The 55,386-nt window shown below is 72.0% G+C and carries 54 protein-coding genes (1 of these 54 cut by a window edge); 26 read left to right on the top strand and 28 right to left on the bottom strand.

Features of this window, described 5'->3' with window-relative positions:
* A protein-coding gene (locus ACIQGQ_RS06180; protein WP_402391278.1) for a hypothetical protein crosses the window boundary here: on the top strand, positions 1-839 show its 3' portion. Its footprint begins 118 nt before the window's first position; the window shows 839 of its 957 coding nt (coding positions 119-957); its start codon lies off the left edge, out of view; the stop codon is at positions 837-839.
* Here the strand turns inward: ACIQGQ_RS06180 and ACIQGQ_RS06185 are convergent.
* On the bottom strand, positions 787-1,155 hold the full coding sequence (locus tag ACIQGQ_RS06185) for a DUF4440 domain-containing protein (RefSeq protein WP_402391281.1): 369 nt from the start codon (positions 1,153-1,155) through the stop codon (positions 787-789). The genes ACIQGQ_RS06180 and ACIQGQ_RS06185 overlap by 53 nt on opposite strands.
* 256 nt (positions 1,156-1,411) lie before the next feature.
* Between ACIQGQ_RS06185 and ACIQGQ_RS06190 the strand changes: the two genes are divergently transcribed.
* The gene (locus ACIQGQ_RS06190) at positions 1,412-2,161 is read left to right on the top strand and encodes a hypothetical protein (RefSeq protein ID WP_402391284.1); all 750 of its coding nucleotides are present in this window, start codon (positions 1,412-1,414) and stop codon (positions 2,159-2,161) included.
* 175 nt (positions 2,162-2,336) lie between these two features.
* Here ACIQGQ_RS06190 and ACIQGQ_RS06195 read toward each other — a convergent pair whose 3' ends face one another.
* From ACIQGQ_RS06195 to ACIQGQ_RS06210, 4 genes are all read right to left on the bottom strand, one after another.
* Positions 2,337-2,813, bottom strand: coding sequence for an SUKH-3 domain-containing protein (locus ACIQGQ_RS06195; protein ID WP_402391286.1), 477 nt, complete (start codon positions 2,811-2,813; stop codon positions 2,337-2,339).
* A gap of 66 nt (positions 2,814-2,879) precedes the next feature.
* Positions 2,880-3,362, bottom strand: a complete 483-nt coding sequence (locus ACIQGQ_RS06200) for a hypothetical protein (protein WP_402391289.1) — start codon at positions 3,360-3,362, stop codon at positions 2,880-2,882.
* Positions 3,363-3,524: 162 nt separating this feature from the next.
* On the bottom strand, positions 3,525-4,616 hold the full coding sequence (locus ACIQGQ_RS06205) for a hypothetical protein (protein WP_402391292.1): 1,092 nt from the start codon (positions 4,614-4,616) through the stop codon (positions 3,525-3,527).
* A 150-nt stretch (positions 4,617-4,766) separates the two neighbouring features.
* Complete coding sequence (locus tag ACIQGQ_RS06210) at positions 4,767-5,444, bottom strand: NAD(P)-dependent oxidoreductase (protein ID WP_402391295.1); 678 nt, start codon at positions 5,442-5,444, stop codon at positions 4,767-4,769.
* A 101-nt stretch (positions 5,445-5,545) separates the two neighbouring features.
* On the opposite strand from ACIQGQ_RS06210, the gene ACIQGQ_RS06215 reads away from it, so the two are divergent.
* The gene (locus tag ACIQGQ_RS06215) at positions 5,546-5,929 is read left to right on the top strand and encodes a winged helix-turn-helix transcriptional regulator (protein WP_402391298.1); all 384 of its coding nucleotides are present in this window, start codon (positions 5,546-5,548) and stop codon (positions 5,927-5,929) included.
* Between the two features lie 6 nt (positions 5,930-5,935).
* Here the strand turns inward: ACIQGQ_RS06215 and ACIQGQ_RS06220 are convergent, their stop codons facing one another.
* The 3 genes from ACIQGQ_RS06220 to ACIQGQ_RS06230 form a co-directional block, all read right to left on the bottom strand.
* A complete protein-coding gene (locus tag ACIQGQ_RS06220; protein ID WP_402391301.1) occupies positions 5,936-6,646 on the bottom strand; it encodes a hypothetical protein in 711 nt (236 codons plus the stop codon).
* Positions 6,647-6,693: 47 nt separating this feature from the next.
* On the bottom strand, positions 6,694-8,130 hold the full coding sequence (locus ACIQGQ_RS06225; protein WP_402391304.1) for an APC family permease: 1,437 nt from the start codon (positions 8,128-8,130) through the stop codon (positions 6,694-6,696).
* A gap of 183 nt (positions 8,131-8,313) precedes the next feature.
* Positions 8,314-8,655 carry a hypothetical protein gene (locus ACIQGQ_RS06230; protein ID WP_383916048.1) on the bottom strand — a complete coding sequence of 114 codons (342 nt, stop codon included), beginning with the start codon at positions 8,653-8,655 and terminating at the stop codon, positions 8,314-8,316.
* 113 nt (positions 8,656-8,768) lie between these two features.
* Here ACIQGQ_RS06230 and ACIQGQ_RS06235 point away from each other — a divergent pair, with 113 nt between their 5' ends.
* Both ACIQGQ_RS06235 and ACIQGQ_RS06240 read left to right on the top strand, forming a co-directional pair.
* Entirely contained in the window at positions 8,769-9,608 is an 840-nt protein-coding gene (locus ACIQGQ_RS06235; RefSeq protein WP_402391307.1) for a Scr1 family TA system antitoxin-like transcriptional regulator, read from the top strand.
* Positions 9,580-9,804 carry a DUF397 domain-containing protein gene (locus tag ACIQGQ_RS06240; protein ID WP_402391310.1) on the top strand — a complete coding sequence of 75 codons (225 nt, stop codon included), beginning with the start codon at positions 9,580-9,582 and terminating at the stop codon, positions 9,802-9,804. The genes ACIQGQ_RS06235 and ACIQGQ_RS06240 overlap by 29 nt, the downstream gene beginning before the upstream one ends.
* Before the next feature lie 65 nt (positions 9,805-9,869).
* On the opposite strand, the gene ACIQGQ_RS06245 is transcribed toward ACIQGQ_RS06240, so the two are convergent.
* Positions 9,870-10,505: a GNAT family N-acetyltransferase gene (locus tag ACIQGQ_RS06245; RefSeq protein ID WP_402391313.1), complete on the bottom strand. Its 636-nt coding sequence runs from the start codon at positions 10,503-10,505 to the stop codon at positions 9,870-9,872.
* A gap of 172 nt (positions 10,506-10,677) precedes the next feature.
* The gene (locus ACIQGQ_RS06250; RefSeq protein WP_402391315.1) at positions 10,678-11,649 is read right to left on the bottom strand and encodes a hypothetical protein; all 972 of its coding nucleotides are present in this window, start codon (positions 11,647-11,649) and stop codon (positions 10,678-10,680) included.
* Positions 11,650-11,710: 61 nt separating this feature from the next.
* Here ACIQGQ_RS06250 and ACIQGQ_RS06255 point away from each other — a divergent pair, with 61 nt between their 5' ends.
* Positions 11,711-12,355, top strand: a complete 645-nt coding sequence (locus ACIQGQ_RS06255) for a TetR/AcrR family transcriptional regulator (protein WP_402391318.1) — start codon at positions 11,711-11,713, stop codon at positions 12,353-12,355.
* 192 nt (positions 12,356-12,547) lie between these two features.
* On the opposite strand, the gene ACIQGQ_RS06260 is transcribed toward ACIQGQ_RS06255, so the two are convergent.
* Entirely contained in the window at positions 12,548-13,162 is a 615-nt protein-coding gene (locus ACIQGQ_RS06260; RefSeq protein WP_402391320.1) for a hypothetical protein, read from the bottom strand.
* 827 nt (positions 13,163-13,989) lie between these two features.
* On the opposite strand from ACIQGQ_RS06260, the gene ACIQGQ_RS06265 reads away from it, so the two are divergent.
* From ACIQGQ_RS06265 to ACIQGQ_RS06285, 5 genes are all read left to right on the top strand, one after another.
* A complete protein-coding gene (locus ACIQGQ_RS06265) occupies positions 13,990-14,415 on the top strand; it encodes a DUF6507 family protein (protein WP_402391321.1) in 426 nt (141 codons plus the stop codon).
* Positions 14,412-17,153, top strand: coding sequence for a hypothetical protein (locus tag ACIQGQ_RS06270; protein WP_402391324.1), 2,742 nt, complete (start codon positions 14,412-14,414; stop codon positions 17,151-17,153). Before ACIQGQ_RS06265 ends, ACIQGQ_RS06270 begins: the two co-directional genes overlap by 4 nt.
* 17 nt (positions 17,154-17,170) lie before the next feature.
* Entirely contained in the window at positions 17,171-18,031 is an 861-nt protein-coding gene (locus tag ACIQGQ_RS06275; RefSeq protein ID WP_402391326.1) for an immunity 49 family protein, read from the top strand.
* Positions 18,032-18,133: 102 nt separating this feature from the next.
* On the top strand, positions 18,134-18,988 hold the full coding sequence (locus ACIQGQ_RS06280) for an immunity 49 family protein (RefSeq protein WP_402391329.1): 855 nt from the start codon (positions 18,134-18,136) through the stop codon (positions 18,986-18,988).
* A gap of 71 nt (positions 18,989-19,059) precedes the next feature.
* Complete coding sequence (locus tag ACIQGQ_RS06285) at positions 19,060-19,908, top strand: immunity 49 family protein (RefSeq protein WP_402391332.1); 849 nt, start codon at positions 19,060-19,062, stop codon at positions 19,906-19,908.
* A gap of 84 nt (positions 19,909-19,992) precedes the next feature.
* Here ACIQGQ_RS06285 and ACIQGQ_RS06290 read toward each other — a convergent pair whose 3' ends face one another.
* From ACIQGQ_RS06290 to ACIQGQ_RS06305, 4 genes are all read right to left on the bottom strand, one after another.
* Positions 19,993-20,739, bottom strand: a complete 747-nt coding sequence (locus ACIQGQ_RS06290) for an alpha/beta hydrolase (RefSeq protein WP_402391989.1) — start codon at positions 20,737-20,739, stop codon at positions 19,993-19,995.
* A 396-nt stretch (positions 20,740-21,135) separates the two neighbouring features.
* Positions 21,136-21,963, bottom strand: a complete 828-nt coding sequence (locus ACIQGQ_RS06295; RefSeq protein ID WP_402391334.1) for a sugar phosphate isomerase/epimerase family protein — start codon at positions 21,961-21,963, stop codon at positions 21,136-21,138.
* Complete coding sequence (locus tag ACIQGQ_RS06300; RefSeq protein WP_402391337.1) at positions 21,960-23,102, bottom strand: dihydrodipicolinate synthase family protein; 1,143 nt, start codon at positions 23,100-23,102, stop codon at positions 21,960-21,962. The genes ACIQGQ_RS06295 and ACIQGQ_RS06300 overlap by 4 nt, the downstream gene beginning before the upstream one ends.
* 187 nt (positions 23,103-23,289) lie before the next feature.
* Entirely contained in the window at positions 23,290-24,441 is a 1,152-nt protein-coding gene (locus ACIQGQ_RS06305) for a Gfo/Idh/MocA family protein (protein WP_402391339.1), read from the bottom strand.
* A 123-nt stretch (positions 24,442-24,564) separates the two neighbouring features.
* Here ACIQGQ_RS06305 and ACIQGQ_RS06310 point away from each other — a divergent pair, with 123 nt between their 5' ends.
* The gene (locus tag ACIQGQ_RS06310; protein ID WP_402391342.1) at positions 24,565-25,638 is read left to right on the top strand and encodes a LacI family DNA-binding transcriptional regulator; all 1,074 of its coding nucleotides are present in this window, start codon (positions 24,565-24,567) and stop codon (positions 25,636-25,638) included.
* Between the two features lie 82 nt (positions 25,639-25,720).
* Positions 25,721-26,647, top strand: coding sequence for an NADP-dependent oxidoreductase (locus ACIQGQ_RS06315; RefSeq protein ID WP_402391345.1), 927 nt, complete (start codon positions 25,721-25,723; stop codon positions 26,645-26,647).
* Between the two features lie 92 nt (positions 26,648-26,739).
* Here the strand turns inward: ACIQGQ_RS06315 and ACIQGQ_RS06320 are convergent, their stop codons facing one another.
* Positions 26,740-27,246, bottom strand: a complete 507-nt coding sequence (locus ACIQGQ_RS06320) for a hypothetical protein (protein WP_402391348.1) — start codon at positions 27,244-27,246, stop codon at positions 26,740-26,742.
* Positions 27,247-27,549: 303 nt separating this feature from the next.
* Between ACIQGQ_RS06320 and ACIQGQ_RS06325 the strand changes: the two genes are divergently transcribed.
* The 3 genes from ACIQGQ_RS06325 to ACIQGQ_RS06335 all read left to right on the top strand — a co-directional run bounded on the left by ACIQGQ_RS06325 (position 27,550) and on the right by ACIQGQ_RS06335 (position 33,888).
* Positions 27,550-30,570, top strand: coding sequence for a type 2 lanthipeptide synthetase LanM family protein (locus ACIQGQ_RS06325; RefSeq protein WP_402391350.1), 3,021 nt, complete (start codon positions 27,550-27,552; stop codon positions 30,568-30,570).
* Positions 30,571-30,687: 117 nt separating this feature from the next.
* Positions 30,688-30,876, top strand: a complete 189-nt coding sequence (locus tag ACIQGQ_RS06330) for a hypothetical protein (protein ID WP_402391353.1) — start codon at positions 30,688-30,690, stop codon at positions 30,874-30,876.
* Between the two features lie 84 nt (positions 30,877-30,960).
* Positions 30,961-33,888, top strand: a complete 2,928-nt coding sequence (locus ACIQGQ_RS06335) for an AAA family ATPase (RefSeq protein WP_402391356.1) — start codon at positions 30,961-30,963, stop codon at positions 33,886-33,888.
* A 60-nt stretch (positions 33,889-33,948) separates the two neighbouring features.
* Here ACIQGQ_RS06335 and ACIQGQ_RS06340 read toward each other — a convergent pair whose 3' ends face one another.
* Complete coding sequence (locus ACIQGQ_RS06340) at positions 33,949-35,316, bottom strand: hypothetical protein (protein WP_402391358.1); 1,368 nt, start codon at positions 35,314-35,316, stop codon at positions 33,949-33,951.
* A 242-nt stretch (positions 35,317-35,558) separates the two neighbouring features.
* Between ACIQGQ_RS06340 and ACIQGQ_RS06345 the strand changes: the two genes are divergently transcribed.
* Complete coding sequence (locus ACIQGQ_RS06345) at positions 35,559-35,816, top strand: DUF6221 family protein (protein WP_402391360.1); 258 nt, start codon at positions 35,559-35,561, stop codon at positions 35,814-35,816.
* A 30-nt stretch (positions 35,817-35,846) separates the two neighbouring features.
* Here the strand turns inward: ACIQGQ_RS06345 and ACIQGQ_RS06350 are convergent, their stop codons facing one another.
* On the bottom strand, positions 35,847-36,344 hold the full coding sequence (locus ACIQGQ_RS06350; RefSeq protein WP_402391363.1) for a rhodanese-like domain-containing protein: 498 nt from the start codon (positions 36,342-36,344) through the stop codon (positions 35,847-35,849).
* Positions 36,345-36,437: 93 nt separating this feature from the next.
* Between ACIQGQ_RS06350 and ACIQGQ_RS06355 the strand changes: the two genes are divergently transcribed.
* The 3 genes from ACIQGQ_RS06355 (at position 36,438) to ACIQGQ_RS06365 (ending at position 38,236) form a co-directional block, all read left to right on the top strand.
* A complete protein-coding gene (locus tag ACIQGQ_RS06355; protein ID WP_402391366.1) occupies positions 36,438-36,899 on the top strand; it encodes an Lrp/AsnC family transcriptional regulator in 462 nt (153 codons plus the stop codon).
* Positions 36,900-36,943: 44 nt separating this feature from the next.
* On the top strand, positions 36,944-37,465 hold the full coding sequence (locus ACIQGQ_RS06360; RefSeq protein WP_402391368.1) for a hypothetical protein: 522 nt from the start codon (positions 36,944-36,946) through the stop codon (positions 37,463-37,465).
* Positions 37,466-37,606: 141 nt separating this feature from the next.
* A complete protein-coding gene (locus ACIQGQ_RS06365; protein WP_402391371.1) occupies positions 37,607-38,236 on the top strand; it encodes a DUF4253 domain-containing protein in 630 nt (209 codons plus the stop codon).
* A 141-nt stretch (positions 38,237-38,377) separates the two neighbouring features.
* Here the strand turns inward: ACIQGQ_RS06365 and ACIQGQ_RS06370 are convergent, their stop codons facing one another.
* On the bottom strand, positions 38,378-39,016 hold the full coding sequence (locus ACIQGQ_RS06370; RefSeq protein WP_402391373.1) for a hypothetical protein: 639 nt from the start codon (positions 39,014-39,016) through the stop codon (positions 38,378-38,380).
* Between the two features lie 314 nt (positions 39,017-39,330).
* Between ACIQGQ_RS06370 and ACIQGQ_RS06375 the strand changes: the two genes are divergently transcribed.
* Both ACIQGQ_RS06375 and ACIQGQ_RS06380 read left to right on the top strand, forming a co-directional pair.
* On the top strand, positions 39,331-40,071 hold the full coding sequence (locus ACIQGQ_RS06375; protein ID WP_402391375.1) for a class I SAM-dependent methyltransferase: 741 nt from the start codon (positions 39,331-39,333) through the stop codon (positions 40,069-40,071).
* Positions 40,072-40,235: 164 nt separating this feature from the next.
* Positions 40,236-41,051, top strand: a complete 816-nt coding sequence (locus ACIQGQ_RS06380) for a sugar phosphate isomerase/epimerase family protein (RefSeq protein ID WP_402391377.1) — start codon at positions 40,236-40,238, stop codon at positions 41,049-41,051.
* Positions 41,052-41,100: 49 nt separating this feature from the next.
* Here the strand turns inward: ACIQGQ_RS06380 and ACIQGQ_RS06385 are convergent, their stop codons facing one another.
* The 8 genes from ACIQGQ_RS06385 to ACIQGQ_RS06420 form a co-directional block, all read right to left on the bottom strand.
* Positions 41,101-41,700, bottom strand: a complete 600-nt coding sequence (locus ACIQGQ_RS06385) for a DUF6058 family natural product biosynthesis protein (RefSeq protein ID WP_402391380.1) — start codon at positions 41,698-41,700, stop codon at positions 41,101-41,103.
* A gap of 136 nt (positions 41,701-41,836) precedes the next feature.
* On the bottom strand, positions 41,837-42,715 hold the full coding sequence (locus ACIQGQ_RS06390) for a bile acid:sodium symporter family protein (protein ID WP_402391383.1): 879 nt from the start codon (positions 42,713-42,715) through the stop codon (positions 41,837-41,839).
* Between the two features lie 17 nt (positions 42,716-42,732).
* Positions 42,733-44,067 (bottom strand): Dyp-type peroxidase, encoded by a 1,335-nt coding sequence (locus tag ACIQGQ_RS06395; protein ID WP_402391386.1) that lies wholly within the window; start codon positions 44,065-44,067, stop codon positions 42,733-42,735.
* A 21-nt stretch (positions 44,068-44,088) separates the two neighbouring features.
* Positions 44,089-45,099, bottom strand: coding sequence for a hypothetical protein (locus ACIQGQ_RS06400; protein WP_402391389.1), 1,011 nt, complete (start codon positions 45,097-45,099; stop codon positions 44,089-44,091).
* A gap of 65 nt (positions 45,100-45,164) precedes the next feature.
* Positions 45,165-45,698: a hypothetical protein gene (locus tag ACIQGQ_RS06405; RefSeq protein WP_376686926.1), complete on the bottom strand. Its 534-nt coding sequence runs from the start codon at positions 45,696-45,698 to the stop codon at positions 45,165-45,167.
* 825 nt (positions 45,699-46,523) lie between these two features.
* A complete protein-coding gene (locus ACIQGQ_RS06410) occupies positions 46,524-47,708 on the bottom strand; it encodes a helix-turn-helix domain-containing protein (protein WP_402391392.1) in 1,185 nt (394 codons plus the stop codon).
* A 52-nt stretch (positions 47,709-47,760) separates the two neighbouring features.
* Complete coding sequence (locus ACIQGQ_RS06415; protein WP_402391394.1) at positions 47,761-48,399, bottom strand: HAD family hydrolase; 639 nt, start codon at positions 48,397-48,399, stop codon at positions 47,761-47,763.
* A 100-nt stretch (positions 48,400-48,499) separates the two neighbouring features.
* Positions 48,500-49,165, bottom strand: coding sequence for an MSMEG_1061 family FMN-dependent PPOX-type flavoprotein (locus ACIQGQ_RS06420; protein ID WP_402391397.1), 666 nt, complete (start codon positions 49,163-49,165; stop codon positions 48,500-48,502).
* A gap of 91 nt (positions 49,166-49,256) precedes the next feature.
* Between ACIQGQ_RS06420 and ACIQGQ_RS06425 the strand changes: the two genes are divergently transcribed.
* Positions 49,257-49,763, top strand: a complete 507-nt coding sequence (locus ACIQGQ_RS06425; protein WP_402391400.1) for a type II toxin-antitoxin system Phd/YefM family antitoxin — start codon at positions 49,257-49,259, stop codon at positions 49,761-49,763.
* A gap of 58 nt (positions 49,764-49,821) precedes the next feature.
* Here the strand turns inward: ACIQGQ_RS06425 and ACIQGQ_RS06430 are convergent, their stop codons facing one another.
* Positions 49,822-50,733, bottom strand: a complete 912-nt coding sequence (locus ACIQGQ_RS06430; protein ID WP_402391403.1) for an EamA family transporter — start codon at positions 50,731-50,733, stop codon at positions 49,822-49,824.
* A gap of 96 nt (positions 50,734-50,829) precedes the next feature.
* Here ACIQGQ_RS06430 and ACIQGQ_RS06435 point away from each other — a divergent pair, with 96 nt between their 5' ends.
* The 3 genes from ACIQGQ_RS06435 (at position 50,830) to ACIQGQ_RS06445 (ending at position 55,363) form a co-directional block, all read left to right on the top strand.
* A complete protein-coding gene (locus ACIQGQ_RS06435; protein ID WP_402391406.1) occupies positions 50,830-51,747 on the top strand; it encodes a LysR substrate-binding domain-containing protein in 918 nt (305 codons plus the stop codon).
* A gap of 224 nt (positions 51,748-51,971) precedes the next feature.
* Complete coding sequence (locus ACIQGQ_RS06440; protein WP_402391409.1) at positions 51,972-53,825, top strand: glycoside hydrolase family 3 protein; 1,854 nt, start codon at positions 51,972-51,974, stop codon at positions 53,823-53,825.
* A 770-nt stretch (positions 53,826-54,595) separates the two neighbouring features.
* Entirely contained in the window at positions 54,596-55,363 is a 768-nt protein-coding gene (locus ACIQGQ_RS06445) for a peptidoglycan-binding protein (protein ID WP_402391412.1), read from the top strand.
* The last annotated feature ends 23 nt before the right edge of the window (positions 55,364-55,386 follow it).

Below are 55,386 nucleotides of genomic sequence, written 5' to 3' on the forward strand. Positions count from 1 at the left end.
TCGTCCTCTCCCAGGGGGCGGACACGGTGCTGCTCGCCACGGTCGACGACGACCGGGGCGGAGTCACCTACTCCCGCACGGACCATTACCGTTCCCCCGTCGCCCCCTTGCGGGCCGCCGAGGCGCGCGCGGTCGCCGGGCACGGGCAACCGTCCTGGTACGCGCGTTGGGCGCATCGCTTCGCCGATGCCCTGGAGGCGTCCCCCCTCGGCCCGCTCCACGACGGACGGTGGGTGCTCTCCCGGAAGCTCGCCCGGGACGAGGCACCCCGGGCGGCGGGCGGACCCGCCGGACGGTGGCGTTCCCTGCTGCTCGACGAGCATCCGGACGGCTGCGTCGACTGGTTCACCGGCTCGTGGCAGGTCCTGCCGCTACGGCGGATGCCCTCACCCGACCACGGCAGGGTGAAGGCGTACCGCAAGCAGGCCCGGGAAGGAACCCTGCCGCCCGTCCTGCTCTGGTGGTTCAGCGGGCTCCACTGCTATCTGGTGCTGGACGGCCACGCCCGCCTCGCCGCCGCCGTCGCCGAGAACCGGGAGCCTGCGGTACTGGCCCTCTCCCGCGCGCTGCCCGAGGAACGGACCGGGGCCGGGAGGGACAAGGCCCTGGAGACCTACCGCCTCACCATGTCCGTCCTGGACGGCCCGCATCCGGTCACGGGCCACCAGGAATCGGCCCGGGCGGCGAGCCGTCTGCTCGCCGCCCAGTTGCACGATCTCGATGTCGCCCACGCCCCCACCCGGGCATGGCCGGTGCCGGAGGTCCGTCCGGCCCCCGCCCGCCCGCTCAATCGGTCGGGGTGCCCTGGTGGAAGTACGCCCGCCGGCCCGTCTCCGTGAGACGCCACACGGGGCTCCGCCGCGCCCGGCGGCCCTGGTTGTCGCAGAAGTAGGTCAGATGGACGGTCCCGGGGGCGAGGAGAACCCCCGACATCTCGCCGACCTCGACCGGGGATTCCGGGGAGACCGAGCCGCCGCTCGTCACCGAGAGGATCGGCTCCACGTCCCACCGGCGCCCGGAGGCCCCGATCTCGGTGAACTCCGGGTCCAACAGCTCCAGGACCCGGGCCGGGACGGCCCGCACCTCCGGGTCGAGAAGCCGCATCTCCCCGTCGACGGCCGCTCGCACGGCCCGCTCCCGCTCGTCGTCGGTCATGCCGGAACCCTGCGGGCACGGCGCCCCGGGAACAGCGGATCGCCCATGCCGACCACGGCGGCGTCCGTGCCGCCGCGTCGCACTGTCACGCGAGGGCCGGGGCCGGGCCGCTTGCCGTGCGCGGACGCCGCCGTGCCCCTCGTCCCCCTCGTCCCCCTCGTCCTCCTCGGACGGCATCCGCCGCACGGTGTCACGGTGGCGCGTCCGGGACCTGACTGCCTCGGGACCGCCGGGAGGACGCGTCTACCCTGGCCGGATGACGGACGAGGGGGATTTCCGGGTCGGTGACGTGCTGTCGGTCGCCTGTCCCTTCACGGCGACCACGGTGGAGCAAGGGGTCACGGGGGACGAGGTGTCGGTCCGCTGGCCGTGGTGGGAGATCGACGACGACTGCGCGTTCGCGCGCTGGAACGGAGTCGTCGCCCTCGGTGTGGACGGTGGCGGACACGTCGCACCCGAGGTGGCCGCCGGACTCTTCCGTACCGAACCTCCGCCCGAGCAGTTGGGGGCGGGGGCCTCCTGCCGGGTCGGCGTGCCGCCCACGGTGGTGCATGTGACCGCCGTCGACCACCACGATCCTCCGCTGGAGACGGCCTGGCTGCCGCGCCCCACCTCGACCGTGACCGTGCTCCGCCGGGGTCTCTCCTACCGGGAGTTCCCGGACGGGAGCCATCTCGACGGGTCGGGCTTCACCATCCACCCCGGCGACGGGATCCCCTTCACCTTCGAGCTGCTGATGCGGCCGTACGCGTCTCTCCGGGCGGGCGACGAAGTGGCCGACGCCGTCGGCCGTGCGTGGCGATTCGACGGGGCCTGGGACTGGACCGCCTTCGACGGGGACCCGGCCGGCGCGGGCCCGGAGTGGCCGCTCGTCCTGCTCACCCGGGCGGGCGCGCCGTGCTCGACGCGGGACGCGGAGGCGGTGGCCGCGAGCACGAGGACCGGTTCGCACCAGGAGACGCTCCGGGTCTGGACAGAACTCACCGACGCCTCGCCCACCCCCTGAACCCACCGGAACCGCCGTGCTCCCCATCGGCACCGCCTCAGCCCTCGGCGCGCGTGGCGTCGAGGGTCCACAACTGGTCGGCGGGACGAAGGTCGACGCTTCCTCCGCCGATCAGACTCACATGGCTGACGGCCTGGCGCCGATCAACAACAAGGAAGCCACTGCAGGGAATTGGTCAGACGAAGAAGTCCTCCGCATCCGGGGTCTCGGCGTTGGTGATGAATCGAGAGAATGCGTCGTACGCATCTTCACCGAGGAAATATCCTCCTGTGTGGTGCAGGAGGAACCATCGGCCGAATTTGTCCACCAGGATGATTCCCAGCTCTGACGACTCGAATCCTACGGGAAAGAGCGGAACACCCAGGTTGGCGGCCATCTCCGCAATCTCCCGGGCGTCCCCGTCGTATCCGCCGGTCGGCTCCGTTTCGAATGCCGAATGCGATGCCCTCGGGTGCTCCAGGCTGAGGAGCCCGTACGTCCGGATCACGTGGACGGCCGCCTCCACGGCCTCAAGAGGGAAGCCCTGGGCCTCCGCATCCTTGAGCCTCACCCGAATCAGGTCCCGTGCGGAGTCGCCGATATCCCTTCCGGGGAACCAGCCGTTGCGATTCAACCAATCGAGGACTTCCCTGGTCGGCCCGGTCGAGGACATGGGATATTCCTGTTCTGCAGGTCTCTCTTCAAAGACGCACGCGAATTCCGGGCCGAGCCCGCCGGGTCACAGCGCGGCGGCGCGCCCGCGTACCAGGAGGTTCTGCGTGCCCAGGCCGATCGCCAGGTACGCGTAGAGCGACGCGGCCCCCAGGACCCCCGCCCCGGCCACGTGGTCGATCCACAGCCCCAGCCCGGCGTGCACGGCGACCGAGGCGAGCCACAGTCCGGTCGTCGCCGCCACTCCCTGGCGCACCACCTCGCCCCCGGGCTCGCGCCAGACCCGTACGGTCCGGGCCCGCACCGCGCCGAACAGCCCCGCGACGAGCAGGCTGACCGCCAGGAGGACGACCGACAGCGCGGGCAGTGGGTGGTCCTTGGCGACCGAGGCGACCCCCAGACCGATCAGGGCGGCCCCGAGGACGGCGAGGACCACCGGGACGACGAGCGAGCCGTTGCGCCGCACCGGGCGGGTGCGCAGCTGCTGTCGTACCACCAGGCTGACGGCCACCAGCGATATGGGGATGCCCCCGCCGTACACACCCTGCATGCCAACTCCCCCTTGGATCAACGCCGTTGCCTGCCGATGTCGGCGCTGATCATTATGTGGGGCAGCCCCGGTGCCACAGCCGGAATCGGCCGTGTCGGCGCGCCGGGACCGGCACGGCGCGTGCGGGGAGCCGGGGCGGCCGTGCCTGGGGTTCCGGGCTCCTCAGGACCGCGTCGCCTTCCGGCACTCGTCTCCGGAGCCGCCGCGTCCGACCGGTGTGGTGCGGTCGTACGGGTCGGTCTCCTCGGCGGTACCGTCCGCCGGGCGGTCGTCGCCGAAGGGCGGGTCGAAGTAGCCCGTCTCGTCGCCGCACCCGCCGTTGGTCATGTCGTACTTGTACGAGACGACCGAGAACGTGCCCGGCTCCGTGATCACCTTGTCGGGGTCGTCCCAGTTCAGGACCAGTTCGCGCCGGATGATCGTGCGGACGACCTCGTCGCCGCCGTCCGCGCCCGCGCGGGTGACCGGGTAGACGAAGGTGGCGTCGGCGGTCACCTGGAGCGCGCCGCGCTCCCCCTCCCGGTAGGTGAGGCGGCCCCGGGTCTTCACGACGTCGCCGACCAGGCGGGTGCGGGAGGGCTGGAAGCGGCTGAAGAGGAGAAGGGGGTTGTTCTTCTTGCTGGGGCTTCGCAGGGCCGTGTCCACGAGGTCCCGCACGTCCTTCTGGTGCGGGTTGAGCAGGGCTATCGCCTTCTCCGGGCGCTCGCCGCGCAGCACTCCCCGGTCCAGACCGGACGCGACGAGGAAGTCCCGGGTGCGGGCGAGGGCCCGCCGCACCTCGGCCTCGTTCATCCAGCCGACCGGCGCGGCCTCCGGCACCGTGATCCCCGCCGCCCCGTCCGCCCAACTGGCCGCCGGTGAGCCCCGGAACGGCTCGTCCATGGTGGCGCGCCGGGCCGGCCCCGACGGGGGCGCCTGGGTCGGGCGGGCGGTCTCGGCCGCCGACGGCGAGGGATCGTCACCGGAGAACAGGTCGACCACCCGCCCCGGTGCGAGCGCCACCACCAGCAGCACCACCGAGGCCACCAGCCCGAACAGGTAGAGGCCCTTGCGCCGCTTGGGCCGTGCGGGGGTGTAGGTGCGCCAGCCGTCCGGTACGCGGTCGGGCTCCTCGCGCAGCCGCCTCGTCACCTCACGGGCCCGTGCCGAGGGCTCCTTGGGCGCGTCGGCGACCCCCTCCACCGACTCGCGCAGGAACCGCTCCCACTCCTCGTCCGATCTGGAAGAACCGTCCGAATCCGTACCCGCGCCCATCCCCGACTCCCCGACCGTCAGCAGCAGATCGCGCCCACTCCCCGGGGCGCGACCGCATGATTGCATGGGGCACCGACAGCGGACCGGGCCGGGTCGACGGGGAGGGCACGGGCGCACCACCGCCCTGGATCGACCGGGGCCGGGGGCCGGTCAGGCGCCGACCGCGACCAGCGAACGGTGGTGCCCCGGGCTCTCGGCCTCGTCGATCAGAGCCACCGCCAGGTCCGTGTACGAGAACCCGGACGGGCCGCCGGCGTCCGGCAGCACCCGGTGGTCCCCCGTCCGGTAATGGCCGGTCCGGGGCGCCTCGTCGTCGAGGAAGACGGGCGGCGGGGCGAGGACGAGCCAGTCGACGTCCGTCTCCGCGGCGCGCAGCACGTCGAGCGCGGCGGCGTGCCCCAGGGAGAACGCCCGGTGCTCCGCCGGGGTCCCGGGCGCGTCGTGGACGGCCACCCCGGGGGCGGTCTCCAGCGTGCTGCCGATCCCGAGGAGGACGAGCCGGCCGACCCCGGCCCGGCCGAGGCCGTCCAGCAGCGCGCGGGTCGCGCCGACGTAGAACTCCTCCGCGGGCACATCGGTGCGGGCCGCCGCGCTGATCGCCGCACCGTGCCCGGCCGCGACCTCCGCGACGCTCTCCGCCCGGGTCGTGTCGCCCGCGACCACGCGTACGCCGTCACCGGCCAGCTCCGGGTACACGTCCGGGTTCCGGTACTTGTCCGGGTCCCGCACCACGGCGGTCACCCGGTGCCCGCGCGCCACCGCCTCGGCGACCGCGCGCCGCCCGGCCCGCCCTCCGGCCCCGAACACAACGATCCTGCTGCCAACCATGGGAATCCCCCTTACCGGGGCCCGCCCAACGCGGGCCGCTGCGCCGGACGCTAGACCGCCCACCCATGGTTTCCGCAACGATAGTTGCGTACGCTCGCGAGGTGAACGAACCTCTCGATCCCGACATGTTCACCGGCTGCACGCACGCCCCCACCCCGTTCCGGATCGGCGGCAAGTGGATGCCGATGATCATCCGGTGCCTGGAGTCCGGCCCCCGGCGCTTCAGCGAACTGGAGGTCCCGCTGCGGGGCATCACCCCGAAGGTCCTCACGGAGACGCTCCGCGCGATGGAACGGGACGGCTTCCTCACCCGCACCGTCACGGACTCCACCCCGCCCCGGGTGGACTACGAGCTGAGCCCCCTGGGCCGTACGCTGCTCGCCCCGCTGAACGCCTGCTGCACCTGGGCCGCCGCCCACCTCCCGGAGCTCCTCGACGCCCGGGACGCGTACGGGGACACCGCACCGGCGCCCGGCGGGCCGTGATATCCGTCAGCGGAGGTCCGGGCACTCCTCGGCGAAGCCCTGCGAGACGGGCTGCCACGCCCCGTGCTCCTCACGCGCGCTCAGCCGGTCCGCCTCCGCCGCGGCCTCGGCCAGCTGGGCGGTGCTGAGGGGAACGGCCGCTTCGAAGACCCGGCCGAGGTGGTGGCAGTGCACCATCGGGCGGATGCCGGGCGGGCACGGCTCGTCGGCGACCACGAAGAGGTCGGGCAGCCGCCAGCCCAACGGGCCGGCCAGGGCGGACAGTTGCTGCCGCCGGTAAGGACTCGGGTCGAAGCGCCGCACCATCCCGAGCAAGGTGCTGAAGGACAGCCCCAGGAACGGCAGTTCACGGAGGCCGAAGCCACGGTTGCGGAGCAGATCGCGGAGCACCGCCGCAATCCTCGTCTCGGCGGGACGGTATCCCGGCCACGTCGGCCGGACGAAGGGTTCCGCAGCGGCCGTACGCGGCAACGAGACGACGAACGAACGCAGTTCGGCGAGTCGTGCGTGGTCGCAGTGGCTGGCGGCGGACGCGAATCGCCGCATGACCTCCGCGTCGCGCCCCGGGGGCAGCAGCTCGGCCGGGACCGGGTGGCCCGCGACGACGAGGAGGTCGGCGGCCGGTATGCCGAGTTCGGCGGCGAGTTCGGCCGCCCGCTGCGGGGCGGCGCCGGTCGCGGTCGTGGCGAGACGCCTCAGGGTGGTGGTCCGGTCCATGCGAGGAACGTAACGGGTGCGCCGCCGGTACGTCGGCGAGGAGAGGGTCAGACTCCGGCGCCCGCTCCGCGCCCCGCGACGACCGGCCCCAGCAGGAGCGCCGCCACCAGCAGCACCGGGACGCCGATCGCCAGGGCGGTGCTGCCTCCGACGAGGGTCGTGAGGTTGTCCAGGATCAGCGCGAGGAAGGCCAGCAGCCCGATCAGCCCCAGCCCCGGCGCGACCGTGTTCGGCCAGGCGCCCGTGCGGTGTTCGCGGTGCCGGGCGAAGAACACCACCACTGCCGCGCTGGTGATCGCGTACAGCAGCACCACCCCGACGGAGGCGAAGCCCGCCAGCCAGGTGTAGAACTGCTCGACCGGGTCGAGTCCGGCACCCACCGAGACCGCCAGCAGCACCGCGACGACGACGGCGGTGGCGTTCGACGCCCGGTACGGGGACCCGTGGCGCGGGTGCGCGGCACCGAGCCACGCGGGCAGCGCGCCCCGGCCCGCGAGCGCGAAGACGTACCGGGCCACGATGGTGTGGAACGACAGGATCCCGGCGAACAGGCTGGTCACGAAGAGGACGTCGACGAGGTGCCCGCCGACCGCGCCCAGGTGGCGGCGGGTGGCGTCGGTGAGCATGGTGCCGCCGTGGTCGGTGGCGGTCCCGACCGCGTGCGCGTCGCCGACCGCGGTGATCAGCGCCCAGCTGGAGAGTGCGTAGAAGGTGCCGATCAGAGCCAGCGACAGGTAGGTCGCCCGGGGGACGGTGCGCCCGGGGTCGCGCGCCTCGTCACGGAAGACGGCCGTCGCCTCGAAGCCGATGAAGCCGAGGACGGCGAAGAGGACTCCGACCCCGGGCGCCCCGGACATGATCCGGTCGGGGCTGACGATGCCGGAGGACAGCCCGCTGTCGCCGCCGGTGACCAGGACGACGACGTCGAACACGACCACGACGAGTACCTCGGCGACCAGCCCGACGCCGAGCACCTTGCCGGACAACTCGACGTCCCGGTGGCCGAGGAGGGCCACCACGGCGAGCGCCGACGCGGCATACACCCACCAGGGCCCACCGACCGCCTGCGCACCGGACGGCAGGGCGGCGAGCCCCGGGCCGAGCAGCCCGAAGACACCGGCCTCCAGAGTGACGTAGGAGAGCAGCGCGGCGAACCCCGCACCGAGCCCGGCGCCCCGGCCGAGCCCGCGCTCGACGTAGGAGGAGAAGGCCCCCGCCGCCCGCACATGGGGTGTCATCGCGGTGAAGCCGACCGCGAAGAACAGGAGCACGACCCCGGCGACGACGTAGGTCGCCGGAAAGCCCGTCCCGTTGCCCCCGGCGATGCCCAGCGGCACGGGGCCGCCGACGACGGCGAGCGGAGAGGCGGCGGCCGTGACCATGAAGACGATGCTCGCGACACCGAGGTCACCGCGCAGCCGGGCCCGTTCCCCACTACGGCTGCGGCTGTCGGACGGGACCGGCCGCCGGAGTTCCGAGGACATGCTGTCTCCTCCTTGGGCGACGGACGGACGGGCCGAAGAGGCGCACCCCCGGGCAGGAACCGGAACGGGACTCGCTCCCCCGCCGCAGCCGCTGCACGCCCCATCGACTCCAACGCCACGCGCGCGCCGAGGATGCGGTACGAGCGCCACCGGCGCCCGCGCCCCGGACGGTCCGTAACGCGCTCACGGCTCCCCGTCGCCCGGCACGACCCCGGCCAGCCGCAGCCCCCGGCTCTCCGCGACACGTACGACCTGCCGCAGCGACTCGCTCAGCCGGGCGGCGAGAAACCGGATCTGCGGCGCCGTCGACCGCTCGTCGGCCAGAAGGTCATCGGCGTGCCCGAGCAGATCCCCCGCCATGCCGAGCTGGACGCTCTCCATGTCGTCGGCCATCCGCGACATCAGCCCGCCCCCGTCACCCCCCGCCAGCAGATAACAGGGCTTGCCGCCCTCCCCCGTCCACGGCAGCAACCGCGCCATCGAGGGCTCGACGCCCGGCCGTTCGGCGGTGACGTGCTGTTCCATCTCGACCTGCTCTCTTTCTGTAGCGAACTCATCACAGAGTGGGGTCGGTCGTCGCTACGCTGCCAGAGGGGCGGGGATGACGGCACACAGGTCAAGACGGGGAGTTGGACCGCATGACGACGAAACGAAGCCCACGCACACCACGCGAGAAGTACGGCGAGGAGCTACGCCTCCGCCGCCTGGCCGCCGGGCTCACCCAGGAGGCCCTGAGCGAGATCATCGTCTGCTCACCGAAACTGATCAGCCACTACGAAGCGGGCCGCCGCCTGCCGTCCCCGGAGGACGCCCGCCGTATCGACCGGGCGTTGGGGACGGACGGGTTCTTCGAGCGGTGGCTGGAGAACCTGGACACCACTTTTGCCCATTACTTCGCCGCAGTGGCCGAGTTGGAGCGCGAGGCTACGGAGATCCGCCAGTACGGAGCATCCCTGATCCCGGGCTTGCTTCAGACAAAGGCATACTCCCGCGCGGTGTTCGAGGCGTACCGCCCGAACTACTGCTCCGAAGAGCTTGACGAACTGGTCGTCAGCCGCGCCGAGCGCAGTCAACTGCTCGACCAGATGACAACACCGGTTGCCTGGGTACTGCTCGATGAGGCCGCCCTCAGGCGACCCGTGGGCGGCCCAGCAGTAATGGTCGAGCAACTCCACAGAGTCGCAGACCTGGCCGACACCGGTCGCCTGCGTCTACACGTGCTGCCGTTCACCTCGGGAGCACACGCGCTTCTGGAAGGCATGCTTTACCTACTGTCCTTTGCCAACGCGGCGCCTGTGGCGTACATCGAGGGTCTTCACACGGGCCGCCTGATGGACGATCCGACGCTGGTTGCGGCCTGCCACACGTCCTACACTCTCGCCCTGAGCGATGCGGCACCGCAACGGGAGTCAGTAGCGCTCATCAGGGCCATCGCGGAGGAACACGAACATGCACAGCACCAAGCCGACCATCGCTGACAGCTCATCCCTGAGCGGCTGGCGCAAGTCCAGCTACAGCGGCGGAGCCAACGGCGAGTGCCTTGAAGTCTCTGATGGCCACGCCTCGATCCCCGTACGGGACAGCAAGAACCCCACCGGCCCCGCGATCCTCTTCCCGGCCCGCGGCTGGTCGGAGTTCGTCGCGGCGGTCAGGAACGGCAGCCTCACCGCCTGACGCGTACCGCACCCAACGAGCCGGCCCCGCACGGGACCGGCTCGCTGTGCGTGACAACGCCTCCGTCAAGGCCGGTAGATGCACTCCGCGATCGTCGAGTGCTTCTTCCAGCCGAGGGTCTCGTACAGTGCGCGGCCGGGGTCCGTCGCGCCGAGGACGCCCGTCCGCGCGCCCCGGGCCACGGCCTGGTCGGCGAGCGTGCGCATCACCAGGCCGCCCAGGCCGCGCCGCCGGTGGGCCTCGCTGGTCACCACCCGGTCCACCACCGCCGCCTCACCGACGAGCGCTGCCTGCCCCTGGGCCGCCGGCCGGCCTTCCGCGTCCCGCACATGTACGTGGACGACGTCGCCCACGCACTCGACGGCCACCGCGTACCCCTCGGGCGCACGCGGTGTCGTGACCGTCAGGTCGATGGCCATCAGGTGGCCGGTCTCCTCCCGGGCCACCACCCATCCCGGCGTGAGCCAGGGCTCGACCTCCTCGGGCTCGGCGGGCATCTTCATCCAGGTACGCGGAACCGTCACCGAGGCAGCCGCGCCACGGACCAACGACTCCTCGGCCACCGGAAGGACATGGCGCCCGACTTCGGCGGGGTTGTCGGCCACCTCGATGTAGTAGCCCCAGGGCTGCCGGACGGGCGGAGGCGTACGCCGGGACACGGCCCAGCCCGCCACCCATGTCCTGACCATTTCCTCAAGCATCGCGTCCTCCCGTCGTGGGGACCGCACCCACAGTCCACGTAATACCCAAAAGAAAATTCCAGGTGTTACGTACCGTACCGCCATCACGTAAGGCACCAAACTTGCAGGCAACTGTTACATGTAGGCCGGAAATCGCCACCTGGCGGCTGAGGGACACCGGCGGACAGAGCTGTCACCCGACCGCGACCGGGCGGTTTCCGAGTTCGTCGATGAGGCGGCGGTAGGTCTCGAAGGCCGGCTTGGGCGTGTAGTCGTCGCGCAGGAGACCGAAGTGGTGGAAAAGGCCATCGGCACCGGTGTCGGCGTCACGCAGGGAGAAGAACGTGTAACCGTCGATGTTGAGGTCCTCCGCGAGGGCGGCGACGGCCCGGACGACGGCGTCGAGGACTTCCGCCTGCCGGTGTTCGGGGCGTTCGGGTCCGGTGGGCCAGCCGTTCTCGCAGATGCGGATCGGCACGGTGTCCGGGATGGCGGCCTTCGGCAGGTCGGTCCGACGGAAGGCGGTGACGACGCCGGTGACCGCCGCCGCCAACTGGTCGGCGGCGATGGGGCGGAAGACGTCGGGGAAGAAGTCCAGTCCGACGTAGTCCAGTTCGGCCAGGAAGCGTTCGTCGGCCAGGGCGGCGAGGTCGGACCAGAAGGTGTCGGCCGGGTCGAAGGTCGGTACGGCGTTGAAGCCGACCGCGATCGTGTGCCCCAGCTCGCGGGCCTCCTCCTTCGCCGCGACGACTCCCTGGACCAGCGCGTTCAGGACGTTGGGGCTACTGCCGTCCAGGACGGGGAGGTTGGCGTTCGGCTCCTCGCAGATCTGGAGGGAGGCCAGGTGCGGCCCGTGGGCACGGACGGCTTCGCGGACGAATTCGAGCCAGCCGTCCAGCCGCCCCGACTGCTCCCGGAAGGGCAGCACCAGATCGAGCACGCGACCGCGCCCGAGGTACTGCTGCGGGTCGACGGGGGTGGGCGGTTCCTGCGGGGACGTGGCGGCGAAGGGCTGGTAGGCGCGGACCGACAGCGCGGGGCCCGCACCCTGCAACCGGTCGAGCGCGTCGGTGATGCGGTCCGGGCGGTCGGGCAGGGCCGGGTGGACGATTCCGTGGTCGTCACCCAGGAGACCGCCGGGGTAGATGCCGAAGGTCAGGGGCATGATGATCCCTCTCCAAAATTTTGGTGTCACACCAATTTTGTGGTGACGCTACCATTAACCCGTGGGACTCCGAGAGACGAAGAAGCAGCAGACCCGTACGGCGATCGCGGACGCGGCCCTGGGCCTGTTCCTGGAGCACGGGTTCGACCGGGTCACGGTCGCCGAGGTCGCCCGGCGAGCGGGGGTGTCCACCAACACCGCGTTCAACTACTTCCCGGCCAAGGAGGACCTGTTCTTCGACCGGCAGGCCGAGGCGGAGAACCATCTCGCCGCACTCGTACGCGACCGGGCGCCCGGCACCTGCCCGGTGGAGGCGGTCCGGGACGGACTGCTGACCGCCCTGCGGGAGAACGGGCCGATGTTCGGGCTCCATCCGGGCGCGGTCAGGTTCTTGCAGGTCATCCACGACAGTCCGGCGCTCCGTGCCCGTGAGCGAGAGATCGGTGAGAACGCCGAGGCGGCCCTCGCGGCGGCGCTGGCCGAGCATCCGCCGGCGTCCACTCCCGGCGGCGGCACCGACCCCCTGGCGTCCGCCCTCCTCGCGGGGGCCGTCGCCGGGACGTACCGGGCGGTCCTGCGCGAGATCCGACGTCGCGTCATGTCCGGCGAACCCGCCGCACGCGTAAGGGACGTGGTCGCTCCGGCGGCGGACCGGGCGTTCGACCGGCTGTGCCACGGACTGCACATGACGGATCCTGCGCACTGAGCCTCAGGGGATCCGATGCCGTCCTCGGGGCGGCGTTCCGCGCACTCGGGCAGCGGAGAGCCAGGAAGGCGGTCGTATTTCGTGCCGTGGCACGTAAGCGAGTAAGCGCGCGGCCGACCGGTGCAAGGTGCGGGAAGCCTCGCCGACACCCCTCGGCGTGCACCTGCCGCGTCCATGGGCCCTCCGGCCCGCTCACGCCCTGTGGGATGGCCTCCGGCCCGCCGCCGTCGACCGGCCCCTCACCCGGAACCGGCCGATGGACCACGTGACCAAGCCGACCAGTGCGGCCACTCCGGCCGCGTAGACCGGCAGCCACAGGGTCGTGGTGGCGGACAAGCAGTCGGCGACGGCCGCATGGCTCTGGACGTCCCGCGCCTGAGCCAGGGCGGCGGTGTCCCGGCCGGCCAGGCCCGCCAGCGCCGCCTCCGTTCGGAGACTTTCGTAGTCGCCCATCGCCGGACACCTGTCACGCGTGCCCGGCATCGGGAACAGCCAGGCCCAGCGCTGCATCATCGGTGCCAGCGCGATCGCCGCACACAACCCCACGACCAGCGCAAACGCCACCAGGTTACGCATGTACACGGACCGGAGGCCGGGCGTCCACGTCGGCAGCCGGTAGAAGGAGAAGACCACCGCGAGAAGCGTCACCCCGATGTACGTGGCGAACCACTGCCACGAACCCTGCGCGAGGGCGAAGGTCAGTACGGCGGCGAGCCCCATGCCGACGATCCCCGCCTGACCGGAAGCATCACGGCCCGCGCCGGTGGACGCCGCGCCACGGGCTCCTCGGGGGGTGGGATCGTCCACGGTGACTCCTGCCTGCCTGTCCGGTTCGCCCCCAGCATCCAGGCGCACGGCACCGTCGGGCCGCAGCCATGCCGGACCCGCCCACAAGCCTGGCCCGGTTGGCGGCCGCCGGATTGGGGCCCGATTGGACAGCGCGTAGGTTCCGCGGGCGAACATCCGGCCCGCCCACGCGGCGGGCCGTTGCCCATTTGCTCCGATGCACCAGAGACGACGTCACATTTCACGTCAACGGCGGGGAGCTTGGATCGGCCAGAATCGGCCGAGAGTCCGTCTTCACCGGAAAGCTCCGGCCACCGGAGAAGGGGAATGGTTCAAGTATGCCCAGAAACAGACCGTCTGACGTGCCCTCGGATCGCGTCACCGGCAGCTCACCACACAGGACTCTTTGATTGCATCGGCAACGAAGAGTTGATAAAGGTGAGGGCACATACGTTCGCAGGACACGGCGGGGGCAACGTGAGGGGGGGCAAGGGGCGCATGGGCTCACCGACGGCGAGCGCACAACCGGAGGAATCGCCCCCGGCACACAACGCGCAGGTGGATGCGACCGTGACACGCCCGCCCACGGACCGGACGGCGGACGGGCACCACGGCCCGGGCCACGGAGGAACCTCTCCCCGCAGGGCACGGAGAACCTCGACCGGCCGTTGAGGGCAACGCCGGAGAGGGGCGCCAGCACGGCCCGGCGCACGGTCACATGCGCGAACGCGCTGGTCGGGGACAGCGACCGACAAGGCGTCTCCTCGCACAAGAAGAAACGATTCCGCTGAGGCGTGGGGCGCGGCGACGCGGCATACCGGAAGAGTTCGACGGAAGGGGGGCTTCCCGTGGTGGGTTGGGACATCAAACCGCAGGGAGTGCAGGGCCAGTTGAAGGTCACCGGTACGCACGCCGGGGAGCTGGAGAAGGCGCTGACCGCACTGATGAAAGCCATGTCGGAGGCCGCGCAGGCGGCGGGTACGGCCGTACCGGGCCCGCAGGCCGCGACGCCTCTGCAGGGCCCGGTGGCACCCGGGCAGGCGCCGTTGTCGCAGAAGGCGATGGGGCCGGTGGCGGCGGCGCTGGGTGAGTACCTCGAAGCGCGGCGGAAGAGCCTGGAGTCGATGGCCGAACGTATCGAGGCGGCCATTCTGGGTGCGGTCGAGGCCACGAACGCGTACTGCGCGGGCGACCTGGAGACCGCCGAGCGCGCGCAGAACGCCGCGAAGTCCGTGCGCCTGGATCTCCTCAAGAACCCCGGGGGCCACAAGTGAGTGACAACGCCCCGGTCGACCCGCTCGGGATACCGGTCTTCACCGGCGACCTCGCCCTGCTCGACACGAAGGTCACCGAACTGTCGGGCAGCGGCGCCAAGATCGCGACGGCCACCGGTGACGTCCACACCAGCTTCGGCGGGCTGAGTGCCTTCTACAAGGCGCCCGAGGCGGAGCAGCTGTTCGCCACGACCAAGCCGGTCGCCGACACCGGACTCACCCTGAGCTCGGACCTGTGCGTCATCTCCGGCGCGTTGGGCACGTACTCGGACGACGCCTTCCCGCTGGTCGAGAAGCTCAAGCAGCTCAAGCGGGATGCCGTCGCCTTCCGCGTCAAGGTCGACGGTGACGACGAGTGGCGCGAGGACGGCGACCTGGTCGAGGAGAACAACCGACGGCACAACGAGATAGCCGAAACATGGGCCGCGTTCCAGGAGGTGGAGCGGGCCTGCCACGCCAAGATCGTCGCCCTGGTCGGGGGCAAGGCGCTCAAGACGAACGACGGCTCCGGCAAGGAGGGCATGTACGGCTACGACGCCGAAGCCCTCAAGAAGGCGGAGGGGCTGCCCTGGGGAGACCCGGTCGAGGAGTCGGTGCCGTGGTGGAAGGTGTGGCGCCACGCCTACGACTTCGGCAAGGGCTTCGTCGTCGACGGGGTCTGGGGAACGATCAAGGGGCTGGGCACCTTGGTCGGCGTCGACGGCTGGGACTCGATGAAGCAGGCGTGGACCGGTCTGGCGAAGCTCGCCACCGGAGTGGCCATCGCCGTCACGCCCGGTGCGAACACTCTCTTCTGGGCCCTTCCCGACGACAAACTCCCTTCCTGGATACGGGACTCGCGCACCGCGATGAAGGAGACGGGCAAGGCGCTGGTGGCCTGGGACCAGTGGGGCAGCAACCCGTCCCGCGCGGCCGGTGCGGTCACGTTCAACGTCCTGACCACCGTCTTCACCGGTGGCACCGGGGGTGCCGCGGCGGGTGCGGGCAAGGCCGGGATGGCGGCCAAGGCGCTGTCCTTCGCGGGCAAGGCCGGCCGGGTCGTCGACCCCATGACGTACATCTTCAAGGGCGCCGGTGCGGGGCTTTCGAAGATCAACGACGTCATGACCGGGCTGAAGGGGCTCGGCAAGTTCGAGGTCCCGAAGATCGACGTGGACGGCGCGTTCGCGCTCCCCGAGGGCGCCGTCCACCTCCCCGACGGGACCATCCACCTCCCGTCCGGATCGGCGGTCCCGGACGGGGCGATCAAGCTCCCCGACGGCAACATCAGTCTCCCCGAGGGCACCACCGCCCTTCCGCCGGGCACGGTGGAGCTGCCGGTGGACGGCCCGCCGCAGTTCCTCGACCCCAAGGGCAACATCTACGACGCGGACGGCGCGATCGTCCAGCACGCGAAGGACGCCCCGACAGGCAGGCCGGACGCCGGCGCCGACCTCCCGCGCACCGACGCCCCGAACATGGACTCACCGGCCACCGCCGCAGTCCCGGAACGCGAACTGGTGGGCGTCGGCGGCCGAGGCGGCGACGACGCGATCCGCCTGGGCAGCGACATCTCCGACCCTTTGCGCCTGCCTGAACACGGGCCGGATCACGCGCCCGGCGGCCATGCGGGCGATCACATGCCCAGCAACCGTCTCGACGACACCCCTGGTGGCGGCCGCACCGACGGCCCCTCGGGACACGGCGACACCGACGGCCCTTCCGGCGCGTCCGGCCACACGGACGGGCCCGGCGGTGGGCACCCCGAGCCGCCGTCCGTGAACAGCGGCGGCCATGTGCCGGACACGCCGGGGGCAGGCGGTCCGGGCGGCGCGGCGCACGGCGCGGACGACGCGGCCCAGCCGGCGCACCCGGACGGCCGCCAGATGACCGCCGAAGAGATCAAGGCCAAGCAGGACGAGTTCATCCGACGCGCGAACGACCCGGACAAGTCCTGGTTCGACCAGTACTACCGGATCGACGGCCATCGCCACAGCATCCACACCAAGATCGACGGCGTGGAGCTGCCCATCCTCGCGAAGGACAGCGACGGGTCCTGGATCTCCAAGAACGAGTTGCCCCCGGCCCCGGGAGCGGTCAAGTACGGCACCGACCCGCTGACCCGCGGCAGCACTCCGGTCGACCAGATCGACCATCTCGACGATGTCGCGAGGGACCGCAAGATCTCCGTGGAGCTGTCCAATGCCGAGCGCGCGCACAAGGCCGGTCCGACCGATCAGACTTTGGCGGAAGTGGAGCGTGCCAGGCAGCAGTTCATCGACCACTTCGACGACCAGACGTCCAACAACAGCAGCTACTCCGAGCGCCTGGGCGAAGACGCCGCACGGCTGCACGTGGTACCCGAGCGATTCGAGGGCGCGGTCGAGCAGCCCCTGCCGAAGACGCCCAACGGTGCCAACATGTTCGATCAGTTGTACCGTCGGCCGGACGGCAAGCTCATGATCGTCGAGGCGAAGGCACCGAAGTCGGGGCTGATCTGGCGCAGGGGCAAGGGCGCCGCTTCAGGGCTTATGGTCCAGCAGGGCACCAGACGCTACTTGGAGACCATAATTGCCGAAATGGACGCCCGCCCTAAACTATCGGTGACCGACAGCACAGGTAAGGTCTGGAAGAATTCCGATCTGGTGAAAGAGCTAGAAAAGGCCCTCACCGACGGAAACATAGAATATGTATTGGTGAAGGCCGGCGAAGGGAACGGCAGTTACGCCGGAGCCGTCCTCGAGTACTTCAAAATCTGAATCAGCAGGAGAGAAAAGTGGTTGCAAGCGTGCCTCGGCAAACCTACCCGGTCGCCGAGATGAATGAAGTCATCCCCACCATGGAGGAATCCCTGGACAATATGGTGCGATCCATCGAGACCTCGCACAGTGCCAGAAGCATGGTCCTGTCGAAGTCTCTGAACGTGGCCCGCATCCGTTGCATCGGGGATCCTGACGCAGTGATGCTGGAGACTTGGGAATCGTGGCTGCTGGCCATGCAGGTCTCCTCGGCGGTCTTCGCCGCCGCGGTCACCGACCAGCCGACGGTGACCTGCAAGATCCGCCAGGAGGAGCGGCAACTCGAAGCCACCGGGCCACAGTTCTACCTCAATGCGGGGACCTGGATCGATGCCTTCCTTCTGGCCTTGATCTGCCGGGAGCCTGCGCGCCTCGACATGCTGGCACGGGTACCCGAAACACTGCTGCGTGACTGCGGCGGCGTCATGGACGAGTACATCTATGCCTGGGTGGAGGCTCTGCGGAGCTTCTGGCTGCGACGCGACGACGTCGGCCAGCATCTGGTACGAGCCGTGGACCTAACCGCTCCCGAGCACGTTCGCATCATGGACACCGAAACCATGAGCAAGCTCAATTACCCGCCGATGATGATGTTCTACCGGTACCTGCGCAACGACACAGCCGGCTTCAACGAGGCCCTCAACGACGCGCTGCGCTGGCACAAGGAGTACTGGACCGCCGACGAAGACCGCACAGAGAACATCACAGGAGCCGTGGCCGTCGCCCCCCTGGCCATCGCCTGCCTGGCCAAGGCCAACGGCATCCCCATCGAGGTCGAATCCGGCTACCTCCCGACCGCCCTCCTCGACTTCTCCTGGCGCGGCGAATTCGACGCGTAGCCCACGAGGGATAGGGGATCACGAGCCCTCGTTTCCCTCATCCGGTTCCGAAAGGAGGGAGATCCTCCTTTCGGGTAAACCAGCGGAAAACAGGAGTAATTCATGAAGGTGATCACGGAGCGACATGCCACCTTTACGGTCGACCAACGGGTCACCGAGCGCCTGGCCGATGAATTCGAAGAACGCGTTCAGAACCTGAATTCCTCGCCTGCGATTTTCGGCATGGCGCTGAACGAGGCGCTCTTGCAGGTACAGTCCAATCAAGCTCTCAATCCGCGCGGGAACCGTTTCGCCACCTGGGATTCCACTGTCTGCGCCATGCAGGTTGGCTCGGCAGCCTTTGCCGCCGCCTCCATTACCGAGGGCTCGATCGAAGCACGCATCGCACACGAAATGCGCGTCATCGAGGCCACGGGCCCCCAGTTCTACGCGAACGGCGGGAACTGGCTGACCACGCTCTGGTTCGTCATCGTCTGCAGGGATCAGCCCCGCATGGACGCGATGTGCCGGATTCCGCTCGATCTCCTGCGAGCGTCCGGCGCCGAGGGCGACTCCTACGTCCACCACTGGGTGGACGCCCTGCAGACGTACTGGCACGAGCAGCCGGGGCTGCCGGAGAAACTCACGGCGGCCATTGAGCAGTCCCATCCGGCCATCGCCACCGTCACGCCACGTGATCTGCTCCAGTGCGTGCTGTATCCGCCGATCAACCTCTTCTACCAGTTCCTGCGCAAGGACCACGCCGGGTTCAACCAGGCGCTCGCGGAGGCTCTGGAACTTCACAAGGCGTACTGGAGCGCGCCGGAGCGCTCGGGCGACATCGCAGGATTCCTGGCACTCGGGCCGCTGGCCATGGCCTGCCTCGCGTACGACGCGGGCTTCCCCATCGAGGTCGAGTCCGACTACCTGCCCACCTGTCTCCTGGACCGTTCTTGGGTGGGCGAGTTCGACACGTAGACGCACACGGAACGGCAATTCGACAAGCGTATCCATGATGGAACCGACCGGGGAGAACAGTGGTTGCAAGCGTGTCCCGCCAGGACTATCCGGTGGCCGCGATGGAAAAGGTCGTACCGGTTCTGGAGGGGTCCCTGGCCGATTCGCTGCGGCACATCGAAACCTCCCACGACGCCAGGACCGGGGCGCTGTCGACGTCTCTGAACGTCGCGCGCATCCGTTGCATCGGGGATCCGGACGCCGGGAAGCTGGAGACCTGGGAGTCGTGGCTGCTGGCCATGCAGGTGTCCTCGGCGGTCTTCGCCGCCGCTCTGACCGATCAGGAGTCGGTGACCTGCAAGATCCGTCAGGCGGAGCAGCGACTCGAAGCCACGGGGCCGCAGTTCTACCTCAACGCGGGGACCTGGATCGAGGCGTTCTACCTGGCGCTGATCTGCCGCGAGACGGCACGGCTCGACATGCTGGCCCGGGTACCCGAATCACTTCTGCGTGACTGCGGCGGCGTCCCGGACGACTACGTCTACGCCTGGGTGGAAACCCTCCGGAGCTTCTGGCTGCGACGCGACGACGTCGGCCAGCACCTGGTACGAGCCGTGGACCTGAGCGCTCCCGAGCACGCCCGCATCATCGGTCCCGAGACCATGAGCAAGCTCAAGTACCCGCCGATGATGATGTTCTACCGGTACCTGCGCAACGACACGGCCGGTTTCAACGAGGCGCTGAACGACGCTCTGCGCTGGCACAAGGAGTACTGGACGGCCAACGAGGACCGCACCCAGGACATCACAGGAGCCGTGGCACTCGCGCCCCTGGCCATTGCCTGCCTGGCCAAAGCCAACGGCATCCCGATCGAGGTCCAGTCCGGCTACCTCCCCAGCGCCCTCCTCGACTTCGCCTGGCGCGGCGAATTCGACGCGTAACAGGGCGGGCGGGCACGGAAACGTCGCCGTCCGCGCCGAGCGGCACGGACGGCGACGACACGGACGGCGACTTCCCCGTCAGTGCTACCGCTTCAGGTGCCGGGCGAAGAACCGGGCTCCGGCGTCCACCTCGAACTGCGGGACACCGGTGTGACCGCCCATGTTGGCGTGCAGGGTCTTCTCCTCGGATCCGAAGGCGTCGAACAGGTCCAGGGAGGCCTGCCGGTCGTTCCCCTCGTCGTCCCACTGCAGCAGGACCTGCAGCGGAACGGTGACCCGGCGGGCCTCCTCGTACATGGCGGCGGGCACGAAGCTCCCGGCGAAGAGCCCGGCGGCCGCGATGCGCGGCTCGACCGCGGCCAGCCGGATGCCGAGGGAGATGACTCCCCCTTCGTACCCGACCGGGCCGTCGATGCCGGGCAGGGCGAGGAGGGCGTCGAGGGCGGCCCGCCATTCCGGTACGGCCTTCTCGACGAGCGGGAGGATGAGGGCGTCGACGGTCTCGTCGCCGACCGGCTCACCGGCCCGCACCGCCCGGCGCAGGTCGGCGCGGGCCTGTTCGAGGGCGTCCCAGCGGGGCCGGTCGCCGCTGCCGGGGAGTTCGAGGGTGGCCGAGGCGAAGCCGTACTCCGCCGCGTAGTGCCGGGCACGGCCGGCCAGCCGGGGGCGCACCCTGGGCAGCCCGAGGGGCGGGGGGCTGACGAGGATCAGCGGCACCGGTGCGGAAGGGGAGGCGGCCGCGGGCGTCCACAGGATGCCGGGGATCTCGCCGAGGGTGAATTCGCGTTCGAGGACGTGGCCGTCGGGACGCTGTTCGGAAGTGAAGTCCAGATGCACGGTCGTGCCTTTCGGGAGTGCTCGTGAACGGCGCTCCCGGACGTTCTTCTACCGTCCGACCATGACTCCGGAGGGGAGCACCCATGTCGATACTGCGTTCACGGGTACCACCTCCTTGTTCTCCTGCACGGCCTCCGGGACCGTAGCAGGGGGCCCGGCGGTCCGCCAACCGGTATCTTCCGTGCACAGGCAGAACGAAATGGGGCCCGGTCGTATGACCGGACCCCCCTCGTTTTCCCCCACCGTCAGGGCTTCCCAGATCCCCCCAGATCCCTCCCCGGAAGCACCCGACGCAACTTATGACCGGGGCGGGGGCGGAACGGTTGTACAGGACCGGGCTCCTTGACGATCTCTTTGCCTTCGGGGCAAGAGACCGGCCGGGGAACGGTGTCAGCAGGCGTGTTCCGCGTAGCGGGCGGCCACCTCCGCGAGGACTTCGGCGCCGTCGCGGGCCCAGAGGGCCTCGTTGAAGATCTCCACCTCGATCGGGCCGTCGAAGCCGGTTGCCTCGACCGCCGAGCGGAAGGCGCGGAAGTCCACCGAGCCGTCGCCGATCTGGCCCCGGCCGAGCAGGACGCCCGCCGGGAGCGGGGTGATCCAGTCGGCGAGCTGGAAGGAGTGGATGCGGCCGCCCGCGCCCGCCCGGGCGATCTGGGCGGGGGCCTGGTCGTCCCACCAGATGTGGTACGTGTCGACGACCACGCCGACCTGTTCGGCCGGGAAGCGTTCGGCGAGGTCGAGGGCCTGGCCGAGCGTGGAGACGACGCAGCGGTCCGAGGCGAACATCGGGTGCAGCGGTTCGATGGCGAGGCGTACGCCGCGCTCGGCCGCGTACGGGGCGAGTACGGCCAGGGCGTCCGCGACGCGTTCCCGGGCGCCGTGCAGGTCCTTGTCCCCGGCGGGGAGGCCGCCGGAGACCAGGACCAGGGTGTCGGTGGACAGGGCCGCCGCCTCGTCGATCGCGGCGCGGTTGTCGTCCAGGGCGCGGGCGCGCTCCGCCTCGTCGACGGCGGTGAAGAAGCCGCCCCGGCAGAGGCTGGTGACGGTGAGTCCGTGGTCGGCGAGGAGGGCGGCGGTGCGCTCGACGCCGTACTCCTGGACGGGGCCGCGCCACAGGCCGACCTTGTCGATGCCCGCCTCGGCGCAGCCCTCGGCCAGCTCGGGCAGCGACCACTGCTTGATGGTCTCCTGGTTGATGGAGAGACGGCCGTCGCTCATCGGGTACCTCCGTTGACCGTGAGAAGGGCGCGCATCCGGGACTCGGCCAGCTCCGGGTCGGGGAACAGGCCCAGCCGGTCGGCGAGTTCGTACGCCTTCGCCAGGTGCGGCAGCGAGCGGGCGGACTGGAGGCCGCCGACCATGGTGAAGTGGTCCTGGTGCCCGGCCAGCCAGGCGAGGAACACCACGCCCGTCTTGTAGAAGCGGGTGGGAGCCTGGAAGAGGTGGCGGGAGAGCTCGACCGTGGGGTCGAGGAGGTCCCGGAAGCCCTGGACGTCGCCGGTGTCCAGTACCCGGACGGCGTGGGCGGCCAGCGGGCCCAGCGGGTCGAAGATGCCGAGCAGGGCGTGGCTGAAGCCCTGGTCGTCGCCGGCGATCAGCTCGGGGTAGTTGAAGTCGTCGCCGGTGTAGCAGCGAACCCCGGCGGGGAGGCGGCGGCGTACGTCGATCTCGCGCTCGGCGTCCAGGAGGGAGATCTTGATGCCGTCGACCTTGTCCGGATGCTCGGCGATGACCTTCAGGAAGGTGTCGGTGGCGGCGTCGAGGTCGGTGGAGCCCCAGTAGCCGTCGAGCGCGGGGTCGAACATCGGGCCCAGCCAGTGCAGGACGACCGGTTCGGTGGCCTGGCGCAGCAGGTGGGCGTAGGTCTCCAGGTAGTCCTCGGGGCCGTTCGCGACGGCGGCGAGGGCGCGGGAGGCCATCAGGATGGCCTGGGCGCCGCTCTCCTCGACGAGTGCGAGCTGCTCCTCGTACGCGGCGCGCACCTCGGCGAGGGTGGCGGGTCCGGTGAGCTGGTCGGTGCCGACGCCGCAGGCGATGCGGCCGCCGACCGCCTTCGCCTCGGCGGCGGAGCGGCGGATCAGCTCGGCGGCCCCGGCCCAGTCGAGGCCCATGCCGCGCTGGGCGGTGTCCATCGCCTCGGCGACGCCGAGGCCGTGCGACCAGAGGTGGCGGCGGAAGGCGAGGGTGGCGTCCCAGTCGACGGCGGCCGGGGAGTCCGGGCTGACGTCGGCGTACGGGTCGGCGACGACGTGGGCGGCGGAGAAGACCGTGCGCGAGGCGAGCGGGCTGCCGCCGGGGGCCAGGTCGAGCGGGGTGGTGCGGGGCTCGTACGGGCCCTGCGGGAGGTGGATGGTCATACGCGGATCAGCTCCGGTGCGCGGTGCGGAAGGCGGGGGACGAGTCGTCCCGGGGCGGTTCCGGGCTTCGGGACGAGGGGCGGGCGGCTGTCGCGGGACTGCGCCGGGACAGCCGCCCGGGAGGGACGTCGTCACGGAGACGTCGTCACAGGGACGTCCCCAAGGGAACGTCCTCGGAGGGACGTCCTCAGAGGGAGAGTTCCGGGACGTCGAGGCGGCGGCCCTCGGCGTGGGACTTCAGGCCCAGCTCCGCGAGCTGCACACCGCGCGCACCGGCCATCAGGTCCCAGCTGTAGGGCTCGTCGAGGACGACGTGGCGCAGGAAGAGCTCCCACTGCGCCTTGAAGCCGTTGTCGAAGACCGCGTTGTCGGGGACCTCCTGCCACTGGTCGCGGAAGGACTCGGTGACCGGGAGGTCGGGGTTCCAGACCGGCTTGGGGGTGGCGGAGCGGTGCTGGACGCGGCAGTTGCGCAGCCCGGCGACGGCGGAGCCGTGCGTGCCGTCGACCTGGAACTCGACCAGTTCGTCGCGGTTGACGCGGACCGCCCAGGAGGAGTTGATCTGGGCGACGGCGCCGCCCGCCAGCTGGAAGACCCCGTACGCGGCGTCGTCGGCGGTGGCGGCGTACGGCTTGCCCTGCTCGTCCCAACGCTGCGGGATGTGCGTCTGGACGTGCGCCTGGACGGTGGTGACCCGGCCGAACAGCTCGTGGAGCACGTACTCCCAGTGCGGGAACATGTCGACGACGATGCCGCCGCCGTCCTCCGCGCGGTAGTTCCACGAGGGGCGCTGCGCCTCCTGCCAGTCGCCCTCGAAGACCCAGTAGCCGAACTCGCCGCGCACGGAGAGGATCTCGCCGAAGAAGCCGCCGTCGATGAGGCGCTTCAGCTTGAGCAGGCCGGGCAGGAAGATCTTGTCCTGGACGACGCCGTGCTTGATGCCCGCGTCCCGGGCGATCCGGGCCAGCTCCAGGGCGCCCTCGACATCGGTGGCGGTGGGCTTCTCGGTGTAGATGTGCTTGCCGGCGGCGATCGCCTTCTTGATCGCGTCCACCCGGGCCGAGGTGACCTGGGCGTCGAAGTAGATGTCGATGCTGTCGTCGGCGAGGACGGCGTCGAGGTCGGTGGACCACTCGGTCAGGCCGTGCTTCCGGGCCAGCTCCTCCAGCGCGTGGGCGCGGCGGCCGACGAGCACCGGCTCCGGCCACAGCACGTCCCCGTTGCCGAGGTCGAGGCCGCCCTGCTCGCGGATCGCGAGGATCGAGCGCACCAGGTGCTGCCGGTATCCCATGCGACCCGTGACGCCGTTCATGGCGATGCGCACTGTCCTGCGTGTCACGAAACTTCCTCCACCCTCGTCGGCGCCGGCCCGTCGTAGCAAGCGCTTTCTATGCGAGGTGACGCTAGCCTGCCGACAGCGGCGCGGACAAGAGGGCCCGGCCCGAAACATCGGAGGAGAGCGATGACGGTCACCCTGGCGGATGTGGCGGCCCGCGCCCGGGTGTCACCGGCCACGGTCTCGCGGGTGCTGAACGGCAACTACCCGGTGGCGACCGCCACCCGGGAGCGGGTGCTGCGCGCGGTGGACGAGCTGGACTACGTGCTCAACGGCCCGGCCAGCTCGCTGGCGGCGGCCACCTCCGACCTGGTCGGCATCCTCGTCAACGACATCGCGGACCCGTTCTTCGGGATCATGGCGGGGGCCGCGCAGACCGAGATCGGCGGGCCGGGGGACGGTTCCGGCCGGGCGGGCGGCGAGAAGCTTGCGGTGGTCTGCAACACCGGCGGCTCCCCCGAGCGCGAGCTGACCTACCTCACCCTGCTCCAGCGCCAGCGCGCCGCCGCCGTCGTGCTGACCGGCGGCGCGGTGGAGGACCCGGAGCACCAGGCCGCCGTCGCCGCCAAGCTGGTCCGGCTCGCGGACGCGGGCACCCGGGTCGTGCTGTGCGGGCGTCCCCCGCTGCCGGACGGCTCGGCGGTCGTCGCGGCGCTCGCCTTCGACAACCGGGGCGGCGGCCGGCGCCTGACCGAACACCTCCTCTCCCTCGGCCACCGCCGCATCGGCTATGTCGCGGGCCCCCTGGAGCGGACGACGACCCGGCACCGCCTGGAGGGCCACCGGGACGCGATGCGGGCGGCAGGGCTCGGCGGCGACGAGGACCGGCTGACCGTGCACGGCCCGTACGACCGGGGCTCCGGCTACGACGCCACGCTCGAACTCCTGCGCCGCGAACCGGAGGTGACGGCGGTCGTCGCCGCCAACGACACGGTGGCGCTGGGCGCGTGCGCGGCACTCCGGGACCGGGGGCTGAGCATCCCCGGGGACGTCTCGGTGGCGGGCTTCGACGACCTGCCGTTCTCGGTGGACGCGGTCCCGGCGCTGACCACCGTACGGCTGCCGCTGTTCGAGGCGGGCGCGCGGGCGGGGCGGCTGGCGATGGGCAAGGAGAACCCTCCGACCGGGGGCGTCGAGACGATCGCGGCGGAGCTGATGGTGCGCGGCTCGACGGCGCCGCCCCGGGTGGGACAGCGGTAACGACCCGCGTCGGTCGGGCAATTGACACAGCGTCACGGATACTGTTCGACCTCGTATGGACTACGTGTACGGAGGTTCGAGCATGACGAGGACGTATCGCGCCGTGGAGTTCGCGGAGTACGGCGGCCCCGAGGTCTTACGCGTGGTGGACCGCGAGGTTCCCCGCCCCGGCCCCGGGCAGGTGCTGGTGGAGGTCCGTGCCGCCGGGGTCAACCCGCTGGACTGGCGGCTGCGCAGCGGGGCCGTCGCGGAGATGATGCCGGTGGAGTTCCCCTTCGTTCCCGGTGGTGACGTCGCCGGTGTGGTGGCGGCGGTGGGCGCGGACGTGACCGGATTCGCGGCGGGTGACGCGGTGTTCGGCTCGATTGGCTCCGGCGGTTGCGCGGAATTCGCCCTGGCCCCGGCGGCGCAGCTCGCGCGGAAGCCCGAGGGGGTGTCCTGGGAGGTGGCGGCCGGGCTGCCGGTGGCCGTCAACACGGCGTACCAGGTGCTGGACGACCTCGGGGTGAAGTCCGGGGAGACCCTGGTGGTGGACGGGGCCGCCGGTGGCGTCGGGTCCGTGGCCGTGCAGCTCGCCCGGCAGCTCGGCGCGCGCGTGATCGGTACGGCGAGCGAGCGGAACCACGCGTATCTGCGTTCCCTGGGCGCCGAGCCGGTGGCCTACGGCGAGGGCTTCGCCGAGCGGGTACGGGCCGTGGCGGCGCAGGGGGTCGACGCGGCGTTCGACGCCGCCGGGAAGGGCTCGCTGGCCGCCCTCGTCGAGCTGGCCGGCGGGCCGGCGCGTGTGGTCACCATCGCCGACCACCGGGCGGCGGAGCACGGGGTGCGCTTCGCGTTCGCCGGGCCCGACGCGGTCCGTGAGCGGCTCGAACGGGCGGCCGCGCTGGTCCTGAGCGGCGATCTCGACGTGTCCGTGGCAGGGACGTACCCGCTGTCCCGGGTGGCCGACGCGCACCGGGAGAGCGCCGGCGGCCATGTCCGCGGCAAGCTGATCGTCCTGCCGGGCTGACACCGCCGCACCGCGCGGCGGGGCGCCCCCGGGACGTCACACGGCGGAGCTCTTCGCGTCCGGCCCGTCCTGGCCGGTGCCGAGCGCCCTTGCTACCGCGCGGCGGCCGCCACCGCGGCCCGGATCTCGCCGGAGAGCCGGGCCGCGTCCTCGGTGTAGCCGGTCAGCAGCAGCCGGCCGCCCTCCCGGGGCCGGATGACGAGGTGGACGTCCCAGCCCATGAGCCGTCCCAGGGCGTGGTTCTGCCCCCGGTCGACCGCGCCGAGGATCTCCGTCCAGGGCAGCACCCGGGTCTCCCCGGTCCGCTTGTAGACCAGGCCCTGTTCGCGCAGGACGAAGATCTCGCCGTGCCGTCGCAGGGTCCGCAGGCCGCTGGAGACCCCGCCGTAGACGCCGATGAGCGCGGCGCCCCACAGCAGTCCGGCGACCTCCGTGCCCGTGCCGTTCTGGTCGAAGACGGCGAAGGTCACCGGGATGGCGATGCCCAGGGCGACCAGGCCCAGCAGCAGCGCGACGACCGCGATGCGTCCGCGGCGCCCGTTGTCCGTCGTGTGGTTGCGGACGAATGCGCCCAGCGCGCGTTCGGCTTCCCTGACCATCAATCCCCCGTCGAAGTCCCGGCCGCCCAAGTCCCGGCCGTCCACGTTCCGGCCGCTCAAGTCCTGGCCGTTCGAGCTCTGTCCGTTCGAGCTCTGGTCTTTCAAGTCCCGTCCGCGGCAGCCTCGTTGCCGCGATCCGCCCGCCAGTCTGGGCGACCGGCGAGCGGGCGGACAAGGGCCCCGGGCACCGTTCGGGGCGGGGAAAGAAAGATGGGGGTGTTGCCCCCATGCACCCCCAGGGCCGCGCCGGAAGTATGGGTCGCGGCGAAACCGGTGGTGCCGGCGCCGGACCGAGGAGGTGCGATGGCGAAGATCCAGAAGATCCGTGCGGGCGGCGACGAGCGGCCCCGCGTCGCTTCCGCGTCATGCCCGGCCGGGCCGGCGGTCCCCTCCGCCGCCCCGTCCGGACTGCCGGGAACGATGTCGGCCGACGGCCCGTGGTGGCGCCCCGCGCTGACCGACGCCTTACCGGCGGACAGCGGTCCGGCACCCGAACAGGCCCCGGACTGGGCGGTGTTCGTCGAGGAGGCGGTCGCGGAGGCGCCCGAGCGGGTGGCGATCGGCGACCGGGAGGACCTGTCGGGGCTGCGCGGCTTCGAGCACGTGGTGGCCCCGTTCACCGCCCACGCGGCACGGCGGTTACGGGACGGGCTGCCCCGGCGGCTGGACCGGTGGGCCGATCTGGACGCCGTGCGGGCCGACTTCGAGCGCCACCTCTCCCGGCGCCTCGCCCGCCAGGCCGCCCGCACCCTGGTCCTGGAGCTGCACACGGCGCGGCGCGAGGGGCGGCTGACCGGGGACGGCCCCGAGGCGCGGTTCACCGACTTCCTGCGGCGCACCGGAGCCCGGTCCGGGCTGGCCGCGCTCTGCGCCGGGTACCCCGTACTGGCCCGGATCCTGGCCCGCACCGCGCTCGACGCCGCCGCCGCGCTCGCCGAGATGCTCGTCCGGTACACCGCCGACCGGTCCTCGCTGCCCGGTGTCCGCGCGCCCTGGGGCGCGACGGCCGAGGAGAGCCGGCTGGTGGGCGTCGAACCCGGCGCCGGGGACGGCCACCGGGGCGGGCGGACGGTGATGCTGCTCCGGTTCGAGAACGGTGCCCGGCTCGTCTACAAGCCGCGCCCGCTCGCCGCGCACCGGCACTTCAACGAGCTGGTCCAGTGGTTCAACACCCTGCCCGGCACCCCCGGGCTGCGCGCGCTCGCCCTGCTGGACCGGGGCCCGTACGGCTGGGTGGAGTTCGTCGCGGAGCGGCCCTGCCACGCGGCCCGCCAGGTCGACGCCTTCTACCGGCGCCAGGGCGCGCTGCTGGCCCTGCTGCACGTGCTGGACGGCACCGATCTGCACCACGAGAACCTGATCGCGGACGGCGAGTACCCGGTCCTCGTCGACGTGGAGACGCTGTTCCACCCGCCGCTGCCCGTTGCCGCCTCGGACGATCCGGCGGCCCGCGCCCTGCACGGTTCGGTGCACCGGGTGGGGCTGCTGCCGCAGCTGCTCGTCGGCGACGAGTCGGCGCTCGACATGTCCGGGATCGGCGGCGGGCAGGCGGCCGAGTCCCCGGTGTGCGGTGTCGACTGGGCCGACGCGGGGACCGACCGGATGCGGCTGGTGCGCCGGGCGGGCCGGATCGACGGCTCCGCGAACCGGCCCCGGCTGACCAGGACGCCCGCCGACCCGTCCGCCTTCACCCGCGCCCTGTGCGCCGGGTTCCGCGCCGGGTACACCGCGCTCATGCGGGCCCGGGACGAACTCCTGCGTCCCGGCGGCCCGTTGGACCGCTTCGCCCATGACGAGGTGCGGGTGGTGGCGCGCCCCACCTGGATCTACGCCTCGCTGCTGGACGAGTCGACCCACCCGGACCTGATGAAGGACGCCGCCGAACGCCAGCGGGTGCTCGCCCTCCTCGGCTCCGGCACCCTGGGCTCCGCCGCACTGCCCGGCCTCCTCGACGAGGAGATCGCCCAGCTGTGGGCGGGCGACGTCCCCCTCTTCACCGCCCTGCCCGAGCGCGCCGACCTGTGGAGCGGGACCGGCCGGCTGCTGCCCGGCACCCTCGCGGACACCGGCCTCGACCTGGTCCGGGCGAAGCTCGCGGCGATGGACACGGTGGACCGGCACGACCAGGAACGGATCATCCGGGCCGCGATGGTGACCACCTCGCGCGAGCCCGCCCATGTGTCGCGCCCCGGCCCGCGCCGGGCCCGTACCGCCGCGACCGCCCCGGAGCCGGAGCAACTGCTCGCGGCGGCCCGGTCGGTCGGCGACGAGCTGGTCTCCCAGGGGTACGCGGGCGGGGCCCGGCTGAACTGGATCGGCCTGGAGCTGCTCGACGAGCGGTACTGGCGGCTGACGCCGATGGCCGCCGACCTGGCGGGCGGCTACACCGGTACGGCGTGCTTCCTGGCCCAGCTCGCCGCGCTCACCGGGGCGGACCGGTACGCCACCGCCGCCCGGGCCGCGCTCGCCCCGCTCGCCGGGCTGCTGGACCTGCTGCGCACCCGCCCGGACGACCTGGGCGCGGTGGGCTCGGGCGCCTTCGCCGGAATCGGCGGGATCGCGTACGCGCTCGCCCAGGTCTCGGACATCCTGGACGACCCGCGCCTCGCCGAACTGGTGGCGCCCGCACTGCGGTTGACGGGTGCGGCGGCCGCCGCCGAACAGGAGCGCGGGGTCCGTGCGGGCACCGCCGGCGGGCTCGCCGCGCTGCTCACCGGGTACCGGATCACCGGCCGGGACGACGTGTGGCGGGCGGCGGAGCGCTGTGCCGGGACGCTGCGCGGGGCACCGCTGCCCGAGGCGCCCGGCTTCGCCGACGGGTCCGCCGGGGTCGGCTGGGCGCTGCTGCGGTTCGCCGGGGCGGGCGGCGGCGAACCGTACCGCGCCTCGGGGCTCGCCGCGCTGCGGGCCGCGACCTGGGCGGTGGACCGGAGTGCCTCCTGGTGCCGGGGGCGGACGGGCGTGGCGCTGGCGGTGCTGGACAGCCCGGCGGCCCGCGCCGACCCGGAGCTGTCCGGCTGGGCGCACCGGGCCGCGGCGGACATCGCCGAGGCCGCGCCGCCACCGGACGACAGCCTGTGCCACGGCGAGCTCGGCGTCCTCGAACTGCTGCGCCTGGGCGAACCGGCCGGGGCCCGCACCCGCTGGGTGGAGCGGGCCGGGGCGCTGCTCGCGGCGGCCGACCGTACGGAGCCGCGGTGCGGGACGCCCGGCCAGGTACCGCATCCGGGGCTGCTGACCGGGCTCGCGGGGATCGGGCACGGGCTGCTGCGGGCCGGGTTCCCCGACCGGGTGCCGTCGGTGCTTCTCCTCGCGGGGCCGTGAGCCGACCCTCCCCCGCAACCCGTTCATCCCCCATCGCACCACTCACGCACCACCCGGGTACCACTCACGCACCACTCACGCACCACCAACCTCCCACAAGATGAGAAGAGGCAGACCATGCAGACCAACGAAGCTTCCGCCTTCCGCTCCGTCGAGCTCGACGACGCCGGCAACGAGCACCCCGTGGGCGGCATAGCTCTGGGCGCGGGCGGCCGGCTCGGACTGCGGAGCAGAATCCTCGGCGCCACCGACACCGTGGGCGACATGACCGGGGACCTGCCCTGGACCACGATGACCTGGAACTGAGAACCTGAATTTCGGCCAATTCCGTTTGAGATCAAGCGACTTGACACGCTGCCCGGTAGTCGTCGACTCAAGTAGCCTGCGCACATGCGTGCCACTTCGTCGGTGATTGCCGGGCGTGTCGCTGAGACCGACCTGCTGAGCAACGCCCTGTACGCCGCGTCGCGGGGTTCGGGCCGGGCCGTCCTCTTCGTCGGGGAGGCGGGCATCGGCAAGTCCCGACTGGCCGGCGAGTGTGCCTACCGGGCGTACGAGCGGGGCATGCCGGTGCTGCGCGGCCGGGCCACGTCGACGGGGCTCGTGGTGCCGTTCCGCCCGCTGATCGAGGCGTTGTCGTCCCGGTTCCGGGCGGCCGGCACCCCCACCGACCCGGAACTGGACCCGTACCGTCCGGCACTGGCCCGGCTGGTGCCGGAGTGGCGCCAGGGCTCGGCGCCCGGATATCCGGAGACGGTGGTCGAGCTGGCCGAGGCGCTGCTGCGGCTGCTGTCGGTTCTCGGCCAGGAGCACGGCTGCGTGATCCTGCTGGAGGACCTGCACGACTCCGACACCGAGACCATCGCGGTGGTCGAGTACGTCATCGACAACGTGGCGGACCTGCCGGTCCTGCTGCTGGGGACACTGCGCCCGGAGCCCGGCGCCGCGCTGGACCTGGTGCGCTCGGCGGAGCAGCGGCAGGTCGCCACGGTGCGGGAGCTGGCCCCGCTCGGCGACCCGGAGGTACGGGAGATGATCGCCTCCTGCCTGGAGGCCCGCCCGGACGAGGTGCCGCCGGCCACCCACGAGCGGCTGGCGGACCGGGCGGGCGGCAATCCGTACCTGGTGGAGGTACTCCTCGCCGATCTGCTGGACTCGGGGCAGCTGCGCCGGACCGACGACCGGTGGGAGGAGCACGCCAACCCGGACGCCTCGGTACCGACCGGGGTGGTGCGCAGCTGGTCGCGACGGCTGGACCGGTTCGACGAGCCGGTACGCGAACTGCTGCTGTGCGCCGCGACGTTGGGCAGCCAGTTCTCCGTGACCGTGCTCCAGATCGTCACCGGCTTCGACGACCGTACGCTCTTCAGCCATCTGCGCGCCGCCGTGGAGGCCAACATCATCGCCCCCGACGGGGCGGACCCCGACCGCTACACCTTCCGGCACACACTGACCGCCGAGGCCCTGGTGGCGTCGCTGGCCCCGGCGGAGCGGGCGGCGACGGCGCGCCGGGCGGCCCTGGCCCTGGCCGGGGTGGAGAACCGGCTCGGCGACGAGCAGCGGCAGCTGATGGCGACGCTGCAACTGGTCGGGGGCGACCGGCACGGTGCCGCCCGGCAGTTCGCCGGGGTCGGGCGGCGGATGCTGGCCGCGGGCGCGTCCGGTTCGGCGGTGACGCTGCTGGAGCGGGCCCGCGCGCTCGCCGACGAGGGCGATCTGCGCTCCATCACGGAGTCCCTGGCGATCGCCCACGCGGAGGCCGGTGAGCTGGACACGGCCCTGTCGCTGACCGCGGAGCTGCCCCCGGTGCCGCCGTGCTCCGACGCCGCCGAGCAGCGCGGCGAGGCCCATGTCCGGATCGCCTGGGCGGCGGTGATGGCGGAGCGGGTCGACGAGGCGGCCGGGCAGATCCGTACCGCGCGGTCCATGTTCGGCGCGGCGGTCGGGCCCGAGCCGGCGGCGGCGCTCGACGTGGTGGAGGGGCACCTGGCCCTGCTGCCCGGCCGGGCGGGCGACGGGCGGCAGGAGCGGGCGCAGGAGGCCGCGCGCCGGGCCGCCGCCGTCGCGGAGGAGCGGAGCCTGCCCGTGGTCGCCTGCCAGGCCTGGCAGTTGCTGGCGCTGCTGGCCCGGGAGCGCGGTTTCGACGAGGCCGACGCGTGCCTGGAGCGGATGCTCGCGGTCTCCGAGCAGCACGCCCTGCCGGTGTGGCGGGTGGAGGCGCTGGTCCGGCTCGGCGCCAACACGTTCATGCGGACCGGCGACCCGGTCCGGCTGGAGACGGCCCGGACCGCCGCCCAGTCGCTCGGTGCGCTGGTGCCGACGCAGACCGTGGACGGGCTGCTCGCCATGAACGCGGTGATGCGCGGCGAGTGGGACGGGGCGCACGCGATCATCGAGCGGTCGGTGGCGGCCAGCGCCCGGGTCCGCAATCTGGGGGCGCACCGCTATCTGCTGCTCGCCTCGGCGACGCTGGCCGCGCACCGGGGCCGAAGACGGGACCTGGACCGGGCGCTGGCCCGGTTCCGCCGGGCGGGCGGTGAGGAGTCCCTGCTCGTACCGCTGCAACTGGGGCTCTGCCGGGCGTTCGCGGCGCTGCTGGAGGAGGACCGGGAGAGTGCGCTGGAGGCGCTGGACTCCTCGCTGGCCTGGGAGCGCGAGCATCCCAGCTTCTTCTATCTGAGCGGGCGTTACGGGCTGCGCCCGCTGCTGCGGATCATCGAGCGGCGGGGCGGGCTGGGCGGCCGGGCGGAGCTGAACGCGATCCTGGCGAGCCCCGGCGCGGACCTGGCCTGGAACCAGTTGTTCCTGCGGCTGGCCGAGGGCGTCCTGCACGGCCGGGCGGGCCGGACGGAGCTGGCGGTGGAGACGATCGGTTCGGCCTTCGACGAGGCCGCCGCCTTTCCGCTCGCCCGCCATCTGGGGCTGCGGCTGGTCGCCGGGGCGGCGCTGGACGAGGGCTGGGGCGAGCCGGTGGGCTGGCTGCGGACGACGGAGGAGCACTTCTACGGTGCGGGCATCCAGCCGGTCGCCGCCGCGTGCCGGGCGGCGCTGCGCCAGGCGGGGGCCAGCGTGGGCCAGCACCGGGGCGGCTGGGACCGGATCCCCGCCCTGCTTCGGACGAACGGGGTGACGCCGCGCGAGTACGAGGTCTTCGTCCTGCTGGCGGAGCGGCCGGGCAACCAGCAGATCGCCCGGCGGCTGTCGATCTCGCCGCGCACGGTGGAGAAGCACATGGCGAGCCTGCTGAGCAAGACGGGACGCCCCGACCGGGCGTCCCTCTGCGCGTTCTCCGCCGAGTGCGCGGCCGAATGGGACTGACTCCCGGACCGCCGCCCGGGTGCGTGGGGGCGGGGTCGGCCGCCCCGCCCCCACGGACGGTCAGTTGACGGCCAGCACGGCCGTGTTGTTCGCGAGGTCCGGGTCGAAGTCGAAGGGGTACGTGCCGAATTCGCCGTAGGCGGGGTGGATGCTCACGGCACCGGTCGCGCCGGGCACCACGGTGTCGATGCGGACGGAGAACGCGAAGGTGCGCTGCGTGTCCTCCAGCGCCCAGTACCGCAGGTCGCAGTCGTAGCGCGGGGCGCCCGTCCGGTTCGGGTAGTAGCCGCCGGTGAGGGTGTGGGGGTAGCAGCCGGACGGTGCGCCGGTGACCGTGGTGCCCTGGGGCACGATCAGCCGGACCGAGGCGACCGGGTCTCCGGAGCCGAGGTTGCCGAGCCAGGCCGGGCCGTTGTTCTTGAAGGTGAGTTCGGCGGTGCGCGTCTCGCCCGCGGCGCCGGAGACGGCGTCACCGGTCACGGAGAAGTCCGCGGTGTTCTCGGCGCCGATGGCGACGATCGTGTAGTTGTCCCCGGAGTCGGTGTCCTGGGCGCCGCCACCCGGCTGGACGTTGATGTCCAGCCGCTCGCTCATCGCGTGCGGGGCGAGCCGCACCGTCAGCGGCTCGGGCAGCTCGAAGGAGTCGCCCGGCGCCAGCGCCTGGTCGAACGTGCAGGAGGCGTGGGTGAACGGCGCGTAGTCGGTGCCGTCCGTCGTGGTGTAGGTGCAGGCGTCGTACCGGGTCAGGTCCGTCAGACCGTACGAGGCGGACAGGGTGACGGTGAACCCGTGCGCGGTCTCGTTGCCGTTGTTGGTGACCTTGAACGGGATCGTCCGCTCGTCGCCGGGCAGGCCCTTCTCGACGGCGGGGACCGGGGCGAGGGCGAGGTCGGGCCCGGACCCGACGGTGAGCGTGGTGTCGAAGCTGTCGTGCGGGGCGGTGAGCGTGCCGTCGGGCCCGCCGGTCGCCGTCGCCTCGTAGGTGATCCTGCCCCGCGCGCCGACCTCGGCGCCGTCGGCCGCGCGCACCGTCAGGGACACCTGCCGGTGGTAGCCGTCCCCGATCACGGGCACCACGGGGACGTCGCACACCGCGGTCGTCCCGCTCGGCGTGCAGTTGTCGGGCCAGGTGACCTCGGCGACCCCGGCGAGACCGGAGACGTCGACGGTGAGCCTGCCGTCGGTCACCGTGAAGTTGTCGTTGTCGTGGGAGAGGCCGACGTCGACCGTGCGGGACTGCGGCTGACCGCCGTCGATGCCGAGCGGAAGCGTCTGCTCGGGCGTTTCGTTGATCCACAACTGGTCGGTCTGCGGCGGGTCGTCGTCCGCGAACGCGGGCACGGCGAGGCCGACGGTCAGCAGACCGGCCGCCACCACAGCGGCGGCACCGGATCTGAGTCGTACCGGGCGTCCGGAGAACAGGCTCATTGCTACCCCCAAGGGTGTGATGGAGCACCGGCGGCCCCGGCGCACCGAAATGATCATCACACGACAGGGCCCGCAGCGCCCCGGTTTTCCGGCCCGCCGGTCCCCGGTCCGGCGGGCCATGAACTCGCTCGGGGCACACCCGGGTTGACCACCGCGCGGTCCGCCTCGTGGACGATGGGACGGTGGACCTTCCACCCGGCCGCCGGTCCGGAAACCACCACCGTAAGGATGGGGAACAGTTCGTGAACGACCTCCTGACGTTCATCCACGCCCGGTACGAGGCGGACAACCACGCCTACGCCGAGGTGGTCGGCCGCTTCGGCGGCGAGGCCCTCCTCGACAGTCACCTGCCGATGCTCGACCTGCTCGACCTGCTCGTACGGGAACGCGCGGCCATGGATCCCACGGACCCGCGCCGCACCGGGCTCGACCACGCGCTCCGTGTGCTCGCCCAGTCCTACGCGGAGCATCCGGACTACCGCGAGGCGTGGCGGCCCTGAGGTCCGGCCGCCCGGCCGCCCGGCCGCCGGTCAGCAGGCGCAGCTGACGGAGCCGACCGGGGCGGTCAGCGGGTCCGCTTCGCGCCGCTCGGTGCCGGCCGGGGTCTCGACGGGGAAGCCCTCGCGGATCCAGTACTCGATGCCGCCGATCATCTCCTTGACCCGGTAGCCGAGCCGGGCGAGGGCGAGCGCCGCGCGGGTGGCCCCGTCGCAGCCCGGCCCCCAGCAGTAGGTGATGACCGGCACCGCCGGGTCGAGCAGCTCCCGGGCCCGGTCCGGGATGTCGGCGGTGGGCAGGTGGACGGCGCCCGGCACCCGGCCCTGCGCCCAGGCGGCGGCCCCGCGCGAGTCGACGAGGACGAAGCCCGGGTCACCGGCGTCGAGCGAGGCCCGGACGTCCGAGACGTCCGCCTGGAAGGCGAGCCGGGCGGCGAAGAAGGCGGCGGCCTCGGCCGGGGATGCGGGCGGCACGCTCAGGGCGGGGCTCGGGGCGGGGCTCGGGGCGGTACGGGGCGTGGTTGTGTTCATGAGAAAAACGCTATGCGGGGTGACCGGGGACCGGAACCGAAGATCCCCGGCCGTTCCTGGGGATGGCCAGGGATCCCGTGGTATTCATCGCCCATGACCGCTGATTCCCTCGACGAGACCGACATCCGCATCCTGGAGGCCCTCCAGCAGGACGGCCGGGCCAGCTACGCCGAGCTGGCGCGGACCGTGTCCATGTCGCCCAGCGCCGTCACCGAGCGGCTGCGGCGGCTGGAGGAGAGCGGGGCGATCCGCGGCTACTCCGCGGTGGTCGACCCGGAACGGCTGGGGCTCGGCATCCTGGCCTTCGTCCGCCTCCGCTACCCCACGGGCAACTACAAACCGTTCCAGGACCTGTTGGCGGCCACCCCCGAGATCGTGGAGGCGCACCACGTGACCGGCGAGGACTGCTTCGTACTGAAGGTCCTCGCCCGCTCCATGCGGCACCTGGAGACGACGACGGGCCGCATCGCCGGACTCGGCTCCGTCACGACCAGCGTCGTCTACTCCAGCCCGCTGCCCAGCCGCGCGGTCACGACGATCGCCCGGCGGCCCTGACCGCCCTCGGCCCCCGCGCAGCGCCCCGTGCCACAATGCCGCGCATGAACGATCCGGCCACGACGCCGTCCATGGCCCGGCAGGTACACCGGCGGTGGCGCGACCGGGAGGCGCCCGACGGGGACTTCATCGTGTTCGCCGACGGCTCCCTCGTCGTGATGGACCTGCTGCGCATGCGCCCGCCCGACCGGCCCGACGATCCGCGGGCCGAGAGCTGGTACTGGACCGAGAAGCTGCGCGCCACCGAGTGGAGCACCGACAGCTGGGTGGAGATCGACTCCGCCCTCGCCACCCACGTGCACGAGGGGGACCGCGCCTGGGCGGGAGAATCCGCCCACCACGGCTCCATCGGCTGGGTCGCGCTGGCCCGGGACGACGACGAGGGCACCCTGGAGTGGCTCGCCGTCTCCAACTGGTCCGATCCGTTCAACGCCGTCACCCTGGACGACACCTCGTTGACCGCGATCAGCACCGCCGGCCGCATCTGGACCTTCCCCCGGAATGCGCCCCAGGACGTGCGGATCACCGACGACCCGGCGTATCCCGGCAGTCGGGGCAGGTCCTAGACAGTCCTGATGACTGTCGGAGGTGCCGCGTAGATTCCGGTTGTGCCCGAACTTGCGAGTGACCTTCTCAGGCAGCTGCTGGACGACTTGCCACCTGGCAGGCTGATAGGTCCGTGCCGTCGTCCGCATCCAGTGGTGTGGATGAGCGACGGCCCGGTCAAGGACGCGGCCGACCGGTGGAAGCGGTTGCACGCACGTCGTCGTGAGACCGGCCTCTACCCGCTGTTGCTCGAATACCCCGACGACTCGTTCAAGCCGGTGGGTGGTGGCTACGGGGCTGACGCCGACGCCGGCTCGTACTTCCGGAGCGAGTGGACGGAAGACTCGTGGCCGCCCTTCAAGGAGTGGCCCGGTCTCGCCGCGCCCGCCCCGGTGGTGGCGGACGCCGACGTGTGCGCGGGGGAAGTGGCAACTGCCGTCGCCCGCGACGGCCGAGCCCAGTGCCTCGCACTCGTCCAGGTCGCGCGGGGCGCTGACGCACCCGCTGCCCTCGGCTGGCTGGGCATGACGAATCACATGACGGCTCAGGAACTGTCGGCAGTGCTGCGCTCCTGGGAGCACCGGTTCGGTGTCCGCGTCGTGGGCTTCGGACACGGAAGCCTGTACCTCTCGGTTGCTGCTCGGCCGACGGACGCCCGCCAGGCCCGTGTCCTCGCCGTGGAGCACTACCTCTGCTGTCCGGACGTCTTCCATGAGGACCCCGACCTGGACTGGTCCACGTACCACGAAGAGCTCATGCGGCGTCACGAGTGGCGGCTTTGGTGGGATTGAGAGTGCTCTTCCCGACGATGCGGCGATACGGCGATGCGGCAATGAGTCGATGGCGGACCGCGTACGACCCGAGGTATCCACGAGGACGACCGCTCCCAGAACCTCGCGGTCACCAGCCCGACGCCCCCCTGGGCCGAGCGATCAGGCGGCCGTCGCCGCGCCGAGGTAGGGGGCGAAATGCTCGGCGACCTCCGCAGCCACGGCCACCGCGTCGAGTGTCCCGTCGACTTCGATGACGCGGATGCCGAGGCGGCGGGCGTGCCGCGCCGCGTCCTCGGCGACCAACCGGTCACGGGCGAGACGGTTGGCCTGGGAGCGGGCCGGGTCGGTGACGGGGACGTTGAGATTTCCCGCGCGCGGAAGGGTCCGGATCTGGTGCCGGCGGAAGTCCTCGGTGGGGACGAGGACGACCATGCGCCGGGGTGAGTCGAGCAGCGGTGCGACCAGCTCCGGCCGCAGCCCCCACCCCTCGGCAATCGCCGGCCTGGCGGTGAACAGTGCGCGCAGGTCGTCCAACGCCCACTCGAAGCGGACCGGGAAGCCGGTCAGCGTCTCGGCAGCCATCTCCTCCGGGCTCCGGTCCAGCCAGACGTGGTCGGGGGTGGGATCTTCCACGGGCTCCCCCAGGGCGAGACGACGCGCGATCCGGCGATCCTGGTGGCCGCGGGCATCGTGGTAGTCGTAGTGGTACGCCGTCAGTCCGTACTTTTCTGCGAGGAGTTCGGCAACGGTGGTCTTGCCGGACCACTGTGCGCCGCCGATCCACAACGCGCGTTGCAAGCTGCCGTGTGGATCCCAGACCTCCGACATGAATGTCCTCCCGTTGGAGAGCGGCGCAGTCCTCCGCTCGGGAACGAGCTTCCTGGTTCGGCGGCAAAAATTGCAGTCTTGTCTTCGCTCGGCGGTTCACAGAGAGTGGAAAGGGAGGGGTGAGTCGTTCTCCTCGCGCCTGCGCAGACACCATCTGGTGCCGTGGCCCCACCGGCCCACCGGCCCACCGGCTCAGTCGGTCAGGGCACCCGTGAACCGGGGAGCCCTCCCGGTCGCGGCGCAATCGTGTTGACCGTCCCGGCGGGCGGTGCTTGAGTCGGCGGGTGGACAGCGTCTCCGCCAACCGGCGGTTCTGGAATCGAATCAGCGGCTCCTACCAGCGCGAGCACGACCCGCAGATCGGCGCGGCGCCCCGGCTGTGGGGCACGTACGCCATCCCCGACGCGCAGCTGCGGGCCCTGGGCGACGTCACCGGCAGGCGCGTCCTCGAACTCGGCTGCGGCGCCGGCCAGTGGTCCAGGGCACTCGCCGCCGAGGGCGCCGTCGTGGTCGGGCTCGACCTGTCCGAGGCCCAGCTCACCGCGGCGGCCCGCGCGATGGGAGCGGCCCGCTACCCGCTGGTGCAGGGCGCAGCCGAACGCCTCCCGTTCGCCGCCGACAGCTTCGACCTGGTGTTCTGCGACTACGGCGGGCTCAGCTGGGCGCCCCCGCACCTGGCCGTCCCGCAGGCCGCGCGCGTCCTGCGCCCCGGTGGGCGCCTGGTGTTCAACATCGCCAGCCCCTGGTTCGAAGCCTGCTACGACGAAGCCACCAGCCGCGCGACCACGACGCTGCGCCAGGACTACTTCGGGCTGGACGCCATCGACGAAGGCCACGGCGCGGTCAGCTACCAGCTCACCTACGGCGACTGGATCAGGGTCCTGCGCGGCGCGGGTCTCGTCATCGACGACCTCATCGAGCCCCGGCCCGACCCCGGAACGGCCAACGGCTACAACCGGACCGACCCGCCCGACTGGGCACACCGCTGGCCGGCGGAATCGCTCTGGGTGACCCACAAACCGTAGGCGTCACGGTCTTCCACGCGGGCGGGCGCGGCCGCCGGGCGGGTGGCGCGGCCCCGGCAAGGCGCGGACCGGCCGGGGGTGCTGGATAGTCTGGAACGGCCGCTCCGGGAGCCTGCTGAGCGCGGGCCGGATGGGCGGCCGGACCACGCCGGAAGGACCACCACGTGAAGCTCGCTTTCTCGACCCTCGGAGTGCCCGGGATGCCGGTAGCCGATGTCGTCCGGCTCGCCGCCGACCACGGCTATCAGGGGGTGGAGCTGCGCGCCCACCCGGAGGAGCCGGTGCACCCGGGCCTCTCGAAGGACGAACGGGACGCCGTGGCCGAGGAGTTCGGCAAGGGCGGCGTGGAGATCCTGACCGTCGCCGGGTACGTGCGGGCCGCCGCCGAGGGCCCCGACGCACCGGTGCTGGCGGAGCTGGCCGGGCTGATCGACCTGGCGCACGACCTGGGCGCGGCGAACGTCCGGGTCTTCCCGGGCGGCGGCGGCCTGCCCGCCCCCGAGGCCGACGCCAACGCCGCCCGCCGCCTGGCCGCCGCCGCCCCGCACGCCGCCGACCGGGGCGTACGCGTCCTGCTGGAGACCCACGACTCGCACCGGGCCGGAGTCGACGTGGCCCGGGTCGTCGGCACCGTCGGGCACGGCTCGGTCGGCGCGCTCTGGGACGTCATGCACACCTGGCTGGCCGGCGAGGAACCGGTCGCCAGCCACGCCGTGCTGGCCCCGCATCTGGGCTACGTACAGGTCAAGGACATCGCCTCGGCCCAGGACACCACTCCCCTGCCCCTGGGCACCGGTGTCCTGCCGCTGACGGCCTGCCTGGCCACCCTGGACACGGTCGCCCCGGACAGCCCGGTCGCCCCGGACGGCCCGGACGGCTGGGTCTGCTGGGAGTACGAGAAGCGCTGGCACCCGCACGCCGCGGAACTGCCGGACCTGCTGGCCGCGGGCCGGGAGTACCTGCTGCGGGCGGCGCGGTAGCCCCCGCCCCCGGGCCCGCGCCCGCTCCCGGCCGCGCACGCTCCCGCGGTCACGGGCGCGGGAAGCGGGCGCGCACGGCGTCGATGCAGGTGTCCCGGGACGTGGGCCCGCCGAACCGAAGCCGGTCGTAGGCCGTGAACTCCGGTTCCAGTACGTCGAGTTCGTCGACCAGCGCGTGCAGCCGCTCGAACCACGGCACCGAACCGGCGTCCGGCTCGTCCTCCGAGGCGCTGATCGCGGCCGTCAGGTGGTCCTTGCGCCGGATGGCGGCCGGGGTCACCGAGTGCAGGCACACGTACTGCCCGCTGAGATACGCGTCCCACTCCGCCTTCCCGGCGACCGGGTCGGCCCAGTGCGCGGTGAACCACGCTTCGAGCAGTTCCACGCCGCCGGCCTCATCGGCGAGGGCGAACAGGTCGCCCGGCACCATCTCGGCGCCGTCGGACCGCAGATACCCCGGGAGCGGCAGCCGCCGCCCCAGCATCAGCCGCCGGACCTCGTCGGCGTCGCGGCCACGGACCGCGCACAGCTTCTCCAGGGCGACGAACCGCGCGCTGGCATACGCGTCATCGGCCCCGGTCATCGGATGGTCGCCGTTGACCTCGCGGAACCGCTCGCCGATCCGCTGCTTCAGGTCCGTCTCCGGCATCGGGCAGCCTCCGTTTCCACCTGCGCGGACCTCCCGCACAGGACTCGGCACGCTACCGACCGGACGGTTCGGCACTCACCGAACCGTCGATGGAGGCCGCGGCGGCACGAGGACGCCCCGCCCCGACGCGGTCCGGTCAGGGGGCGGCCGTGTCCGGGGCTTTCCTGCGCCTGCTGAGCAGCGCGGAGACCGGGAGGGCCGCCGCCAGGCCGCTGAGAAGGATCGCGGCGAGGGCGCCCAGGACAGCGGGCTGGTCACCGAAGGCGAGACCGATGGCGGCAAGCGCTGGACCGGCGTTGCGTACCGAGGCGACGCCGCCCATGGTGGTGCGGCGTCTGGCGGAGCCGCTGGCCAGCAGTGTTCCCGCGGCGAAGGCGAGGATGCCGAGCAGGAAGCCGGCGAGGAGCGCGAGTGAGCCGAAGAGGCCGACGACGTCGCGCCAGTTGCCGAGCAGCATGCCCGTCAGCACGATCAGGAAGGTGATGTTGGAGACGGAGGCCGCCGCGGGGTGCCAGGACCGGGCGGTGGGTTCGGCGTAGCGGCGCAGGAGCAGCCCGACGGCGAAGGGGACGAGCTGCAGGAGTGCCACCGTCCGCACCAGCGCACCGACCTCGAGGGAGACCGTGGTGCCGATGTCGGCGGCCTTGAGGACGGCGTTGGCGGTGGGGGCGAAGGTGAGGCTGCCGAGGGAGGCGAGCAGCACCTGCATCGCCGCGCCCGCGACGACGTCCCCCTGCTGTACGGTCGCCAGCTTCGCTCCGAAGGGGCCGCCCGGGGACGAGGCGATCAGGACGAGGGCGATGAAGGCGGCCGGGGGGAGGCCGAGCAGTGCGCCGATGCCCCAGCCGAGCAGCGGGACGACGGCCATGTTGGCGACCAGCGCCAGCGAGAGCAGCGGAACGTCGGCGAGGACGCCGCGCAGCGCCGGTACGGTGGCCCGCAGCCCGGCGGCGAACATGGTGGCCGCGATGAAGATCACCGTGACGGCGTTGAGAACGAGATGCAGGGTGCCCATGGTCCTTGTCCGCCCCGTCAGTCGCGGAGGTCACCGAGCCAGCGCAGGGCGCTCAGGCTCGGCAGGAAGCAGTACTCGCCTCCACGGGTGACGACGAAGCGCGGCAGCGGGGCGAGGCGGCGGCGCACGGGCCGGCGGGGGACGGTGTAGCGGGTCTGCCCGTCCGCGGCTCCGACGACGGGGTCCTTCGTGTGGCCGTCGCCGAAGAAGACACCGTCGTTCATCCACTCCGACTGGACGAACTCGAACTGCCGTCCGGGGTGTGCGCCGATGAACGCGAACATCAGGCCGCGGTCCACGCCGTCGTCCTCCAGCACCCCGTCGGGCAGCGGTGGGCCGTAGACGGCGCCGCGCCGGATCATGCGGTGCAGCCGTACCTCCCCGGCCACCGAGGCGTCGCGCGGGTTGGCCCGGCGTATGTGGCAGCCCCTGGGCGTGGTGAATCCCGTCGGGTCCTCCTGCTCGTAGAAGAAGGTGTTGCGGCGGAGCGGGTCGGCCCCGAGGGCGGGGTCGTCGTGTTCGGGGGCGAGGGCCAGCGGGGCTCCGCCGCGCCAGCGGCCCATGATCTTCGCGGCGATCAGTTCCTCGTCCTGGGCGGTGGTGGAGCTGTCCTTCAGGTAGCGCCGGAAGGCCGCGACGTCCTGGCGGAGTTTGCGGAAGGCCGCGTAGCTGCCGTTGCGCCCGAGCACGGCCGGTTCCGGCGCGGCGGAACCGCCGAGCTCGTCGGGGCGGCCCAGGATGAACTCTCCGCTCTTCAGGGGTACTTCCAGCCTGTTGGACCCCGGGATGCCGCTGCCTTCGACGGCGGGGTGACTGACGCCGTCGAGGTAGCCGAAGTGTTCCTTCTCGCTGGGCAGTGCGTAGCAGTCCTGCCGCCAGATCGCCGTCACGCCGGGCAGCCGGTCGTAGGCGGACCGTGCGCGGTCGATGGCCTCTTCCAGGCGCGGCGGGTCCGGGGCGACCGCCGCGATCACCACATGGACGTCGTGGGTGCCGAGCGGCGCCTCCCAGTGCCGCGGGGCGCTGGCTCCCTCGTCGTGCAGTGCCCGTGCGCGGGCCGCCATGCCCTGCCGGAACTCCCAGGCGAACGAGTCCAGCGAGGAGCGGGGCACCCCCAGGGCCCGCAGGCCCCAGTGGGTGACGGCGACGCTGACCCAGGTGTCCCCGAGGGGGCTGGAGGTGTCGGCGGCCGAGGTCGCCGCCGTACCCGCGCGCCGCATCAGCTCCCGGCCCTGGTCCCGGTCGTCGATGCGGAAGACCAGGTACGTCGCCGCGTACGGGGTGGGGCGCGGGCTGAGGACTCCGCGCTGGATGTCGTCGAGTTCGAGCGTGACGTCCGTGGGTGTGCTCATGCCGGCCTCCCTGCGGCACCGCTACGAGACGAGGTTGTGCCAGAAGTTCCGCAGGCTGTCGTCGGCACCGAAGAGCGTGCTGAAGATCGTGGAGTCGGCCAGCAGCACATCGGCCGCGCGGTCGCCGCCGGGAGGCATCCACAGGAACATGTTGAACTCGGTGTTCCCGTCCTCGGTGAACGGGTGGGGCCGGGAGGTGTCGATCGGCTGCCGGGCCAGCACGTGAATGGTGTCCGGCCGATCGGCCGTCACCGCGTAGTGGGGCAGGTGCATATGGAAGTTGAAGTTCGTGACCCCGTTCAGCCACCCCTTCTCGTCCAGGTCCCCGAAGGTCGTCAGAGGGGCGATCCGATGGTCCTCGCCGGTGGCGGGGCGCAGCCCGTACCGGTTGACGACGGGTACGCCCAGGCCCTTCATCAGATCACGGACGTAGGTGGCGAACCGTTGCTGGCGCGGTACCAGGGGGTCGCCGTGGTGGCGGTACTCCACCTCCCGCACGGACAGGTCGTCCGAGGCGCCGACGTCGTGATGGGGCCCCAGGACCAGGCGCGCGTCCTCCCTCGTCAGGAACGCCCGCAGCGCCTCGATCTCCCCGGGCCGCGCCTCCTGCTCGGTGATCATGTGGTCCAGCCCGAAGACGAACAGGACGTCCGTGTCGTCGAGCACCCGCTCGTCGAGCGGGGTGTGGAATCCGGCCTGGTCGATGCGCTGGTAGACGGGGACGGGATGTCCGGTGGTCTCCTCGACGAAGTCCTGGAACGGCACCCACGCCCAGAAGAACAGCTCCAGCGATCCCGCGATGGTCTGCTGGAACTGGTACGGGTCCGACCACCTCGGATCCTCGTAGGCGGGCCACGCCACCCGGCGCACCTCGGTCAGCGTGGAGAACCGGTTGTCCAGTTCTGCCGCGTTGCGGCCCGCCTCGGCGGGATAACTCCACGAGACGTAGACGCTCACCCGGCGTCCGGCGGGTGTGTACGCCCGGGGAACGTGCCGCTGGTTGTAGACCCGTGCTGTTCTGGCCTCACTCATGGCCCGGCCTCACTGCAGCTGCCGCACTGCATCTGCCTCACTGCATCTGCCTCACTGCATCTGCCTCACTGCATCTGATCGAGCATCTCGGACAGAGCGCTCTTGATCCGCAGAGCCTTCTTGATCTCGTCCGCCGTCACATACGGATACTCCCCGTACTCGATGAAGCTCGGACAGTGGTGCTCGCGGACGAATCCGATGAACGCCTCCGGGTTGGTCCGCCAGTCCTCGGGAAACCCCTCGAGGTGCTCGAACGCCGTGCTCACACCCGCCTTCGAGAACAGCGCGATGGCGTCCTCGGTGTACTTGTCGAAGTCGGTGTCGAAGATCCCCTGGTACATGAAGCGCGTGTCGTCGTCGAAGAGGACCCACCGCAGGTAGTGCAGCTTCAACGGCGCCAGCAGGTACGGATCCTCCTCCAGCGCCTCGGCCAGCGCGGAACCGTACGCGCGCATCGCCCCGGCGTGGCCGGGCTTGACCCGCGCGACGATCGTGAACCCGTAGCAGGCCGGAGTCCTCGGGAAGACGGGCCCGTACTTACCCTGCTCGAGATGGTCCGTCTCCTTGGGGAGGGCGACCGCCCGAGGCCTGATCTCCATGTCCGCACCTCCAGCCCACTGGCCGGGACGATCCCATCGTCCCGCCGCACGACCGGGCGCGCCTGCCGAGCGAGGGGGAAGGATTCGTGGATCCGGTACGGGTCCGGGCTCCTCGGCGGCGCCGGCAGGGGCAGCGGGGGCGGGCCGGACTGCCCGCCCAGGCCCGCCCGGACCGGACCGCTCCCCGCCTTCCGGGCCAGTACGGGCATGGCAGACGCAGGCGCAGCGAAGCCGCTCGACGACGACACCACGGACCCTCACGGCGACCGGCCCCGGGCATTCCTCGTGCATCCCCACCCGGCACCCGGGTGCATGAACCCCGCGCACCGGCACGGTCACCGCTGCCCGGACACCGGACGGAGCCCCCGCTGCTCCCGGCACGGCGCACACGCGTACCGGGGGACGGCGGAGCCCGGCACCTCACCGACGACATTCACCGGAGCAGCGGTGCCGGACGGCCCCTTGTGCCAGTCGCACCAACCGGTCATGCCGGTGCAGCGTCTGCACCGGCATGCCGGGTACGCGTGGCAGATGGGGATGGACTCGGCGGGAGTGACCACGGTTTTGGGCTTCACGACGCGCGTCGTGAAGCCGCGCCGGTCGACCTCGTACACCTTGATCGTCATTGGCATGTCGGCCGCCGGAGAGAGCGCCCGCACGAGATGGTCGGCCGGACATGGTGCCAGCAGGCTGCACCGTGGAGCCGGGCAGTACTCGCGGCTACGAGCACAGGCGCGATCATGGCCTCTCCTCTACCTGTGTGGTGTGGACAGGCAAAGCGTGGCCCTTGGGAAGGGGCACAACTGCTACAAGGTGTGGCAGTCGTCAGACGGCGCCGATCCAGTGCGCGAAGTGCGACAAGGACTCGGCATCGGCCCGGTGGAACCGCCTCAGTCCGCTGGTGACTTCGCGTGCCCACGGGTGTTCACGGGTGTGCTGAGGGGCGGCCGCACGGGCAGCCCTGAGGCTCTCGAACGCATCACCCGGAAGGTTGGCCCACTCCTGTGCACGGGCCAGTTCAATATAGAAACCGCTCCGGCGCTCGGCTGGGAGCGTGGCGGGCGGCGTCCACTCGGTAGCCACGCGCAGCGCACGATCAACGTGATTCGGCCCGAGACTGACGGCCACGGACATCTCGTGGATGCGGACCGAGTCCGGGCCGAAGGCGGTGCCCAGATAGACGCCCTCGCGCGCGACTTGATCACCGAACTGCCGGGCATGCGTCAGATGGGTGTCGGCTGCGTCCGCGTCTCCACCTCGTCCGGCGATCACGGCCGCCCGCATGTGGAGGGCGCCGCGCGCGGCAGCAGCCGAGCGGGACGACGGTGTTGGTGCCGCGCGGATGGCTTGCTCCAGTGCGACGAGACCAATGGCATGGGCTCGGGCCGCAAAGAAGACCTCGGTTCGGACATATGCGGCGGCAGCTTGGACAAGGGGGTCCGCCGCTCGGTCGGCAGCCCACCTCATCAGGTCGATTAGCCGGGCGGAGAGGTCGTACTCCCCGTACTTGAAGGCGATCGCATCGCCCGCTCGGGCGGTGGCGACCAGCATCCTGGCCGCCGTCCGCTGCTCTGCAGCCCGTGCAGTGTGGACGTACCTGATGCTGTCGCACAGCAGATCAGGGATCCCCGTGGCGATCCGGCCGTACTGGGCCCCGAGCCTCCAGTCGACCACCTCGCGCACTGCTAAGCCGAGTTCGGCAGGCCCTCGGGTCGGAGGCCCCTGCGGGATGTCGTACCCGGCGATCCCTGCGGACAGTGCGGGGAGGGCCTGATGCACCCGGCGCTCGGTTCCGACGTACCCCGTGCGCAACTGCGTAGCGTCCACACCGAGAGCAGCAGCGAGCGCTTCGAGTACGTCGTCGCTGGGGCGTCGGGCACCACGCTCGACAGCTCGGACGGTGGAGTAGGAGACGTGCGAGGCGGCGGCGAGACCGGTCTGGGTGAGGCGGCGCGCGCGTCTGCAGGCGGCAACCCGCTCACCGACTTCGCGCGGGGAGTCGACGAACACGGCCCAACCGTATCCGAGCGGTCACCGCATGCAGCGGGAACAGAGTCGATGTCTACTCGCCGACGATTGCGACCAGGTCCATGAGCGAGTCGACCACCCAGTCCGCAGCCTCCCGCACCTGTGGATCGTCGGCCCACCAGTGGCCCCACGGCCCCCGCCGGAGCTGCGCCGTGCGCAGACCCGCCGCTCGGGCGGGGACGATGTCGTTCGCGGGGTGGTCGCCGACGTAGAGGGTTTCCCGGGCCGGGGCTCCCGAGGCATCGATGACTCGGGCGAAGAACTCGGGGCTCGGCTTGGCGCAGCCCCATTCTCCGGAAGTGGCGATGAGGTCGGCCGGCAGATCCAGCGCTCGCAGCAGCTGCCCGGCCTTCACCGTCTGGTTGCCCGCGACGACGACCCGCACGCCGAGGTCCCGCAGCGCGCCGAGCGCGGGTCGTACGTCGCCATACAGGTCGGTTTCATCGAGGTGCTCGCCCTGCCCGGCGGCCTCGCGTGCGGCGTACTCGGCCGCGATGTCGATACCGGGCTTCAAAAGGCGGAGGGCTTCGGCGTTGTCGAGGCCCTGGGCGGTGACGGCGCCGACGAGTGCGGAGAGGGTGTGCCTCGGGACACCCATCCAGTCGGCCCAGGAACCCCAGTACCGATCGTCGCGCACGAGGGTCTCGCCGATGTCGAACACGATTGTCTTCATCAGGACGAGCCTACGAGGTCCGGTGGAGCACCGACGCCGATGGGCCGCTTCGACGGGGCGGGCGACGACGACGCCTATGCGGGTCCCGGCCACCGTCCGTTCACTCGTAGCGCAGGCGCAGCGACTCCCTTTCGCTCTCCTCGATCTGGTCGATGGTCAGATCGGGCAGGTCCAGCTGGGCCAGGGTCACCTCTGCGCTGGTCGGCTGGGCGTCGGCGGGCAGCCAGTGGTCCGGTTTCCAGGCGTTGGCGCGCATCAGCGACTTCGGGCAGTGCGGGTAGACCTGGTCGATCTGCACCACCAGCGCCGTGACCGGCGGCTTTCCGACGGGAGTGAGCCGGGCGAGCAGTTCCGGGCGGGCCGAGACGCAGGCGCGGCCGTTGACGCGCAGGGTGCTCGGACGGCCGGGGACGAGGAAGAGCAGTCCGACGTGTCCGGTCCGGAGCACGTTGTTCAGGGTGTCGAGCCGCTTGTTGCCGGTCGCGTCGGGGATCGCCAGGGTCCGTTCGTCCAGTACGGAGACGAATCCGGCCGGGCCGCCGCGCGGTGTCACGTCCGCCCGTCCCTCGGCGTCCGCGCTGCCGATGAACACCAGGGAGGAGCAGCCGATGAGCGCCCGGGTCTCCTCGGTCAGGTGGTCGGTCTCCTTGCGGAGCGAGTTCGGGTTCGGCTGCGGGTAGAGCGCGCGCAGCTGGTCCGGGCCGGTGAGTGCGTCCGCCCGGAAGGATTCGAAGAGCGAGCCGGTGGCCCCGGTGTCGGTCGTCATACGGGTGACCCTAGGCCCTGCCTACCGCGTACGAGTCTCCTCCCGCCGCTGTCAGTGGCCGCCGGTAGCGTCCGGGCCCATGGATGATGCCGTGAGGATCGTTGTGGAGCGCGGGTACGAATCGACCCCCGTCGACTACGAACGTCTCGTCTCCCTGGTCGAGTCCACCGGTGAGCGGGTCGTGCTCGCCGAGCACGGTGTGCCGGTGAGCGTGCTGTTCCCGGCGGGGCAGGTGGCCGAGTGGGAGCACTGGGCCCGCGCCGAGCCGCCCGCGCCCGAACCCGTGCCTCAGGAGGAGGACGAGGAGGGCGAGGGGGACGACGAGGAGGACGGGCCGGAGTGGGAGGTCGGCCGACTGCGGGTCGAGCCGTTGGCCGACCCGGTGGAGTACGGCCCGTACGTCCGCTACGTACGCGGCGACGGCAGGCGGGTGAGCTTCGCGCGGGACGGGGCGGTGGTGGCCGTGCAGTGGGGCGCCGAGGACGCGGTGTGGCTCAGGGACCGGGCCCGGCAGGCGCGCCAGGGGTACATGAGCCCCCAACAGGCTGCGGCCTTCGAGGAGTTCCTGGCCCGGCAGCCTCCGGTCGGCGGGTCCTGAGCCCGGCCCCCATGGTCGGCAAGCGCCGGTTCCCGGCCCCGGTCCGGCGGGCGCGGCCCTACCTCCCGGCCGCGACGGGCTCGGGGCCGGGCTCCGCCTCCCTCGTACGGGGTCGGCGCGCACCCGCCAGGGAGGTCAGGGCCACGCCGCCGACCAGCAGGGCCGCCGCGCACCACCGCAGCGGGCTCACCGACTCGCCCAGCAGCAGTGCGGCGGAGGACATCCCGAAGACCGGGACGAGCAGGGTGAACGGGGCCACCGAGGACGCCGGGTACTGGCGGAGCAGGAAGCCCCAGACGCCGAAGCCGAAGACGGTGGTGATCCAGGCGACGTAGACGACGATCCCGGCGCCGCTCCAGTCCAGCGCGGCCAGCGCCGCCCGGTCCCGGTCCCAGCCCTCGAAGAGGAGGGAGAGGCCGAGCAGCGGAAGGACCGGCACGGTCGAGACCCACACCATGAAGTTGAGCGAGTCGGGCGGGGCGGCCTTGCGGGTCAGTACGTTGGAGACGCCCCAGCAGGCCGCCGCCGCGATCACCAGGACGAAGGCGAGCACGGGCCCGCTCGCACCCTCGTCGACCGCCGCGACCCCGATGCCCGCGAGCGCCACACCCATGCCCAACACCCGTATCCTGCCCGGCCGTTCACCGAGCGCGAGGGCGGCGAAGAGGGCGGTGAAGACGGCTTGGACCTGGAGCACGAGCGAGGAGAGCCCGGCGGGCATGCCACGGTCCATGCCGATGAAGAGCAGGCCGAACTTCGCGACCCCGAGGGCCAGCCCGACGCCCACGATCCACTTCCAGGCGACCTTGGGCGGGCCGACGAACAGGACCGCGGGCAGGGCGGCAGCCAGGAAGCGGAGGGCGGAGAAGAGCAGCGGGGGGAAGTGGTCGAGGCCGAGCTCGATGACGACGAAGTTGACACCCCAGACGGCGGCCACCAGGACGGCCAGGGCGATGTGGAAGGGACGCATGCGGTGAGGATCACCCGCCCCGACCATGTAGCACCAGCGCGGATTCCTTCATGGTGGAATTGAGCAACGCTAACGAATCACCCTCCGGGAGGCACCGTGCTGGATCTGCCCCGGCTGCGCGCCCTGCACGCGGTCTCCGTGCACGGCTCGGTGGCGGGCGCGGCCGCCGCGCTCGGCTACACCCCGTCGGCGGTCTCCCAGCAGATCACCAAGTTGGAGCGGGAGACCCGTACGACCCTGCTGGAGCGGCGCGGGCGCGGGGTCGCGCTGACCGAGGAGGCGCTGCGGCTCGCGGACACCGCCCAGGAGCTGCTGGCGATCGTGGAGCGCGCCGAGACGGCGCTGGAGGAGCGCCGGGGGCTGCCGACCGGGCGGCTGTCGGTCGGCGCGTTCGCCTCGGCGGCGCGCGGGCTGCTGCCCGGGGTGCTGGCGGAGCTGGACCGGGACCATCCGGCGCTGGACGTCCGGCTGACCGAGGTCGACCCGCATCTGTCGGTCGACCTGGTGGCCAAGGGCGTGATCGATCTGGCGGTCGCGCACGACTGGGACATCGCCCCGCTGCCCGCCCCGGAGGGCGTGGCGCAGGCGGTGCTCGGCGACGACCGCTGCGATCTGCTGGTGCCCGAGGGGCACCGGCTGGCCGGGCGGGGCCCGGTGCGGCGCGAGGAGCTGGCGCAGGAGCGGTGGATCTGCCAGCCGCCGGGGACGGTCTGCCACGACTGGCTCGTACGGACGCTGCGGGCGGCCGGGTGCGAGCCGGACCTGCGGCACCAGGCGGAGGAGAACCACACCCAGCTGGCCCTGCTCGCCGCCGGTCTCGGGGTCGCGATGATCCCGCGCCTGGGGCGGGGGCCGCTGCCGGCGGGTGTGGTGGCGGTGGAGCTCGCCCCGGTGCCGGTGCGGCGGCTGTACGCGCTGTGGCGTACGGAGGCGGCCCGGCGCCCGGCGATCACGGCGGCGGTGGCGGCGCTGCGGGCGCACGGGGCGGCGGCGGGGCTGCGCCCCGTCGGCTGACCGGCCGGTCCGGCCGACCGCCCTGCCGCCCCGCCCCGCCGACCCTGCCCCGCTGACCGATTCCACCCGCAGTGGCCGGTAATGCGGGCCACGCCGCGCGGGCCGGAACGGTCCGGACCCTTGACCGGAAGTTATTTTCTGGATATCCGTGCTCCTTGGCAGTTTCTTTCACCAGAGGTTTCTTTCCCCACCTCTCGTCCCCGAGTACGGCCGAAGGAGCTCACGTGCACCACCGCACCTCCAGACGCACCCTCCTCACCGCCACCGCGGCGACTGCGGTCGCCGCCGTCACCGGCGCGGGCCTGGCCCCCGGCGCCCTCGCCGCCCCGAGGTCCGCGAGCAGCGGGCCGCACGAATCAGCCGCCACCGACCGCCGCATCCGGCGGATCGTCTCCGGGATGAGCCTGGAGGAGAAGGTCGGGCAGCTCTTCGTGATGCGGGTGTACGGGCACTCCGCCACCGAGCCCGACCAGGCCGACATCGACGCCAACCTGGCCGAGATCGGGGTCCGTACGGCCGCCGAGATGATCGCCAAGTACCACGTCGGCGGGATCATCTACTTCGCCTGGGCGCACAACACCCGCGACCCGCACCAGATCGCCGACCTCTCCAACGGCATCCAGCGCGCCGGCCTCGCCGGGCCCACCCCGCTGCCGCTGCTGGTCTCCACCGACCAGGAGCACGGCATCGTCTGCCGGGTCGGCGAACCGGCCACCCTGATGCCGGGCGCGATGGCGCTGGGCGCGGGCGGTTCGCGCTCCGACGCCCGCAAGGCCGGGCAGATCGCGGGCGCCGAGCTGGGCGCGATCGGCATCAACCAGAACTACGCCCCGGACGCCGACGTCAACGTCAACCCGGCCAACCCGGTGATCGGCGTACGGTCCTTCGGCTCCGACCCGCAGGCCGTGGCCGGGATGGTCGCGGCGCAGGTGAAGGGGTACCAGAGCAGCCGGATCGCCTCCACCGCCAAGCACTTCCCGGGCCACGGCGACACCAGCACCGACAGCCACACGGGGCTGCCGGTCATCACCCACACCCGGGCGCAGTGGTCCGAGCTGGACGCGCCGCCGTTCCGGGCCGCCATCGCCGCGGGCATCGACTCGATCATGACCGCGCACATCGTGGTCCCGGAGCTGGACCCCTCGGGCGACCCGGCGACGCTCTCCCACCCGATCCTCACCGGCATCCTCCGCGAGGAGCTGGGCTACGACGGTGTCGTGGTGACCGACGCGCTGGGCATGGAGGGGGTGCGGACGAAGTACGGCGACGAACGCGTGCCGGTCCTCGCCCTGAAGGCGGGCGTCGACCAGTTGCTGAACCCGCCGGACCTGGCCGTCGCGTGGAACGCCGTCCTCCGGGCCGTGAAGAGCGGCGAGCTGACCGAGTCCCGGCTCGACGAATCGATTCTGCGCATCCTGCGGCTGAAGACGAAGCTGGGGCTGTTCGACGACCCGTTCGTCAGCCACGCGGGCGTGACCCGCACCGTCGGCACCCGGGCGCATCTCGCCGCCGCCGACCGGATCGCCGAGCGCACCACCACGCTGCTCGCCAACGACGGGGCGGTGCTGCCGCTCTCCCGCCGCTCGCACAAGAACCTGCTGGTGGTCGGCGCCGACCCGGCGTCCCCGTCCGGCACCACCGGCCCGCCGACCACCACCCTGGCCACCGCCTTCGGCGAGCTGGGCTTCGCGGCGACCGCGCTCTCCACCGGCACCGCGCCCAGCGCGGCGGTGATCGACCGGGCGGTGGAGGCCGCGCGCGGCAAGGACGCGGTGGTCGTGGCGACGTACAACGTCACGGCGAGCAGCTCGCAGCGCACCCTGGTGAGCGCGCTGGCGGCGACCGGGATCCCGGTGATCACGGTCGCGATCCGCAACCCGTACGACGTCGCCCAGCTGGCCGGTACCGGCTTCGCGGCGAACCTGGCCACGTACTCCTGGACCGATGTGGAGCTGCGGGCCGCCGTCCGGGTGATCGCGGGCCGGGTGGCGCCGCGCGGCACCCTGCCGGTCCCGGTGCAGCGCGCCGACGACCCGGCCCGGGTGCTGCACCCGGTGGGGTACGGCCTGAAGTACTGAGACGAGCCCCGGGGTTCCGCGACACCCGCCGACGCCTCGGGCGACGCGGAATTACGGAGCGGCGGGCGACGGAGCGACGACGGACGGCGCGTGGGACCACCCGGTCCCGCGCGCCGTCCGTCGTCATGTCCGCCGAGCGTTCCCCGGCGCCCCGCCCGGAGCCCACTTTCCACCTCGGCGATGTGAGGTGCGTCACGCTTTAATTTCCAATTAAGGTGGCATGCCCGATCATCGCCGTCTTGATGTGCTTTGTTCTAAGTTGACTCCTGCTCACGTTCTGCGCGAAGGTCACGGAACCTCCTCCCCACACCCTCGGTTCCGCCACAACCTGGAGTTCTCGATGTGTCGCGCGACCTTCCCCCCGCCTGCGCGCATGCGCCGTTCGGGCGGGTAAGGCGGCCCCGAACCCCCGCACGTTGAAAAAGTTCTGTCGAACCGCCCGGACAAGGAGCTCGGAGCACGTGGGCTTTCAGCAATTCGCGTCGCGCACACCGGAAGAAGAATGCGGCCCGCGGTCGGCACCCGGCCGGGTGCCGACCGGCGAGGAACGGGTTTTCGGAAAGGTGTCCGCTTCCCGTGAGAGCGGGCAGGGAGTCCGCCCGGCCGACCTCGAACTCTTCGAGTCCGCCGATGCCTTCGAGCCCGTAGATCCCGCAGGTCCTGTCGATTCCGTCGGCCCGGCCAAACCCGCCGGCCCTGCCCATCACACCAGTCCTGCCCATCACACCAGTCCTGTCAGTTCCTTCGGTCCGTTCGAGGAAAAGACCCCCGTGCCGGGGATTCCCTCGCCGTCCTCGCGGCTGTCGCGTCCGTCCCGGCCGGCTCCGGCCGACCGCAGGTCCGCCCGGCGGTCCACGAGGGGGCGGAAGCAGTCCCCCGCACTGCTCATCGGCACGGTGACGGTGGGGGTCGGCGTCGCGATCACGGTCTCCCTGGTCTGTGACGCGTTCACCGCACGGCGCTCCGACTTCGTCGCCCCGATCTCCACCAACCTCTCCTCCCAGGACTCCGTCACCCCGCCCTCCCCCTCCGCCCCGCCCACCGGCACGGCGCGTCCGGCCCGGGCCCAGGCCCCGGACACGCGGGCCACGGCCGACGCACCGCCCCCCGCGACACCGGCCACGACCCCGTCCGCGACGCCACCCGCGGCCCCCTCCACTCCGGCCGGTCCGCCGGCGGACCGCCCGTCACCCCCACGGGACCGGACCCGCACGACGGACCGGCCGGGCCTCGCCCTGGGCTCCACCGGCCGCGAGGTCGAGGACCTCCAGCGCAGACTGCAACAGCTCAGCCTGTACCTGGGAAGCGCCAACGGGAATTTCACGGCGGACGTGGAAATCGCCCTGAGCCGTTATCAGAAGGCCCGGAACATTCCCGAGGAGTTGGGTGTCTACGGGCCACTGACCCGGGCGGCCCTGCGGGCCGAGACCGAATCGATGGACCGGAATTCCCGCCGGAACGGAAATTCGACCTCACACGGAAGGCCGGACCGGCACGGCGAGTCGAGCCGATACGGAGATTCGTACCCGTACCGGTGATCACGCCCGTACCCCGTCACCTC

It is taken from the genome of Streptomyces sp. NPDC092952, assembly GCF_044754785.1.
GTDB lineage: Bacteria > Actinomycetota > Actinomycetes > Streptomycetales > Streptomycetaceae > Streptomyces.

Excerpts from the sequence above, each read along its gene's own strand:
- ACIQGQ_RS06360 (WP_402391368.1), top strand. The coding sequence starts at position 36,944 with ATGAACGATCCGGCCACGACGCCGTCCATGGCCCGGCAGGTACACCGG.
- ACIQGQ_RS06430 (WP_402391403.1), bottom strand. The coding sequence starts at position 50,733 with ATGCGTCCCTTCCACATCGCCCTGGCCGTCCTGGTGGCCGCCGTCTGG.
- ACIQGQ_RS06400 (WP_402391389.1), bottom strand. The coding sequence starts at position 45,099 with ATGAGTGAGGCCAGAACAGCACGGGTCTACAACCAGCGGCACGTTCCC.
- ACIQGQ_RS06420 (WP_402391397.1), bottom strand. The coding sequence starts at position 49,165 with ATGACGACCGACACCGGGGCCACCGGCTCGCTCTTCGAATCCTTCCGG.
- ACIQGQ_RS06355 (WP_402391366.1), top strand. The coding sequence starts at position 36,438 with ATGACCGCTGATTCCCTCGACGAGACCGACATCCGCATCCTGGAGGCC.
- ACIQGQ_RS06405 (WP_376686926.1), bottom strand. The coding sequence starts at position 45,698 with ATGGAGATCAGGCCTCGGGCGGTCGCCCTCCCCAAGGAGACGGACCAT.
- ACIQGQ_RS06385 (WP_402391380.1), bottom strand. The coding sequence starts at position 41,700 with ATGCCGGAGACGGACCTGAAGCAGCGGATCGGCGAGCGGTTCCGCGAG.
- ACIQGQ_RS06230 (WP_383916048.1), bottom strand. The coding sequence starts at position 8,655 with ATGGAACAGCACGTCACCGCCGAACGGCCGGGCGTCGAGCCCTCGATG.
- ACIQGQ_RS06335 (WP_402391356.1), top strand. The coding sequence starts at position 30,961 with ATGCGTGCCACTTCGTCGGTGATTGCCGGGCGTGTCGCTGAGACCGAC.
- ACIQGQ_RS06325 (WP_402391350.1), top strand. The coding sequence starts at position 27,550 with ATGGCGAAGATCCAGAAGATCCGTGCGGGCGGCGACGAGCGGCCCCGC.
- ACIQGQ_RS06315 (WP_402391345.1), top strand. The coding sequence starts at position 25,721 with ATGACGAGGACGTATCGCGCCGTGGAGTTCGCGGAGTACGGCGGCCCC.
- ACIQGQ_RS06220 (WP_402391301.1), bottom strand. The coding sequence starts at position 6,646 with ATGGACCGGACCACCACCCTGAGGCGTCTCGCCACGACCGCGACCGGC.
- ACIQGQ_RS06310 (WP_402391342.1), top strand. The coding sequence starts at position 24,565 with ATGACGGTCACCCTGGCGGATGTGGCGGCCCGCGCCCGGGTGTCACCG.
- ACIQGQ_RS06415 (WP_402391394.1), bottom strand. The coding sequence starts at position 48,399 with ATGAAGACAATCGTGTTCGACATCGGCGAGACCCTCGTGCGCGACGAT.
- ACIQGQ_RS06350 (WP_402391363.1), bottom strand. The coding sequence starts at position 36,344 with ATGAACACAACCACGCCCCGTACCGCCCCGAGCCCCGCCCCGAGCCCC.
- ACIQGQ_RS06365 (WP_402391371.1), top strand. The coding sequence starts at position 37,607 with ATGAGCGACGGCCCGGTCAAGGACGCGGCCGACCGGTGGAAGCGGTTG.
- ACIQGQ_RS06340 (WP_402391358.1), bottom strand. The coding sequence starts at position 35,316 with ATGAGCCTGTTCTCCGGACGCCCGGTACGACTCAGATCCGGTGCCGCC.
- ACIQGQ_RS06320 (WP_402391348.1), bottom strand. The coding sequence starts at position 27,246 with ATGGTCAGGGAAGCCGAACGCGCGCTGGGCGCATTCGTCCGCAACCAC.
- ACIQGQ_RS06330 (WP_402391353.1), top strand. The coding sequence starts at position 30,688 with ATGCAGACCAACGAAGCTTCCGCCTTCCGCTCCGTCGAGCTCGACGAC.
- ACIQGQ_RS06245 (WP_402391313.1), bottom strand. The coding sequence starts at position 10,505 with ATGCTTGAGGAAATGGTCAGGACATGGGTGGCGGGCTGGGCCGTGTCC.
- ACIQGQ_RS06200 (WP_402391289.1), bottom strand. The coding sequence starts at position 3,362 with ATGCAGGGTGTGTACGGCGGGGGCATCCCCATATCGCTGGTGGCCGTC.
- ACIQGQ_RS06250 (WP_402391315.1), bottom strand. The coding sequence starts at position 11,649 with ATGCCCCTGACCTTCGGCATCTACCCCGGCGGTCTCCTGGGTGACGAC.
- ACIQGQ_RS06210 (WP_402391295.1), bottom strand. The coding sequence starts at position 5,444 with ATGGTTGGCAGCAGGATCGTTGTGTTCGGGGCCGGAGGGCGGGCCGGG.
- ACIQGQ_RS06390 (WP_402391383.1), bottom strand. The coding sequence starts at position 42,715 with ATGGGCACCCTGCATCTCGTTCTCAACGCCGTCACGGTGATCTTCATC.
- ACIQGQ_RS06185 (WP_402391281.1), bottom strand. The coding sequence starts at position 1,155 with ATGACCGACGACGAGCGGGAGCGGGCCGTGCGAGCGGCCGTCGACGGG.
- ACIQGQ_RS06280 (WP_402391329.1), top strand. The coding sequence starts at position 18,134 with ATGAAGGTGATCACGGAGCGACATGCCACCTTTACGGTCGACCAACGG.
- ACIQGQ_RS06240 (WP_402391310.1), top strand. The coding sequence starts at position 9,580 with ATGCACAGCACCAAGCCGACCATCGCTGACAGCTCATCCCTGAGCGGC.
- ACIQGQ_RS06235 (WP_402391307.1), top strand. The coding sequence starts at position 8,769 with ATGACGACGAAACGAAGCCCACGCACACCACGCGAGAAGTACGGCGAG.
- ACIQGQ_RS06195 (WP_402391286.1), bottom strand. The coding sequence starts at position 2,813 with ATGTCCTCGACCGGGCCGACCAGGGAAGTCCTCGATTGGTTGAATCGC.
- ACIQGQ_RS06190 (WP_402391284.1), top strand. The coding sequence starts at position 1,412 with ATGACGGACGAGGGGGATTTCCGGGTCGGTGACGTGCTGTCGGTCGCC.
- ACIQGQ_RS06295 (WP_402391334.1), bottom strand. The coding sequence starts at position 21,963 with ATGAGCGACGGCCGTCTCTCCATCAACCAGGAGACCATCAAGCAGTGG.
- ACIQGQ_RS06225 (WP_402391304.1), bottom strand. The coding sequence starts at position 8,130 with ATGTCCTCGGAACTCCGGCGGCCGGTCCCGTCCGACAGCCGCAGCCGT.
- ACIQGQ_RS06205 (WP_402391292.1), bottom strand. The coding sequence starts at position 4,616 with ATGGGCGCGGGTACGGATTCGGACGGTTCTTCCAGATCGGACGAGGAG.
- ACIQGQ_RS06395 (WP_402391386.1), bottom strand. The coding sequence starts at position 44,067 with ATGAGCACACCCACGGACGTCACGCTCGAACTCGACGACATCCAGCGC.
- ACIQGQ_RS06300 (WP_402391337.1), bottom strand. The coding sequence starts at position 23,102 with ATGACCATCCACCTCCCGCAGGGCCCGTACGAGCCCCGCACCACCCCG.